The organism is Deinococcus betulae, assembly GCF_020166395.1.
Lineage (GTDB): Bacteria > Deinococcota > Deinococci > Deinococcales > Deinococcaceae > Deinococcus > Deinococcus betulae.
This window is the reverse complement of the sequence record NZ_JAIQXU010000015.1, coordinates 1-56,721: the sequence shown is the minus strand read 5'-3', so window position 1 is coordinate 56,721 and position 56,721 is coordinate 1. Positions and strand designations below refer to the sequence as shown.

52 protein-coding genes (1 of these 52 only partly in view) are annotated in these 56,721 nt (G+C 66.5%); 23 read left to right on the top strand and 29 right to left on the bottom strand.

Features of this window, described 5'->3' with window-relative positions; translation table 11 throughout:
• Positions 1–504: the 5' portion of an ADP-ribosylglycohydrolase family protein gene (locus K7W42_RS12280; protein ID WP_439648862.1), read on the bottom strand. It extends 516 nt beyond the left edge of the window; 504 of the gene's 1,020 nt are visible here — the first part of the coding sequence; the start codon lies at positions 502–504; the stop codon falls past the left edge of the window.
• A gap of 110 nt (positions 505–614) precedes the next feature.
• Here K7W42_RS12280 and K7W42_RS12275 point away from each other — a divergent pair, with 110 nt between their 5' ends.
• Positions 615–1,136: a DUF4388 domain-containing protein gene (locus tag K7W42_RS12275; RefSeq protein WP_157457543.1), complete on the top strand. Its 522-nt coding sequence runs from the start codon at positions 615–617 to the stop codon at positions 1,134–1,136.
• 79 nt (positions 1,137–1,215) lie between these two features.
• Complete coding sequence (locus tag K7W42_RS12270; protein ID WP_224574995.1) at positions 1,216–1,944, top strand: hypothetical protein; 729 nt, start codon at positions 1,216–1,218, stop codon at positions 1,942–1,944.
• Here the strand turns inward: K7W42_RS12270 and K7W42_RS12265 are convergent.
• Entirely contained in the window at positions 1,941–2,492 is a 552-nt protein-coding gene (locus K7W42_RS12265; RefSeq protein WP_224574994.1) for a hypothetical protein, read from the bottom strand. The two genes, K7W42_RS12270 and K7W42_RS12265, sit on opposite strands and share 4 nt — an antisense overlap.
• Positions 2,493–2,877: 385 nt before the next feature.
• Between K7W42_RS12265 and K7W42_RS12260 the strand changes: the two genes are divergently transcribed.
• The 3 genes from K7W42_RS12260 (at position 2,878) to K7W42_RS12250 (ending at position 7,450) form a co-directional block, all read left to right on the top strand.
• Complete coding sequence (locus K7W42_RS12260; protein ID WP_224574992.1) at positions 2,878–3,417, top strand: NUDIX hydrolase; 540 nt, start codon at positions 2,878–2,880, stop codon at positions 3,415–3,417.
• Entirely contained in the window at positions 3,410–6,196 is a 2,787-nt protein-coding gene (locus K7W42_RS12255; RefSeq protein WP_224574990.1) for a valine--tRNA ligase, read from the top strand. The genes K7W42_RS12260 and K7W42_RS12255 overlap by 8 nt, the downstream gene beginning before the upstream one ends.
• Positions 6,197–6,289: 93 nt before the next feature.
• A complete protein-coding gene (locus K7W42_RS12250) occupies positions 6,290–7,450 on the top strand; it encodes a sugar ABC transporter substrate-binding protein (RefSeq protein ID WP_224574988.1) in 1,161 nt (386 codons plus the stop codon).
• A gap of 325 nt (positions 7,451–7,775) precedes the next feature.
• Here the strand turns inward: K7W42_RS12250 and K7W42_RS12245 are convergent, their stop codons facing one another.
• Complete coding sequence (locus K7W42_RS12245) at positions 7,776–8,474, bottom strand: hypothetical protein (protein ID WP_224574986.1); 699 nt, start codon at positions 8,472–8,474, stop codon at positions 7,776–7,778.
• 70 nt (positions 8,475–8,544) lie between these two features.
• Here K7W42_RS12245 and K7W42_RS12240 point away from each other — a divergent pair, with 70 nt between their 5' ends.
• From K7W42_RS12240 to K7W42_RS12225, 4 genes are all read left to right on the top strand, one after another.
• Entirely contained in the window at positions 8,545–9,045 is a 501-nt protein-coding gene (locus tag K7W42_RS12240; protein ID WP_224574984.1) for a P-loop nucleotide/nucleoside kinase family protein, read from the top strand.
• Positions 9,042–9,722 carry a Nif3-like dinuclear metal center hexameric protein gene (locus K7W42_RS12235; protein WP_224574983.1) on the top strand — a complete coding sequence of 227 codons (681 nt, stop codon included), beginning with the start codon at positions 9,042–9,044 and terminating at the stop codon, positions 9,720–9,722. Before K7W42_RS12240 ends, K7W42_RS12235 begins: the two co-directional genes overlap by 4 nt.
• Before the next feature lie 309 nt (positions 9,723–10,031).
• Positions 10,032–13,961 (top strand): hypothetical protein, encoded by a 3,930-nt coding sequence (locus tag K7W42_RS12230; protein WP_224574982.1) that lies wholly within the window; start codon positions 10,032–10,034, stop codon positions 13,959–13,961.
• Complete coding sequence (locus K7W42_RS12225) at positions 13,958–14,806, top strand: immunity 49 family protein (RefSeq protein ID WP_224574981.1); 849 nt, start codon at positions 13,958–13,960, stop codon at positions 14,804–14,806. The genes K7W42_RS12230 and K7W42_RS12225 overlap by 4 nt, the downstream gene beginning before the upstream one ends.
• A 282-nt stretch (positions 14,807–15,088) precedes the next feature.
• Here the strand turns inward: K7W42_RS12225 and K7W42_RS12220 are convergent, their stop codons facing one another.
• From K7W42_RS12220 to K7W42_RS12200, 5 genes are all read right to left on the bottom strand, one after another.
• Positions 15,089–16,222 carry a cysteine desulfurase family protein gene (locus K7W42_RS12220; protein ID WP_224574980.1) on the bottom strand — a complete coding sequence of 378 codons (1,134 nt, stop codon included), beginning with the start codon at positions 16,220–16,222 and terminating at the stop codon, positions 15,089–15,091.
• A gap of 5 nt (positions 16,223–16,227) precedes the next feature.
• On the bottom strand, positions 16,228–17,853 hold the full coding sequence (locus K7W42_RS12215) for a PASTA domain-containing protein (RefSeq protein ID WP_224574979.1): 1,626 nt from the start codon (positions 17,851–17,853) through the stop codon (positions 16,228–16,230).
• A complete protein-coding gene (locus K7W42_RS12210; RefSeq protein ID WP_369411349.1) occupies positions 17,850–18,209 on the bottom strand; it encodes an AzlD domain-containing protein in 360 nt (119 codons plus the stop codon). The genes K7W42_RS12215 and K7W42_RS12210 overlap by 4 nt, the downstream gene beginning before the upstream one ends.
• Entirely contained in the window at positions 18,206–18,925 is a 720-nt protein-coding gene (locus tag K7W42_RS12205; protein WP_224574978.1) for an AzlC family ABC transporter permease, read from the bottom strand. Before K7W42_RS12205 ends, K7W42_RS12210 begins: the two co-directional genes overlap by 4 nt.
• Before the next feature lie 102 nt (positions 18,926–19,027).
• The gene (locus tag K7W42_RS12200) at positions 19,028–19,945 is read right to left on the bottom strand and encodes an MDR/zinc-dependent alcohol dehydrogenase-like family protein (RefSeq protein WP_224574977.1); all 918 of its coding nucleotides are present in this window, start codon (positions 19,943–19,945) and stop codon (positions 19,028–19,030) included.
• 105 nt (positions 19,946–20,050) lie between these two features.
• Here K7W42_RS12200 and K7W42_RS12195 point away from each other — a divergent pair, with 105 nt between their 5' ends.
• Positions 20,051–20,827, top strand: coding sequence for a MerR family transcriptional regulator (locus tag K7W42_RS12195; protein WP_224574976.1), 777 nt, complete (start codon positions 20,051–20,053; stop codon positions 20,825–20,827).
• 330 nt (positions 20,828–21,157) lie between these two features.
• On the opposite strand, the gene K7W42_RS12190 is transcribed toward K7W42_RS12195, so the two are convergent.
• From K7W42_RS12190 to K7W42_RS12180, 3 genes are all read right to left on the bottom strand, one after another.
• Complete coding sequence (locus tag K7W42_RS12190; protein ID WP_224574975.1) at positions 21,158–22,036, bottom strand: helix-turn-helix transcriptional regulator; 879 nt, start codon at positions 22,034–22,036, stop codon at positions 21,158–21,160.
• A 151-nt stretch (positions 22,037–22,187) separates the two neighbouring features.
• Positions 22,188–23,777, bottom strand: coding sequence for a tetratricopeptide repeat protein (locus K7W42_RS12185; RefSeq protein ID WP_224574973.1), 1,590 nt, complete (start codon positions 23,775–23,777; stop codon positions 22,188–22,190).
• A 30-nt stretch (positions 23,778–23,807) separates the two neighbouring features.
• Complete coding sequence (locus K7W42_RS12180; RefSeq protein ID WP_224574971.1) at positions 23,808–23,987, bottom strand: hypothetical protein; 180 nt, start codon at positions 23,985–23,987, stop codon at positions 23,808–23,810.
• A 323-nt stretch (positions 23,988–24,310) separates the two neighbouring features.
• On the opposite strand from K7W42_RS12180, the gene K7W42_RS12175 reads away from it, so the two are divergent.
• On the top strand, positions 24,311–24,772 hold the full coding sequence (locus K7W42_RS12175) for a TlpA family protein disulfide reductase (protein WP_224574969.1): 462 nt from the start codon (positions 24,311–24,313) through the stop codon (positions 24,770–24,772).
• On the opposite strand, the gene K7W42_RS12170 is transcribed toward K7W42_RS12175, so the two are convergent.
• Both K7W42_RS12170 and K7W42_RS12165 read right to left on the bottom strand, forming a co-directional pair.
• The gene (locus K7W42_RS12170; RefSeq protein WP_224574967.1) at positions 24,769–25,938 is read right to left on the bottom strand and encodes a permease prefix domain 1-containing protein; all 1,170 of its coding nucleotides are present in this window, start codon (positions 25,936–25,938) and stop codon (positions 24,769–24,771) included. The two genes, K7W42_RS12175 and K7W42_RS12170, sit on opposite strands and share 4 nt — an antisense overlap.
• Positions 25,935–26,264 (bottom strand): PadR family transcriptional regulator, encoded by a 330-nt coding sequence (locus K7W42_RS12165; RefSeq protein ID WP_224574965.1) that lies wholly within the window; start codon positions 26,262–26,264, stop codon positions 25,935–25,937. Before K7W42_RS12165 ends, K7W42_RS12170 begins: the two co-directional genes overlap by 4 nt.
• Before the next feature lie 129 nt (positions 26,265–26,393).
• Here K7W42_RS12165 and K7W42_RS12160 point away from each other — a divergent pair, with 129 nt between their 5' ends.
• On the top strand, positions 26,394–27,059 hold the full coding sequence (locus tag K7W42_RS12160) for a hypothetical protein (RefSeq protein ID WP_224574964.1): 666 nt from the start codon (positions 26,394–26,396) through the stop codon (positions 27,057–27,059).
• Here K7W42_RS12160 and K7W42_RS12155 read toward each other — a convergent pair.
• From K7W42_RS12155 to K7W42_RS12145, 3 genes are all read right to left on the bottom strand, one after another.
• Entirely contained in the window at positions 27,056–27,523 is a 468-nt protein-coding gene (locus K7W42_RS12155; RefSeq protein WP_224574963.1) for a hypothetical protein, read from the bottom strand. The genes K7W42_RS12160 and K7W42_RS12155 overlap by 4 nt on opposite strands.
• Before the next feature lie 118 nt (positions 27,524–27,641).
• Positions 27,642–28,781 carry an NAD(P)/FAD-dependent oxidoreductase gene (locus tag K7W42_RS12150; protein WP_157457565.1) on the bottom strand — a complete coding sequence of 380 codons (1,140 nt, stop codon included), beginning with the start codon at positions 28,779–28,781 and terminating at the stop codon, positions 27,642–27,644.
• A 330-nt stretch (positions 28,782–29,111) separates the two neighbouring features.
• A complete protein-coding gene (locus K7W42_RS12145) occupies positions 29,112–29,765 on the bottom strand; it encodes a DUF1345 domain-containing protein (protein WP_224574962.1) in 654 nt (217 codons plus the stop codon).
• Between the two features lie 75 nt (positions 29,766–29,840).
• Here K7W42_RS12145 and K7W42_RS12140 point away from each other — a divergent pair, with 75 nt between their 5' ends.
• On the top strand, positions 29,841–30,218 hold the full coding sequence (locus K7W42_RS12140) for an MliC family protein (protein ID WP_157457567.1): 378 nt from the start codon (positions 29,841–29,843) through the stop codon (positions 30,216–30,218).
• A gap of 107 nt (positions 30,219–30,325) precedes the next feature.
• Here the strand turns inward: K7W42_RS12140 and K7W42_RS12135 are convergent, their stop codons facing one another.
• A complete protein-coding gene (locus K7W42_RS12135; RefSeq protein WP_224574961.1) occupies positions 30,326–31,219 on the bottom strand; it encodes a C39 family peptidase in 894 nt (297 codons plus the stop codon).
• Positions 31,220–31,334: 115 nt separating this feature from the next.
• On the opposite strand from K7W42_RS12135, the gene K7W42_RS12130 reads away from it, so the two are divergent.
• The 5 genes from K7W42_RS12130 to K7W42_RS12110 all read left to right on the top strand — a co-directional run bounded on the left by K7W42_RS12130 (position 31,335) and on the right by K7W42_RS12110 (position 37,726).
• On the top strand, positions 31,335–32,426 hold the full coding sequence (locus K7W42_RS12130; RefSeq protein ID WP_224574960.1) for a serine hydrolase domain-containing protein: 1,092 nt from the start codon (positions 31,335–31,337) through the stop codon (positions 32,424–32,426).
• A 68-nt stretch (positions 32,427–32,494) separates the two neighbouring features.
• Positions 32,495–32,932 (top strand): GNAT family N-acetyltransferase, encoded by a 438-nt coding sequence (locus K7W42_RS12125; protein WP_224574959.1) that lies wholly within the window; start codon positions 32,495–32,497, stop codon positions 32,930–32,932.
• Between the two features lie 106 nt (positions 32,933–33,038).
• On the top strand, positions 33,039–36,167 hold the full coding sequence (locus K7W42_RS12120) for a DEAD/DEAH box helicase (protein WP_224574958.1): 3,129 nt from the start codon (positions 33,039–33,041) through the stop codon (positions 36,165–36,167).
• Complete coding sequence (locus K7W42_RS12115; protein ID WP_224574957.1) at positions 36,164–36,631, top strand: hypothetical protein; 468 nt, start codon at positions 36,164–36,166, stop codon at positions 36,629–36,631. The genes K7W42_RS12120 and K7W42_RS12115 overlap by 4 nt, the downstream gene beginning before the upstream one ends.
• 45 nt (positions 36,632–36,676) lie before the next feature.
• Positions 36,677–37,726, top strand: a complete 1,050-nt coding sequence (locus K7W42_RS12110) for a hypothetical protein (protein ID WP_224574956.1) — start codon at positions 36,677–36,679, stop codon at positions 37,724–37,726.
• 101 nt (positions 37,727–37,827) lie between these two features.
• Here K7W42_RS12110 and K7W42_RS12105 read toward each other — a convergent pair whose 3' ends face one another.
• From K7W42_RS12105 to trhO, 3 genes are all read right to left on the bottom strand, one after another.
• Complete coding sequence (locus K7W42_RS12105; protein WP_224574955.1) at positions 37,828–38,277, bottom strand: VOC family protein; 450 nt, start codon at positions 38,275–38,277, stop codon at positions 37,828–37,830.
• A gap of 317 nt (positions 38,278–38,594) precedes the next feature.
• Positions 38,595–39,170, bottom strand: coding sequence for a DUF305 domain-containing protein (locus K7W42_RS12100; protein WP_224574953.1), 576 nt, complete (start codon positions 39,168–39,170; stop codon positions 38,595–38,597).
• 8 nt (positions 39,171–39,178) lie between these two features.
• Complete coding sequence (gene trhO / locus K7W42_RS12095) at positions 39,179–40,084, bottom strand: oxygen-dependent tRNA uridine(34) hydroxylase TrhO (RefSeq protein ID WP_224574951.1); 906 nt, start codon at positions 40,082–40,084, stop codon at positions 39,179–39,181.
• A gap of 175 nt (positions 40,085–40,259) precedes the next feature.
• On the opposite strand from trhO, the gene K7W42_RS12090 reads away from it, so the two are divergent.
• On the top strand, positions 40,260–41,831 hold the full coding sequence (locus K7W42_RS12090; protein WP_224574949.1) for a choice-of-anchor I family protein: 1,572 nt from the start codon (positions 40,260–40,262) through the stop codon (positions 41,829–41,831).
• A 129-nt stretch (positions 41,832–41,960) separates the two neighbouring features.
• Here K7W42_RS12090 and K7W42_RS12085 read toward each other — a convergent pair whose 3' ends face one another.
• Complete coding sequence (locus K7W42_RS12085) at positions 41,961–42,305, bottom strand: hypothetical protein (RefSeq protein WP_224574948.1); 345 nt, start codon at positions 42,303–42,305, stop codon at positions 41,961–41,963.
• A 93-nt stretch (positions 42,306–42,398) separates the two neighbouring features.
• Here K7W42_RS12085 and K7W42_RS12080 point away from each other — a divergent pair, with 93 nt between their 5' ends.
• The 4 genes from K7W42_RS12080 (at position 42,399) to K7W42_RS12065 (ending at position 46,000) form a co-directional block, all read left to right on the top strand.
• Entirely contained in the window at positions 42,399–44,504 is a 2,106-nt protein-coding gene (locus K7W42_RS12080) for an ATP-binding cassette domain-containing protein (protein ID WP_224574944.1), read from the top strand.
• Between the two features lie 30 nt (positions 44,505–44,534).
• Complete coding sequence (locus K7W42_RS12075; protein WP_157457576.1) at positions 44,535–44,990, top strand: hypothetical protein; 456 nt, start codon at positions 44,535–44,537, stop codon at positions 44,988–44,990.
• Positions 44,991–45,131: 141 nt separating this feature from the next.
• On the top strand, positions 45,132–45,485 hold the full coding sequence (locus K7W42_RS12070; RefSeq protein WP_224574942.1) for an ArsR/SmtB family transcription factor: 354 nt from the start codon (positions 45,132–45,134) through the stop codon (positions 45,483–45,485).
• Positions 45,482–46,000: an SRPBCC domain-containing protein gene (locus K7W42_RS12065; RefSeq protein ID WP_224574940.1), complete on the top strand. Its 519-nt coding sequence runs from the start codon at positions 45,482–45,484 to the stop codon at positions 45,998–46,000. The genes K7W42_RS12070 and K7W42_RS12065 overlap by 4 nt, the downstream gene beginning before the upstream one ends.
• A 90-nt stretch (positions 46,001–46,090) precedes the next feature.
• On the opposite strand, the gene clpB is transcribed toward K7W42_RS12065, so the two are convergent.
• From clpB to K7W42_RS12025, 8 genes are all read right to left on the bottom strand, one after another.
• Entirely contained in the window at positions 46,091–48,649 is a 2,559-nt protein-coding gene (clpB, locus tag K7W42_RS12060) for an ATP-dependent chaperone ClpB (RefSeq protein WP_224574938.1), read from the bottom strand.
• 361 nt (positions 48,650–49,010) lie between these two features.
• Complete coding sequence (locus K7W42_RS12055; protein WP_224574936.1) at positions 49,011–50,444, bottom strand: hypothetical protein; 1,434 nt, start codon at positions 50,442–50,444, stop codon at positions 49,011–49,013.
• Positions 50,445–50,562: 118 nt separating this feature from the next.
• Positions 50,563–51,582 carry a lipocalin-like domain-containing protein gene (locus K7W42_RS12050; RefSeq protein ID WP_224574934.1) on the bottom strand — a complete coding sequence of 340 codons (1,020 nt, stop codon included), beginning with the start codon at positions 51,580–51,582 and terminating at the stop codon, positions 50,563–50,565.
• Positions 51,583–51,847: 265 nt separating this feature from the next.
• Complete coding sequence (locus tag K7W42_RS12045) at positions 51,848–52,570, bottom strand: ABC transporter ATP-binding protein (protein ID WP_224574933.1); 723 nt, start codon at positions 52,568–52,570, stop codon at positions 51,848–51,850.
• A complete protein-coding gene (locus K7W42_RS12040) occupies positions 52,563–53,375 on the bottom strand; it encodes an ABC transporter ATP-binding protein (protein WP_224574932.1) in 813 nt (270 codons plus the stop codon). Before K7W42_RS12040 ends, K7W42_RS12045 begins: the two co-directional genes overlap by 8 nt.
• On the bottom strand, positions 53,372–55,003 hold the full coding sequence (locus K7W42_RS12035; RefSeq protein ID WP_224574931.1) for a branched-chain amino acid ABC transporter permease: 1,632 nt from the start codon (positions 55,001–55,003) through the stop codon (positions 53,372–53,374). Before K7W42_RS12035 ends, K7W42_RS12040 begins: the two co-directional genes overlap by 4 nt.
• Entirely contained in the window at positions 55,000–56,013 is a 1,014-nt protein-coding gene (locus tag K7W42_RS12030) for a branched-chain amino acid ABC transporter permease (RefSeq protein ID WP_224574929.1), read from the bottom strand. The genes K7W42_RS12035 and K7W42_RS12030 overlap by 4 nt, the downstream gene beginning before the upstream one ends.
• A 311-nt stretch (positions 56,014–56,324) precedes the next feature.
• The coding region (locus K7W42_RS12025; RefSeq protein ID WP_224574927.1) for an ABC transporter substrate-binding protein at positions 56,325–56,721 on the bottom strand (397 nt) is incomplete at its 5' end.

The following is a 56,721-nucleotide window of genomic DNA, read 5'->3' as shown; positions in this document are numbered from 1 at the left end:
GAACACCGAGGCGTGCACGCAGCGGGGGTCAGTGTGCGTCAGGGCCGTGACCACCGCCGATTCGGTGGCCAGGGCCGCGCCCTCAAAGCCCGCCAGCCACACCGCCGCCACGCGCATCAGGCCGCCGTTGCCCGCTGAGGCGTGGCCGCTGCTGCTCCAGGCCCGCGCGCCGCCGTCCAGCGTGCCGGCCCCCAGGCTCAGCGCCTGCCGGGTCAGGCCGCCCACATCGGGCGGTCCAGTGGACAGCCACTCGCGCAGCGCCGCCAGCACGCCCGCGTGGCCCTGGCCCCGGCGGTAGCCCAGCAGGGTGGCCACGACCATCTGGCTGTCGTCAGTGGCCTCGCCGGGGGCGAAAGCAAAAACGCTGCCCGGCTGGTAGCTGCGAAAGAGGGGGCCGTACTGCGCCGCAATTGCGGCGGGGGTTTTGAACTCGGTGGCGGCGCCCAGGGCGTCGGCCGCGCACAGGGACAGCAGTGTGGTCAGGGGCCGGTCTGGGCGCGTCACGCTGGCCATGCTGCCACAGCCTCTAGCCGGGCGTGCGGTAGCCCACCAGGCATGCCCCCGGTGGGCAGCCTCTGGCTTCCCCCAGACAGGGGCCTTACACTGAGGGACATATGGTGCGCGGTGACCTGGCAGTCTTTCCGTTTCTGTCCGTGATGCAGATGTTCCTGACCAGCGGCCGGGCGGGGCGCCTGAACGTGGACCACATTCGCGGCGGGCAGCTGTGGCTGGAGCGCGGCGAGATTGTGCACGCCGAGGCCGGGCGGCTGCGCGGTGACAACGCCCTGCAGTTCATGGCCAGTCTGGACGGCGGCGCCTTTACCTTCGAGGTGGGGCAGGTGCCGCCCACCCGCACCCTGAGCCTGCGCCGCGACAGCGCCCTGCGCCGCCTGATTGAAGACAGCGAGGGCTGGGCCGCGCTGTCACGCACCTTTCCCGACTGGAACCAGCGCCTGCGCCTGAGTGCCAAGTGGAACGACGCCCAGCCCGTCACCCGCACCCAGTACCGCGTGCTGAACCTGGTGGGCGACAGCGCCAATATTCGCGCCCTGCTGGAGCGCTCGCCCGAGTCGCCGCGCATGACTTTAGAAACCCTGCGGCCCTTTTTGCTGGCGGGGCTGGTGGAGCTGGGCTAGGCCGCCTGGCCAGCGTTTCTTATGACTTCTGCACACAAGGCCGGCCCATTCAGGCATGATGGGCGGCAGCGGAGGACTCATGAGCGCCATCACCCGGAACGACCGCAGCAGCCCCGAACCCCGTGAGGACTTTGGCCGGGAAGGCCAGGTGCGCCCAGCGGCGGCTGTGCAGACGCACCCCAGCTGGCGCGAGCAGGACCATTACGACCTGTGGGTCGAGTGGCAGCAGCGGGACTCAGGGGGGCGCTGGCACCCGCACCAGCCGGTCACGCACCGCACCTTCCGCACCCGCGAGGACACGCTGCTGCACGCCGAGCGCCTGATTAACCGGGGCGACTTTCCCATGCAGGGCGGCAGTTCGGCCGCGCCCGTGACGCTGCTGCGCAACCGCCGCGCCGCGCTGCTGACGGCCTTCCGCGAGGCCGAGGGCGACGGCGTGACCCTGATTCGTGAGGCGCTGTTCCCGGTGGGCGAGTACGCCCTGAGCCTGCGCGTCACCTGTGACCGGGTGGCGGACCCGGTGCGCGCCGCCTTTGCCAGCGCCGCCAATCCCCTGCGCAGTCTGGCCGGGCAACCCGTGCGCCTGACCGCCCTGATCGAACACCCCTACGATGTCCTGGCCCGCGCCGAGGGCGTGCTGGAACTGGGCGAACGCACCGCCCGCCTGGGCACCGACACCCAGACCTTTGCGGCGGGGGCGACCGTACAGGGGGTACCCTACCGCAGCGCCACCGTGACCGTGCCGCGCGGCCTGCTGAAAAAGCCGCTGCTGTACCGCTACGAGCTGGCCCCCAGCGAGGAGCGCTAGGCCCTCAAATCGGTCAGGGCGCTCAGGGGCACCTCGCCCCGGTACAGCACATGCGGCACGTCCATCCACAGGATGAGGGGATCGCCCGGCAGCAACTGCCGGAGCCGGGCCAGCGTTTCGGCGGGTGGCAGCGTGAACTGGCTCAGCCCTTCTGGCGTGTAGGGCCGTTCGTCGGCCGGGTCGGGAGGCGGCCTGATGCCGTCTGGCCAGGGCCGCACCAGCCGCACGCAGGCCCGCGCCGGGTCCAGCGCTGAGGCCGGCAGCGACCAGAACCGCACGGATGGCACGGCCCGTCCCGTGCTCCGCACCGCGTCCAGCAGGGGGCCCGGATGCACCGGCGCGAAGAACAGTACGTCGTTCCACAGGCAGTTCAGGCGCTCCACCCGTTCGGTCAGCAGGGCCTGGCGCCCGGCGTACTTGGCCACTTCACGGGCGTAGACCTCGGGGTGAAGGTCACGCAGCCGGTTCAGAGGCCACAGGCGGTCGCCGCGCACGTCCCGCACCGCGCGGTGGTACAGGGTCAGGCCGGCCCAGTCATGTTCTGGCATCTGCTCAGGGTGCCGGCTGGGGGGCCTGGGCGCCTATGGGCCAGGAGGCGGATTGAAAACGCCCCCGCGCGGCGCGTAGACTCCCAGGCAGCAGTGACCGGGAAGAGTAACCGGGACAGCCACCACAGGAAGCCCGCCCCGCGACTGAGAGGGCCGGCGGAAACGGCACCCGGCGAACGTCGCCCGCGAGCATGAGGGAAGAACGGCCCGCCAGCCTGCCGGCGGCCCACTAGACCCCTCCGGGTGCGCCCGGCACAGCGCGCGCAAAGTGCCCCCGCCGCCAGTGGGGGAAACGCGGTGGTACCACGGGACCTGTTTTCGTCTCGTCCGCATCCGGCCTACGCCGGCGGACGGGACGTTTTTTCGTTGTCTGGAGGAGGCAGCCATGACCACAGCACAGACCACTGGATATGAATTGCCGCTGCCAGAAGCGGCAGCGCTGGCCGAGCAGCGTGGCTGGCGCCAGCGGGTCCTGACCTACGTCACCCGCGCGCCCCACGAACTGCTGGTCTTTGAGCACCCGCCCATGTACCCCGACGCAGGCATTCAGGTGCCGGCGGGCGGGGTAGACCCCGGCGAGACCCCGGCTGAGGCGGCGGTGCGCGAAGCCTGGGAAGAAACCGGGCTGAGGCTGTCGGGTCCCGTGCACCTGGCGTCTTTTCACTGGACGCGCCGCCAGGAGACGGGCGGTGAGACCTCGCAGGTCTGGCACTACTTCTGGCTGGCCGCGCCGCCGGCCACCCCCGACGACTGGCCCCATGTCGTGACTGCCGGCGAGACCGACGCCGGCATGACCTTCCACTGCCGCTTCGTGCTTCAGGCTGACCACGGCCTGATTCCCGGCTTCGGGTATGAAGCCGCCCTGCCCCATCTGCTGACCCTGGCCGACCCGGAGCCCACCCCACAGGAGCCTTGCCATGACTGACCTCACCCAGACCCCCGACGCCCCCGAGACCGACGCCTCCACCCTGGCCAAGCAGTTTGACCCGCAGGCCATCGAGCCGGGCTGGGCGTCTAAATGGCGCACCGAGCCGTTCCGCGCCGACGCCACCAGCGGCAAAGAGCCCTTTACCATCGTGATTCCGCCGCCCAACGTGACGGGCAACCTGCATCTGGGGCACGCGCTGGACAACACCCTCATTGACACCCTGATTCGCTACAAGCGCATGCAGGGGTTCGAGGCGCTGTACCTGCCCGGCATGGACCACGCGGGTATTTCCACACAGGTGGTTGTGGAGCGGCAACTGCGTGACCAGGGCACCTCGCGCCACGACCTGGGCCGTGAGGGCTTTCTGGAGCGGGTCTGGACCTGGAAGGCCGAGTCTGGGGGCATGATTCTGAATCAGCTCTCGCGCCTGGGCGTGAGTGCCGACTGGACCCGTGAGCGCTTCACGATGGACGAGGGGCTGTCGCGCGCCGTGCGTCACCAGTTCGTGCGGCTGTACCACAGCGGCTTCGCCTACCGGGGCGAGCGCATCGTGAACTGGGACCCGGCGGCGCAGACCACCCTCTCGGAACTGGAAATTGACCGTGAAGTCCGCAAAGGGAAGATGTCCACCCTGTCGTACAAACTGCGTGACCCCCAGGCGGCGCCCAGCAACGGCGAGGCCGGCGAAATCCGCATCGCCACCGTGCGCCCGGAGACCATCTTTGCCGACCAGGCGATTGCCGTTCACCCGAATGACCCCCGCTTTGCCCACCTGATCGGTCAGGAGGCGCGCATTCCCCTGACAGAGCGCTACGTGCCCATCATCGCCGACGAGGCCGTCGAGATGGAATTTGGCGTGGGCGCCCTGAAAATCACGCCGGCCCACGACCCCACTGACTTTGAGATTGGCGAGCGGCACGGCCTGGCCCGGCCCAGTGTCATTGATCTGCACGGCAATCTGACCAGTGAGCTGGTGCCCGCCGAGTTCCGGGGCCTGGAGCGCTTCGCCGCCCGTAAGGCCGTGGTGAAGGCCCTCACCGAGTCCGGCGACCTGCTGGAAGAAAAGGACCACGACACGGCCATTGGCCTGTCCGAGCGCACCAAGGTGCCAGTCGAGCCCATCGTGAGCGAGCAGTGGTTCGTGAAGATGAAGCCCTTTGCCGAGCAGGTGCTTGCAGGGCTGGACGCGGGCGACATCCAGCTGACCCCCGAGCGCTATGCCAAGGTCAACCGCGACTGGCTGGAGAACATCCGCGACTGGAACATCTCCCGGCAGCTGTGGTGGGGCCACCAGATTCCGGCCTGGTACGACGAAGAGGGCAATCTCTACGTGCCCGACCCCGAGACCCCCGACCTCGACTGCGACCAGGACCCCCGCTACGCCCACCTGACCCTGCGGCGCGACCCCGACGTGTTTGACACCTGGTTTAGCAGCAACCTGTGGCCCTTTTCCACGCTGGGCTGGCCTGACACCGACCACGAGGACTTCCGCAAGTTCTACCCGACGCAGGTGCTGGTGACCGGCTACGACATCCTGTTCTTCTGGGTGGCCCGCATGCAGATGGCGGCCTACGGCCTGACCGGCCAGGCGCCGTTCAAGACGGTGATGCTCCACGGCCTGTACCTGGACAGCAAAGGCCAGAAGATGTCCAAGAGCAAGGGCAACGGCCTGGACCCCCTGGAGCTGTTTGACCAGTACGGCGTGGACGCCAGCCGCTTTGCCTTCGCCTTCCTGTCGACCGGCGGGCAGGACATCAAGCACGACCCCCGGCGCTTTGAGCAGGGACGCAACTTTGCCAACAAGCTGTGGAACGCCGCGCGCTTTGCCCTGCTGCGCCTTTCAGAGGCCCTGCCCAACCTGCAAACCGCAGGCAGCGACGAGGACGAGGCGCTCATTCGGTACGTGCAAAGCGCCCTGGACGACACTGCCGGCGAGGCCATGCGCAGCCGCGACGCGATTGACGCCGTGCGCGCCCGCCCCGACCTCTCGCTGGCTGACCGCTGGATTCTCTCGCGCCTGAACGCGGTCACCGCCGAGGCCAGCGCCCACCTGGACGACTTTGACATTGGCGCGGCCATTCGCACCCTCTATGCCTTTACCTGGGACGAGTTCTGCGACTGGTACATCGAGGCGGCCAAGCCCGCCCTGAGTGAGGGCAAACTGACCACCCTGGTCACGCTCAAGGCCACCCTGGAACACATCCTGAAGCTGCTGCACCCCTTCATGCCGTTTGTGACCAGCGAACTGTACGCGGCTCTGGGCCACCGCCGTCAGGTGGCGCTGCACAACTGGCCCCGCCCCGAGGCCACCCTGCATGACGCCGAGGCCGAGGCGGCCTTTGAGGCCCTGCGCGCCGCGGTGGCCGCCGCCCGCAGCCTGAAGAGTGAACTGGGCCTCAGCCCGCAAGACCGCCTGAATGTGGTGGTCGAAGGCGACCTGGCCGCCACCGTCCACGACAACGCCCGCGTGGTGGAAGGCATGGCCCGTGTGGCCCTGGTGCCCAGCCTGGACGGCCGCACCCTGTCGCTGCCCCTGCGCGGCGTGACCGTGCGCGCCCCCCTGGAAGGCACCGTGGACATTGCCGACTGGGTGGGCAAGCAGAAAAAACGCCTGGTCGAGTTTGACAAGCAAATCAAACAGGCGCAGGGCAAGCTGGGCAACGAGGGCTTTGTGGCCCGCGCCCCTGCCGAGGTAATCGAGGAAGAAAAGCGCCGCGTGGTTGACTTCAGCGCCCGGAAAGAGAGGCTGGAGCAGGTCTTGGCCCAGTTCGCGTAAGACCGGTCCCTGGTCCCGCTTCCAGCTGCGGCTGGGGGCGGGGCCTCTTTTTTTACCGCCTCGGTCAAGCCATCTGTGCTATCTGAAAGGACCATGCGGCGCTTTCTCTTCACCACCATTCTGCTCTTGGCCGGTGCTGGGCAAGCGGTTCCCCTCACCGTCTGGACGTCCTACGTGGCGGGTGACCGTCACTGGCTGGAGACAGAGGCCCAGGCGTTTACGGCGCGCACGGGTCACCGCGTTCAGGTGCGCCAGATTCCCTTTGATGAACTGGGGCCCCGTTGGCAGGCGGCAGGCCGTGCGGGGCCGGATGTGGTGGTGGGGGTCCCTGACGAGTGGCTGGGGGCCGTCATCGGGCTTGCCGCGCCCCTGACCCCGCAGGGGACGCCGGACGCGGCGGGTCAGCAGGCCTTTACCTCTGAGGGCCAACTGTTGGGCCTGCCCCTCATGGCCGAGGCCCTCGCACTGGTCTACAACGCGGAGCTGGTGCCCAGACCACCGGCAACCTGGGCCGAATTGCGCCAGGTCATGAGCGAACAGGTCCGGGCGGGCCGCTTGGGGCTGGCCTCTGATCTGCAAGACCCTTATACGCAGGCCGGCGTCTTTGAAGCGTACAGTGCGCCAGTGTTCGGCCTGAAGGCGGGCCGCCTTGGTCCAGCCGACTTGGGCCTGGCCACCGCAGGGGCGGTGCAGGCCGGCACCTTTTTGCGGGAATTGGGGCAGGTAGAGGGCCTGGCGGGCACCCTCGATGATGCGGCGGCGCAGAAAGCGTTCACGAGTCGGCGCCTGGCCCTGTGGCTGACGGGGCCCTGGAATTTCGGTGACCTGCAGCGGACTGGACTGGACGTGCGTTCCGTGCCGTTGCCAGCGCCGCCCGGCGCCCCCGAGGCGTGGCAGCCGTTCGTGGGCCGGCAGGCGGCGATGGTCGCGGCCAGCAGTGCCCACCGCGCCGAGGCGACCGCACTGGCCCGCGCCTTAACGACGGATGAGGCGCAGTTGACGCTGTTTCAAGCGGGTGGCCGCCTCCCGTCCAGCCCGGCGGCGCGGGCCGCGGCGATCGAGAACAATCAGGCGCTCAGCGGGTTTGGGGAAGGCATCCGCCGGGGCGCGCCAGTGCCCAAGATCTCGGCCATGACTGCGGTGTGGCGGCCGTGGGCCGAGGCGCTGCGCCAGCTTCAGGCCCAGCCGGATCAACCCGTGCGCGCCATTCTGGATCAGGCGGTTCAGAGGATCAGGGCCGCGCTTCAGCCGTGATACGGACTCCGACCGTCCTCGGGCAGACTGCTGGGTAGAATCCGAGTGGCCTTGGACAGCGGCGCCGCAGGCTTGAAAAGCTCCGCAGGAGGTCGAGCAGGAAAAGGTGTGGATTTCGCCAGATGCAGGCGCAGCCGGTGCCTTTCCGGCTGTGCTGCAATGAAGTGTCATACGGACTCCGATTGAATCGAGCAGAATGCTCGCTGAAATCCGAGCGGACTTGGAAAGCTGCGCAGCAGAGCGAGCAGGAACAGCTACGGATTTCGCGATATGGAAGCGCAGGCGGTGCCTGTCTTTGCTGTGCTGCAATTCAGCGGAATCCGCATCAGTTCGTCTGAGGGGTCAGCGGGGGTGGGCCTGCGGCTGCGCCCAGTTCAAATCGCTGTGTAAATACGGTGGCAAAGCTGAATCCCGCCACCTGCCAGAACCACACGCTGCTGACCAGGAAGCCCACGCCACCGGCCAGCAGGCCCAGAAAGGAGCAGGCCAGGGCACACAGCACGACGCCCCAGGCGTGCCAGTAGGCCCGGCCGCCTTCGTGGACCCGGCGCAGCGCCCGCCAGGGGTCAAAGATTTCGCGGAGGTCGAGGTTCAGGCAGTAGTGGGTCATGTAGCCGGGCACGGCGGCGGTGGCCAGCACCCACAGCAGCGCCGCCAGCAGGTGCAGCGCCGGGCTGTGCAGGCCCCAGGCCAGCGCCTCGGCGGCCAGGGCGGGGCTGTGGTACTGCACCATGCCCAGAAAGGTCAGCCAGCCGTGGCGCAGCAGCGTGCCCCAGCCGGCCCAGTCCCAGCCCTGGCGCCCCCAGGCCGGCCACGCGGGCCAGGCGGGTTGGCCTCTGTGCATGGCGTGAACGAGGGCGATGCGGTGCCCCATGTTCAGCAGCCAGCCGAGCGGAAAGACCAGCAGCAGGGCGGCCCCCAGCAGCACCTCCCGGCGGGCCTGGGCATGCTGCACAGGAAACCGGAACGAGCTGCGCAGGCTCAGGGGCGTGGCCAGGGTCACGGGCGGCGAGGTGGGCGTCACCCATGCAGTCTGGCGTGGCCAGGCGCCGGGGGCGACCGCAGTTGTGGCCCCGGCCCGCTATGCTGCCCACATGGCCGCCACCCTGATGCTGCTCGTGGGCTTGCCCGGCGCCGGAAAGACCACGCTGGCGCGGCAGCTGGAGACTGGGCGCGCGGCCCTGCGCCTGACTCCCGACGAGTGGATGGCGCCGCTGTTCGGCGCGGGTGAGGCTGGGGAACAGCGCTGGCTGCTGGAAAGCGACCTGCTGTGGAACGTGGCGGCGCGGGTGCTGACCCTGGGGATGAGTGTCGTGCTGGACTACGGCTGCTGGGCCCGCCAGGAACGCGACCTGTTCCGGGCGCGGGCGGCGGCGCTGGACGTGGCGTTCGAGCTGCATGTGCTGGAGGTGCCGCTGGAGACCCTGTGGGCGCGGCTGGACGCGCGCAACGCGGCCCTACCGCCCCACACTTTCCCTGTCACCCGCGCCGAACTGGAGACCTGGGCTGGGTGGTATGAGGGGCCCGACCACGCTGAGCTGGCCCCCACCACCCAGCCGCCCTACCGGGCCGTCGTTCACCGGTGGCCGGCATGAGTCCGGCCACCCTCTCGGCTCTGGCCGATTGGCTGGGCGCCTACCTGGCCGAGCCTCAGCCCCTCAAGCGCCCCGGCCCAGAGGCAGTGACCCGCCTGGCCCTGGCGCTGGAACCGGGAGAACTGCCCACTGACCTTCAGGCGGATGCCCTGTTTCTGCACCGCTCGCGCGGGGTGGGGGAGGGCTGGCCGGGGCTGGGGGTGCTGGGCGCCCACGACGGCTTTGACCTGCACCTGACCACTGGGCCGAACCGCGTGCTGGCGGCGCGACTGGGCTGGACGGCGGTACAGCTGCTGCACTGGGAAGGCCAGCCAGCCGGACTGCTGGCCACGGCGCCTCAGGCCAGCTGGGAGGAGTTGCGGGCCGCCCTTCACGCCGAACTGGGCGGTGAGGATGAGGCCCTGGCGCCCAGGGAGCCCGTGGCAAGGCCGCTGCGCGTAGCGCTGATGAACCGCCTCAGTCCGGGCACCGTGACGCTGGCGGCGGCACAGGGGGCGCAGGTCTACCTGACAGGGCAGCAGCGGCCCTCGGCCCTCGCGGCCGTGCAGGCGGCGGGCCTGGGTCTGATTGCCCTGGGGCACCGCCGCACCGAGTGGTGGGGACTGGGGCAGTTGGCTAACCAGCTGCGCGCCGCGTTTCCGGGGCTAGAAACCAGCCTGTACGGCGCGGTCAGGTGAGTGACTCCTATCTATCCTGAGGCTTGAAGGAACGTCAGTCGCGTGACACTGGATGTCGATTTAGACAGAGCGCCCTGCGCCGTCTTCCTTCAAAGCCACTCGTTCTGGCCGGCAACTTCTTAGTCGGCCTCTGTTTCAAACGCCCACATTCTGGAAAGTCTCTGAATTACCAACGCATGCCCGGAACCCTTATTCCTTAATGCCCCAAAGGCTCTCGGACACGTCTGGAACAGTCATTCCGTCTAGATCCTTCTCAGGCGTTCTGGAAGCTACGGTGAGCAGCTTCGCCCCGGAGTTGTACGATGAGTCATGTTCGCAGAGCGCAAGCGGGAGGGGGGCAAGCCCGGTCAGCCCACTAAGGGCGGGGCCAGCCAGACGGGGCCGCAGGCTCCTGAGCAGGTGGGCTTGCCGCCAGCCCGGCCGCCACAGGTCGCGGCCCAGGTGCGGCGCGTGCCGGCCGCTCGGCGCCCCGCCCCCAACCTGGCCAGCCACGCCCAGGCCTTTGCAGCGGCCCAGAAAGGGGCCACCCAGGTGCTCAAGCCTCAGGTCAAGGCAGCCCCCCCCCCGCAGCCGGTCAAGCGCCCGACCCTGCCGGCCAAAGTGGTGCCTCAGCCCGCCCTCAAGGCCTCGTCCCTCAACCCCAAAGCCGCCATGACGACAGCCGCCCGCCTGACCAAGGTGGCCGCCAAGAGTCCGGTGCGCGCCCAGTTCGCCAAGCCCAAGCTGGACCACGCGAAACTGAAAGCAGCGGGCGTGTCGCCCTCGGCCGCGAACAGGAAACTGGCGGCGCAGCGCAAGGCCTCGGGGGCGCTGGCCAGCGCCTTTCTGGGGCGCAACCGCATGCAGGTGGGCACCTTGCAGCGGCAGGCTGGCGCGGCTCAGACCCGCCTGAAGACCCAGGCCCGCAAAGCTGGGGCGCAGGTGGCGCGCGCCGCCACTACGCAGCAGGGCAAGGTCCGCGCCGGCATCTCGGCGCAAAAAGCCAGGGCGCGGGCGCGCGCCGCCGCCGGCACGGCGCAGCTGGCCGCGCGCAAAGCGGCGGCGCTGGCCGCGCTGCCGGCCGCCACCCAGGCGGCGCGCACCCAGACGCAGACGCAGTATGCGGCGTCGGTCACCGCCGCGCGCACGGCGGCCAGCGCACAAAAAAGCGCGGTGCGCGCCGAATACGAGCGCCTGAAAGCCGATTATGTGCGGGTGGGCGGTGAGGTGGGCCAGGAGGCCCGCAGCCGCGCCGAAACCCAGGCCCAGGCCTACGAATCGAACGTGACCGGCGAGAATGACAGCTTTCTGGAAGGGCCCCTGACGGACAACCGCTGGAAGGCCCGTGCGGGCGCCGCGCGGGAGGTGGGCGCGGCCTACGCCCCCGGCTTTCAGGAGCAGGCGCAGGACGAGGCCAACAAGTTAACGGGCGAGAGCGGCGGCCTGGGCAAGGACCTGAAAAACATTGACCTGGCCCTGCAGGACACCGAGCGCCTCCTGAAACAGCATCTGGACGCCTCTCACCGCCGCATCAGCGCGCGGGAGCGGCAGGCGCGTCAGCAGGCGCAGGCGGCCTACAGCAGCCTCAGCAGCAGCCTGCGTGCCCAGCTGGCCGGCACCCTGAGCGGCCTGGACGCCACCCAGGGCGCGCAATTGGCCGCCATTGCCCGACAGGCGCAGACGCAGCAGGCGGCGCTCAGCCGGCAGGCGGGCAGCGCCAGCACGTCGCTGGGCCGCTCGGTGACCGGGCTGGCCAAGCAGCTGGACAGCCAGCTGAGCGCCTTTAGCACCCAGGTCGCCCGCGCCCAGGCGCCCGACCCGGCGGACCTGAAGCGCACGCTGGACCAGGCCCAGCGCGGCATCACGGCGGGTGTCAAGCGCGCGCAGCTGAGTTTTACCCAGGGCACGGCGCAGGTGACGGCAGGCCTGAGCCAGGGCGCCGCCCAGACGAGCGCCGCGCTGGGTCAGGTGGCCCGCGCCGCCGTGGGGCAGGGGGCGGCGCAGGCCGCCGGGTTTGACCGCTCGACCCAGGCGGTCGTGACGCAGGCGCTGGCCCTCTTTCAGGGCCTGACCAAGGCCCATCAGCAGGGCACCAAACAGGACGCGCAGAGCACCGCCAAGACCCTGACGGCGCTGGAACAGGGCCTGGACGGGTTGTATGCCCGCGCCCTCAAGAACCTGCCCGAGGAGCTGCGCGCCACCCTGCCGCCCCTGCGCGAGGGGCTCTCGGCCAACTTTCCGCAGGAAGACGCCGCTATCCGCGAGAATGCCGAAAAGGCGGCCGCGCAGGTGCAGCCGCGCTGGAAAGCCTGGGTCAAGATTGCCCTGATGGTCGCCGTCATCATCGTGGTCGCGGTGGTGGCGGGGCCGGCCGTGATTGCGGCGGTGGGCGCCATGGCCGGGGCACTGGGGGCCGGCGCGGCGGCCGGGGCCATCGGCGCGGTGGTGGGCGGCGCCCTGGTGGGGGCCGCCAGCGGCGCCGTCATTCAGATGGGCAACAACGCCATTGACAACATTGGCATGGACGCGAAGTTCCAGAAAAGCCTGTTTGACGGCGTGGGCAAGGCCGCCGTGCTGGGCGCGGTGGGCGGCGCCCTGGGCGGAGCCGGCGGCCTGATCGCGGGCAAACTGGGCACGGCGGGCCTGCTGGGCAGCGGCCTGACCCAGAAGGCCGGCACCTTTGCCGTGGGCACCACGTTCGACCTGGGCGGCAGCGTCCTGGGCGAGTTGATGACTGGCGCGTCCCTGGGTGACGCCCTGAAAAGCATTTCCAGCCCCGAGGCCATCATGATGATGGCGATTGGGACGGGCGTCGGCGCGGCCACCACCCGCCTGCCGGGCCGGGCGGGCGGCCTCCAGACCAAGGCCACGGCGGCGGGCGAGCGCTTTGGGAGCACCCTGGGCGACCGGGTTAATAACGTGACCGGCAACCGGCACGGCACGGTGCCCACAGAGATGAACCTTCAGGTCCGGGGCGACCAGGCCAGCGTGAAGGGCTATACGGACGGCCGAACACGCATCGAGGTGGGGCCGGAGACCTCGCCGGCCACCCTCCGGCAGCATGAGGCGGCGGCGCGCGACCTGCGGGCCGACAACAGTCTGGTTAACCGCACCCGCGCCAAACTTCAGGACATGCTGGGGTTTGAACCGACCAGCCCCAGGCCAAGGACCGAGCGCGCCCGGCTGACCGCCGAGACCGAGAAGCACCTGCAAACGGCGGCCAGACTGCGCCAGGAAGCGGACCTCGCGCCCAGCCCTCTGAAGCGCGAGCAACTGCTGGAGCAGGCCAATCTGGCCGACGCGTATGCCAGGGACTACGCCCAGAAGGCCAAAGCCAGCCCCGAGGCCACCCCCGACACCGTGGGGCAGGTGGACACCCGGCTCAAGCGCGGCCCTGTGGCGGCCAAGGAACTGGGCTGGCCCGACGCCCCAGACGGCTACCAGTGGGCGCTGTACGAAGGCCAAACCAGGCCTCAGCTGAACGTGACCGACAAGAACAACGCGCCCATGCGTTACAACGAGACCACGCGCGCTTTCGAAAATACTGGTGACGCCACGATTCCGGCCAAAAAGGGCGACGCCGCCAAGCATGACTGGGACAACGAGCTGGTGGTGGGCCAGCGCGACGGCCAGGACCTGAAGCTGCAAGCCGAGGTGCAAGAACGGCTTGACCGCCGCGCCCTGGCCCAGCAGGAACGGGACCTGCTGGAACTCAAGGGGCTGGGCGCCACCGAGGCAGACCTGGCGCGCATGAAGGTGCTGGACCAGCAGATTCGGGACGAGAGCCGGCAACTGGGCGAACTGGCCGGCACCAACTACATCAAGAGTCAGTACCCCGAATCCGATCTGGTGTACCCGCCGCCCGGCGCGCCGTCCCGCTCCGGGGACTTTGACCAGGTGTGGCGGGTCAAGGACGCGAACGGCAAGCTGAAGTACATCGTGATTGAAGCCAAGGGCGGCTCCAGTCCGCTGGGGCGCCGCCGCATTGAATCCGGCGAATTTGCCGAGCAGGGCAGCAAGGACTACTTCACCGATATCCTGAACAACATGGTGCGTAACCGCAACGCGGACCTCAAAGCTGTGGGCCGGACGCTGGACGGCGCCTACGAGCAGGGCAACGTGAATTATCTGGAGGTCCGGGCGCCTGTGGTCACCACCCGCACAACCGACGCCCAGACGGGTCAGGTCACCGTGAGCAACGAGGTTACGCAGGTGGTGGTGCGTGAGTTTGACTTGAATCCGGTGGGAGGCCAGCCATGAGTCACGTGCTGGCGGAAGAGTACGTCTTTGAAACGTTGGAAGAGGACATTGCCTGGTACCGTCAGTCTGTGCGCGATTCCCTGGCCCGCGCCGAGGAGCCGCAGCACAACCTGACCTGGCTGGCCACCAAAGCCTATGACCTGACCACCCTGCTGGTGCTGGCTGGCCGTGCGCCGGACCCTGAATGCGGCAACATGGCGTGGCTGGCGGGCAACGCCGAAGCCTTTGCCCTGTACCTCTCTCTCTTCCCCAAGGGCGAGAAGGAGTTGGAAGTCCTGCTGCCCAACCCGCCGCATAGCCTCCTGAGTATCGGGCGCACCACGACGGGGCCCGCCAATGCTTCTCCTGGCCACTGGTTCAAGGCCTTCTATCTCACCCTGCTCTGGGATGAGCCGGTCGTGATGACAGAAACGCTGATGCGGCCCTACGCCCCGGTGTTTGCGGCTTCTTCGACGCGGGCGCCCGCCTACCGCACCTTGCAGGTTGAGGCGGCGCAGGCCCTCTACACCCGCGCGCCGGATGTGCTGGAGAAACTGATCGCCGCCCTGGACGCCATGCAGGCGCCGGGGCTCGACCCTGAAGACCAGGCGTTTGCCACCGAGATCGCCATGTGTGAGGCGGGCATGATGACCCGCCTGGCCCAGGGCGACGAGGCCGGCTTTAACGGCGAAGTGCGCCTGGCCCTGGAGCGCCATGTCAAGTACTATCAGCGCGACGAGGACCTGAGAAACAAGTCAGTGGCCTGGATCTGTCTACCTGCTCTGGGACTGTGCGCGCTGGCCCGGCGCCGGGGGCTGAAGGTCACGGTACAGTCCCCCCTCTTGCCGCTGGAACTGCTGGGTTAGGCGCTCATACGGACTCCGATTGAATCGAGCAGTCTGCTCGGTGAAATCCGAGCGGACTTGCAAAGCTCCGCAGGAGAGCGAGCAGGAGAAGGTACGAATGCCGCGAGAGGGAGGCGCAGACGGTGCCCTTACGGCTGTGCCGTCATGAAGCGGCATCCGTCTCAGGGTTGAACGCTGAGCAGTGAAGGGGGCCGCCCTTTCACTGCTCTAGAGCGGCTGCAAGAGACAGCAACGTGGGCGGAGTCAAGTGCTGCCTTTAGGCCTCAGTCTAGAGTGCCCCTGTCAGCTCCGGCTCCAGGCTGCTGCCTGGGTCAGGGCCTGGGCGGCAGCGTCCACCTCGGCAGGCGTGGTGGCGGCCCCAAAACTGAAGCGCAGCGTGGCGCGGGCGTCGGCCTCACTCAGGCCAATGGCCGTCAGGACGTGGCTGGGCTGCATGGTGCCGGCGCTGCAAGCGCTGCCCGCGCTGGCGGCGATGCCCAGCATGTCCAGGTTCATCAGCAGGGCCTCGCCGTCGGCGCCCGGCAGGGTCACGCTGGCCACCTTGGGGCTGCCCTCTGGGGCGTGGTTCACGCGCAGGCCCGGAATGGTCTGAACAGCGGCCACAAAGCGCTCCCGCAGGGCTGTCAGGTGGGCAAATGTCGCCTCACGCGCGGCCTCGGCGTGGGTCAGGGCCACACCGGCGGCGTACACGCCCGCCGTGTCCTGGGTGCCGGGGCGCCGGCCTCCCTCCTGACCGCCGCCGAGGGTCAGGGGCGGCAAGTCGGCGCCGCGCGCCACATAGAGAAAGCCCACCCCGCGCGGCCCGCCCCATTTGTGCGCGCTGAAGCTGGCGTAGCTCACGCCCCAGGCCGGCAGGTTCACCGGCAGCACCCCCGGCGCCTGCACCGCGTCGGTGTGGTAGGGCACGCCCGCCTGCGCGGCCAGAGCGGCCAGTGCGGACGTGTCCTGCACCGTTCCCAGTTCGTTGTTGGCGTAGTGAATAGACACCAGCGCCGTATCTGGTCGAAGCGCGCCCGCCAGCTCGGCTGGGTCGTAGCGTCCGGAGGCGTCGGGGGTCAGCCACGTGACCGCCCAGCCCTGCGCGGCCAGGGCGCGGGCCGGGGCCAGCACCGCCGAATGCTCGGTGGGCGTGGTGATCAAGTGGCCCGGGCGTTCGTGGACCTCCTGCCAGGCGCGCGTGACGCCCAGTAGCACGTGGTTGTCGCCTTCGGTGCCGCCACTGTTCGCCAGCAGGGTTCGGGGGTCCACACCCAGCGCCGCCGCCACGCGGGCGCGGCCCTCTTCGAGCCGCTCACGGGCGGCCTGACCGGCGGCGTGAATGCTGGCAGGGTTCCCGGGCAGCGCGGCGGCGGCGGCGTAGGCGGCCAGCGCCTCGGGGGTCATGGGGTGCGTGGCGGCGTAGTCCAGGTAAATCATGGCGCTCAGGGCGTGACAGTGGCGAAGTCCGCCCCGTCGCGCCGGATGATGAACACGGCGTCGCCCGTCACCGTCGCCGTGGTGGTGGCGCGCTGCCCGGCGATGTCGGCCGCCGCGTAACTGAAGTCCAGGGGGCGCTCGCCCGTCTCGTCCTGCACGGCCAGGGTATAGGTGCCTTCCGGCAGGTCGGTGGGAAAGGTGTAGGCGAAACTGACACTGCGGCTTTCGGTCACGGGAACAGGTGGAATCTCATCGGGGGTGACGGGCTGGGGGTCGGGAACCACCGGGTCAGTCACGCCGCTGTCCACAGGGGCCGGTTCGGGTTCGGTGGGCTGCTCGGGCACGGTGGGCAGCGGCGCAGGCGGCAGCGGCAGGTCGCCCGCCGGGCGGCTGGGGGCGCTGTAGCGCGAGGTGGCCACCGTCAATTTCACGGCGCTGCCCACCTTGACCCGCACGAAGGCGGCGGGCGTCTGTTCCAGCACCGTGCCCGCCGCCCGGTCACTGGGCTGCGGCGTCACCGACGTGACCACCAGGCCGGCGGCGCGCGCGTATTCGCGGGCTTGGTCATAGGTCATACCGCCCAGGTTGGGCAGCCAGGTTTCCTTGCCGCTGATACCGGTGCTGACCATCAGCTGCACCGGCTGGCCCTGCTGGGCGCTGGACCCGGCTTCAGGCAGCTGCGCCACGATGCGGCCTTCAGGGGTGCTCGTCAGGGTGCCGTCCACCTTTACAACCTTGCCCACCGTCATGGCGCGGTCTTTGAGGGCGTCTCTCGCCTGATCCAGGTTCATTTCTTCCAGGCGCGGCACCTCGATAGCGGGGGGGTTATTGACCGTCAGCGTGACCAGGCGCCCCACCGGCAGGTTGGTGCCGGCGGGCGGGTCCTGGCGGATGACCGACCCAATCGGGCGCCCGCCCGCCTGCCCCTCGTTGTAGGTGACGCGGAACCCGGCTTTGGCCAGCAGGCGCGCGCCGCGCAGGGCGTCCTGGCCCGTCACGGCGATGACCTCGCGCACCGGGGGGTTCAGGTAGGTTTGCGCGGCCTGCGCGCCCAGGTAACCGGCGCCGCCCAGCAGCAGCAGGCCCGGAATAAAGGTGAGCCAGCCGCCCGGCTCGCGTTTCTTTTTCACGCGCCCGCCCCGCAGTGGGGTCAGGAACCGGGCGTTGCGCGCCGCAAGGTCCTCGGCGGAGCGGGGGGCTGGCAGGGGGGTGAGGTAAGCCAGGCGCGGCTCGGTGCCCTCCACGACCACCTGGGCGTCGTCCAGGGCGTACCCCTGTTCGGCCAGGCGGGCGCTCAGGGCCTGCACCCCGTCAATCAGTTCCTGCGGCTTGACCTTCTGGGCCAGGGCGGTGTCCAGCGGCTGCCCGGCCACCGGCTGCCACACCGCGTAATAGGCGCCGGGCCGCGCCACCACATCGGTCAGGCCGGCGGGGGCCAGGGCGCGCAGGGCCGAGCGGTAGGTGTGAAAGGCTTGCCGCTCGGCCGGGGAGGCGACGTTAAACCACGCCACCTGCCGGGTGACGCCCTCGGCGGCGCGCACCTCGGACAGCGTGACTGACCCCTGCACGGCCAGTTCGCGCAGCACCTCGTATTTGCCGTCTATTACTTTGCCGCTGCCCTGGTCCGTCATGCGCCCCGCAGCATAGCGCGCTGGCGCTGGGACAGGTCAGGCCCGCGTGAGGAGGCTACAGCCCCGCCACCCACCCGCGCCAGCCAGTACGCCCCGAAGCCGCCCAGCAGACCCACGGCCAGGTTGCCCTGGCGCCAGACGAGCAGCGCGGCGACGGCGGCCCCCACCAGTCGGCGCAGCCACTCGGGGCTGCCCAGAATCTCGGGCACAATCAGCGCGGCAAACACGCTGACTGGCACAAAGCGCAAGAAGGCGTGCCAGAAGGGCGTCAGTTCCAGGCGCCCCAGGCTCAGGCCCAGCAGGCGCGGCCCGAAGGTCACCGCCCACATCAGCCCAATGACGGCCCAGGTGCTCACGCGGCCTCCGCAGCTGGCGCGCGGCGGGTCACCAGCCAGGCGCCCAGCAGCGCCCCGCCCACCCCGACCAGCAGAATGCTGAGCCCACCCGGCACCCGGCCCGAGAGAGCCCACGCCCCCAGTCCAGCCACCAGCGCCACCAGCACCTCGGGGCGGCCCCGCAGCAGCGGCACCAGCAGCCCTAAAAAGGCTAGAGGAAAGATGACGCCCACCCCCAGCGCCGCTGGTCCCGGCAGCACCTGGCCGGCCAGGGCACCCAGCAAGGTGGCGGCGTTCCAGGCCGCGTACAGGCTCAGTTCGGCGCCCAGCAGCAGCGCGAAGGTCACGCCCCCCGGCGTGCGCGTCCCCGCCACGGTGACCACGCCAAACGCCTCGTCGGTCAGGAACTGCGCGGCCAGGATGCGCTGACGGCCACTGAGCGGCAGCTGCCGTGACAGGCTCAGGCCGTAAAGCAGATGCCGGGCGTTCAGGAGAAAGGTGGTGCCCACCAGCGCCAGTGCGGCGCCCAGGGGCAGCGTGCTGCCCACAAATTGCCCGGCCGCCGCGAACTGGCTGGCCCCGGCAAACACGGTCAGGCTCATCAGGCAGGTGTCCCACAGGCTCAGGCCCGCGCCGCGCGCCGTGACGGCGTAGGCCACCGCAAACGGCACCACCCCAGGCCACAGCGGCAGCATCAGCCGGAAGCCTTGCCAGAAGCCTGTTTGGAAGGTCGTCATGTGCCTCACCCTAGCGCCCCCGCCAGTCCACCACCGCGCTGACGGGCCGCTCCTGGGCCTGTAACTGGGAATAGAGCGCTGGGAGATCGGCCGGCCTGATCGTTAGCGGAAAGAGGTGGTCCAGCAGCGGGTCGGCGTGGGCCCACAGCCAGTGCGCGTAGGCCGCGTAATCTTCGCCGTCATTGGAGCCCACCACCTGCACCTCCCGCTGGTGAAAGGCGGGCGGCAGGCTGAGGGCGCCGCCATTCCCATCTGACGGCGGTACTGCGTTGCATGGATGGTGGGAGAGCGCCACCATCCATTCCACTTCGACCGCCGTCTGGACACAGCGACTCGCTCCGCTCGCCCCAGCGCCAACGGCGCTGGGTTCTGCCAGGACAGCACCACACAGCGCCCCCGGGGTGCCAGGTGTGACACCAGTTCGGTAAACCCGGCCGGGGAAGCGTTGCACTCCACACCCACCTGAAACCTGTCGTGCGGCAGCTCGCCAGGGGCGTGGACGGCGGCGGCCCCAAAAGTCAGGGCCAGGGCGCGGCGGTCGGCACGCGGCTCCAGAACATGAACCTCATGCACGCCGCGCCGGGTCAGGTTGAAGATGCTGAGGAGGCCCAGCAGTCCTGCGCCCGCCACCAGCACCGCTTCGCCGGGACGCGGCCTGACCTTGCGCAGGCCCTTGTGGGTTTCCTCGCCCAGAATGGCGCACAGGGCGGCGCGGTCAGAGACGTGCGGCGGCACCGGCACCACTCGCCCGGCGGGGTGAAAACCGTGGGAAGCGTGGCCCAGCGTGGTCACGACGCGCGTGCCGGGTGTCAGGGTCACGCCTGCTCCCACTGCCTCAACCGTTCCCAGGGTCTGATAGCCCAGCGCCGCTGGAAAGGGGCCAGCGTGCAGAAGGGTCAGTTCCGACGCGACGCTCAGGGCACTGAAGTGCGTGCGGACACTCACCTCGCCGGGACCAGGCGGCCGGTCTGGCACGGCGTCCCAGCGCAGGCGGTTGGGGGCGTGGGCAACCAGGCGCATCCAGTTCAGTCTGCGGTCTGGAGGCGTCTCCTCGGCCAATTCACTTACCACTTGACCCTGACGCCGCGTGAGGGCCTACGCTGCCAGACAGAAGGAGGTGGGCTTTTGGAGCGCCAATCCCCGCCGCGCTGGACGGTGGGCGAGGTGTCGCTGCTGACCGGCGTCAGCGTGCGGACCCTGCACCACTACGACGACATTGGGCTGCTGCGTCCCAGCGAGCGCAGCGAGGGCAATTACCGGCTGTACACCCCAGCGGACCTGGCGCGGCTGCGCGCCGTGCTGACCTACCGCCAACTGGGCTTTGCCCTGAACGACATTGAGCCGCTGCTGGCCGCCCCGAGCGCCGTGCAGCAGCAGGCGCTGACCACCCAGCTGTCTTTGCTGCAAGAGCAGCAGCGGCGCACCCAGGCGACGATTGACGCCGTGCTGGCGATGCTGGCCAGTCCAGGAGACCCCATGAACAATGAAGACGTAAAGGCTGTCTTTGACGGCTTTGACCCCGAGCAGTACGAACCCGAAGTCCAGGCCCGCTGGGGCGACACGGACGCCTACCGGCAGAGCAAGGCCAAAACAGCTCGGTACACAAAGGCCGACTGGGAAGCGGTCAAGGCCGAGATGGACCACATCTACAGCCAGTATCTGGCCCTGATGGCCGCTGGCGTGGCGCCGGACAGCCCACAGGCGCAGGCGGTGGCTGCACAGCACCACGCGCATATTGAGGCCCGCTATTACGACGCTCCGCCGGCCATGATGCGCGGCCTGGCGCAGATGTGGGTGCAGGATGACCGCTTCACCCGCAACATTGACCGGGCTGGGCCTGGCCTGGCGGCTTACCAGAGTGCCGCTGTGACTGCCTGGGCTGATGCTCAGGAAGCCGGCTGAGCAGGCTCATTGGGAGAAGGCTGGACGCAACGTCTCTTGAGTGTGTGAACAATCATTTTGCCAGAGCAACCACCTTCTGCGGGTGGTTGCTCTGGCAGGAACACACTGATATGGCGGGCACAAAACTCAAGCGGGTCAGAAGGCAAGCAGGCTGTGTAAGGGAGAGACAGTGCGGAGAAATTGCCCGTCGCTTGATGATTCGGCCGAGGTTCTCTGCGGAGTGAGCAATGCTCCGCTGAACATCCATGCCATGAAGAACACTGTCTGACCGGAATAGCTCGCACGGTGCTGCAGGTTGAGAGGTCTGCTCAGGGTTGGCTTCACCCTGTTTTACGCGGCTCCGGCGCCAAACTGTGTGGGTGGGCGCTGGGCGGCGGTCAGGGCGGCGCGCAGTTCGGCCTGCCACTGGGCCCGCAGCGGCGCTGGGGACAGCACCTCGGCGCCGCCGCCCCAGCTGAGAATCCAGGGCAGGGCGGCGCGGCCGTCGTGAGGGGCCTGTAAAGTGGCGTCCACACTGCCGTCAGGATTGATGATGGGCTCGCTCAGATGCGGCACGCGCCCTTCGATGACCCGCAGCCGGGCCTGTCCGGTGAACCGCAGGGTCACAGCGCTGGCGGCAGGGCAGGTCGGGACAGGCACGGGCGCCGCAGCGGGCCGCCCAGGGTGAAGTTGCGCCCCCAGCATCCGGGCCAGGCGAAAGGTCCGCTGGGGACGGCGCCCGTTCAGTTCGCGGCCCACCACCAGCAGTTCCAGCGTGACGGGGTGCCCGCAAATCAGGTGCGGCTGAAGGGTGACGCGGCGGCGTGACTGGGCCCGGCCTGGTCGCAGATACTCGAATTGCAGAGCGTGGCCACCCAACCACGCCTGCGTGACCAGCGGAAGCACTTGCTCTGGGGCCAGCGTCTGCTGTGCAGGCTGGGGCAGAGGAGGCAGCGCCACCTGAACATGAGTGGGCAAGGGGGCCGTCAGACGGTGGGCCAACGCATGCAGCGCTGCGGTCGGCTCAGCTCCGCGTGTCGCCAGAGCGCTCAGGCCTCGGTGGAGCGTCAGGCGCTCCGCCGCCGTCCATGTGGATTCAGGAGCCCCGAGCCTCCAGTGCAAGTGTTCATCCTGTTGCAACTCGGGCTCCAACGTGGCCAGCTCGGTCAAAAGGTTGCCAAGCACCTCTTCTTCCAACCCGGTCGCCTCCAGCAAGTCAGCATGGGTCATGGGCGCACGCCGCAAGAGGCGAGCGAGCAGGAAAAGCTGCTGTGTGCGCTGCATGTCGTCAGGTTGTGGCGAGGAGGCCGGCATGACCTCACCCTGTCATTCTGCCGTCCACTTTTCGTCTGATCTTTTGAGAAGAGATTCTCAGATCAATTTAATTGATTACACCTTGCTCAGCTCGCCAGTCCACAATCCACGGATCGTACCGGCCCTCGCAGAACAGGTCTTCCCGGCCCGGCGCAGGGAAAAGAAGGTCCAGCCAGACCGGTTCCTCGGAAAGCGCCAGGACACCGCCACTCACCTGTACCGATCCGGGCCAGCCCAGGACTTCTCGTAACTCGGCAGCGGCGGTGCTCAGGGCCTTGCGCCGGGCATCAGGCGTGCGGCCAGGCAGGTCGAGGGCGTCCAGCGCCCGCTCACGCGAGACCCGGCCGCCGCAGGTGAGCAGCAGGGCCAGCAGACCCGCCGCCGGCCGGGTGGGCCGCAGCGACAGCTCGATGTCGTACATCCACACCCGCACTGGTCCAGCCAGCGAGCAGCGAATGGTCCAAGGGGGCGTCTCGACCACCACGCCGCGTAGGGCGTAGACCTCGGGAAAGAGGCGGCCCAGGGTGCGCATGTTGGGCAGCAGGTGGCTGTCGGCCTGGTTCATGGTCTCCTGCGCCCGCACCAGATCGCCTTCCTGCCGGTAGAGTTCGGCCAGAGCAATGGTGTAGCGGAAATGTTCGATACTAGAGGTACTTTCACTTCGGATGAGTGCTTCACGCGCGCCGCTTAGATCTCCCACCAAGGCCCGCAAAGCTGACAACGCAGAAAGAAGGAAGTGCTGGCCTTCATACAACACACCCATATCAGCAGCTAGTTTAGTAATAAGTTCTAGGGCTTCTGAACGGCGACCACAAGCAGCGAGAACGAAACTATCTGCCACTTGACTTTCACAGTATTGCGTGGGGTAAAGCCGTTTTCCCGCCGCCTTTGATGACCAATAAATCGCACAGGGATAGGCACCCAATGCGGCGAAGAGAGAGGCCCGTCCGAGATAGAGCTTGTGAATAGAGCTTTCAAGCTTTTCTTGCCTTGCTGCTTCAAGTGAGCGCTCAAATGCTTGGTTGGCGCTGGCATATTGCCCTGCTTGCAGATCAATGTAGGCAATCTGGCCCCAGATTTCGCTTCTCCAGAAAGGGTCGGCCCGTACATCCGTCAGTGCATTCGTAAATTCAACTCGGGCTCTGGCAGGGTCTTTAGCCAGAGCTAAGGCGTAAGCATTACGGATGAGGCCACGGTCCCGGCCAGTTGCAGTAGCAATCGCCTGCAAATAAATCTGTTCCCAACCAGCTCTGCCGCTGTGAAGGAGCGACTGCCCATAAATTTGAAGGGCAATGGCACGCATTACAGGGTCGGAACTATTCCTGGTTCCCGCCGTGAGTTCAGCGGCTTCAGCTAGCTTTTGACGTCTGAGGGCCAGAATGCCCCGAAAGAAGGCCTCTTGCTGTCCAAGCCCTCCTGTCAATGCGAACTCAATAAGAGGCGAATCCATAGAGCGCAACCCAATCCATGCCAGAGCTAACGGCCACTGACCCTGCTTACGCCATTCCTGAGGAATTTCATCTGCAAACTGACGCAGGATCAATGCGTTGTCTCTGGATGTAATGGTGCGCGCAAACTGAAGAAGATGTGCTGCCAGGAGTTCGAGATGTCCATCGGTTTTTAAGGCCTGTAAATGTGGGAGGTCCAGCTCTGTCACCTGCCGAGAATAGGGCAGTGGTCAGAATATTCAGCCCTGAAACCGGGCTGAAACTTTCCACAACCCTTCTTCTCCTCTTCCGTTGTCTGACAAAAAGAGAGGAGTATTGAGGTCAAACAACGCTTCGAAAAACCTAAAATACGCTGAAAACATAATCACCCTCAATGTGGAATCAGGCGCTTGTGAAGCAAGCGGGGCAAAGGAGGTCATCGCTTTGACTGTCTTAACTAACTAAAAAGTCAAAGAAGAGGTTTGCCTGAGCCGATTTTTGGCTTCTGGCACATCTCTGAAACAGAATTTTGGACACCGAAGAGTGGCGCCGTTCGGTCCGCGCGACCCGTTCGCGCAGATATGTGTATTTTAGAACAATGTAACGAATTACGCAAATGACAGAATTACTTAGACGTGACCTCGCCAGGTGGTCAGCAGACCAGGCCAGATAGGCATGAAAAGACCCCAGGCGCCTGCGCCGGTTGGCTGAGCCTCTGCAAACGCTTCAGGCGTGACCAGGCACAGGCGCGTAGCGTTCAGGCATGAACTGGCCTCAGCCTACCGACTTCGTGCAGGGTGTGCCCATCCCGCCGCCAACGGCTTGGACGCGCCCCGGCCTGGTCATGACCTTCAACCTCGAATGTCCAGGATGCGTGTCGCGGGGGATTCCGTTTCTTAAGCGGCTTCACGCTGAATTTGGTGAGACCGCGCACCTGCTGGCGGTGCATACCAGTCTTGGGCACCGCCTGCTGCCCCGTGAGGATGTGGAACCCACCCTGGTCAAATTTGCGCGGGACTACGCCAGGGTGCCTTTTCCAGTGGCACTGGACCTGCAAGGGGACTTTGCCCGCGACTGGCGCACCGAGGGCACACCCCACTGGCTGGCGTTTGCGCCAGGCGGCGAACTGCTGCGCAGCGTGTACGGCAGCCAGGAAAACGCCCAGACCAGACTCCAGTATCTGCTGGAGGAATGGGCTGGGCGCTCAGATGAAGAGAGCGGTTAGCGGGTGGTGCTGGTGCTCTGGGGCGGCAGAAAAATGCCGGTAGCCAGCCTGTCCAGTGGCACGCCACTGACGCGCACCAGCAGGCCGGGAACGGCGCCCCCACAGGCAAAGGGACCAAGCTGGCCGGGATCTTTAACAAACCGCAGCGTTGCGGCATAGCTCTGAAGCTGCACGAGGCCCCCGGCCTGCACTTCTGCCGTATCAACTGCATAATTCTGGCCGTCACGCTTGGTCATGAGCATGACCACCTCGCCCTTGGGCAGCCCGGTCTGAACCGCGTGGAGTGGCCCAGTTGGGGTCTGGCCGGGAGCGGCGGCCACCCATTCACCTGGAAGAGGGTCAACAGAGGCGGCCGCCTGCCCAGAACGCAACAGCCGAGCGGCCAGGTCAAGGCCCAGGGGGTTGTAAAAAGCGCGGCCCAACTCGGTGCGCCTGGCACCGAGTTGAAGGGTCAGGCCACCTACCTGAAGCTGGGGCGCCCGAAACCCCTGAAGAGTGATGGGCAGTAGGGTCCGGAGGCTGCGAACCACGCTCGCCGCGTCGTAATAGGCAGCGCCATCCTTGCTGAAAAAGGCGCTGACAGAGCCCCCACCTGTGGTCTGGCCAGGCAGGCTCAGGGTCAGGTGACCGTTCTGCAAGGTTACCTGACCGCCCTGGGCCGTGACGGCCCGCTGAAGGTCGGCAGCGCTCAGAAAGACGCCAGCATAGGCTCCGGGCTGGTTAAACGTGTAGCACGTCACGCGGCCTTGCTGGCTGACAACCGCGATGTGTGGGCTGGTGGGGACGGTGCCCCGAACGCAGGTGGGCTTGGCGGGCCGCTGGGTCAGGACAGGCAGGGGACTGACGGCGTCCCTCCCACCCGCCAGCGCGTACAGCGCGGCACTGAGGGCGACGGCGAGGGGACCAGCGGCAAACAGAAGTTGTGGCATGGCATATACCTTGGCCATGCCCAGGCCCACGCGCTCGGGCGGGCCGAGTTGGCGGATGGCCTGGGTCAGGGCGTCTTGAGAAGAGAAGCCGTGCAGCCCAAGCTGGGCAGCGCGGGTCAGGGCGTGTTCTTCCAGTTCATCCCACAGTTCCTGCCGGCGGGGTGCAGGCAGACCCCAGGTGGCGCGGCGCAGATAGGTGTTCAGGGCCTGGCACGTGGCCACCGTCTGAACCTTCATGCCCCTGCCTTGCCAAGCTGAGCCACGGCGCGGGTAAATTCGGCAAACTCCTGCCGTTTCCGGTGCAAGCTTTGCCGCCCCTGGTCTGTGATGGCGTAATACTTGCGCGGCTTGCTGTTGCGGCCGACCTCGCCGGGTTGCCCAGACAGCAGCCCCTCGGCTTCTAGACGGTGCAGAGCAGGGTAGAGGCTGCCCTCTTTAAACTCAAAGTAGCCGCCCGTCTGGTCTCTGGCGGCCTGAAGAATGGCAAAGCCGTACAGCGGGGTCTGTTCCAGCAGGGACAGCAGAATCAGGTCGAGGTTGCCGCGCAGGAGGTCAGGGTTCATAGGGTCTCCGGGGATGAACGTGGGCGTTGACCGTCCAGCGTCCCAGCCGGCTGCCGCCCTTACAAAGCCTTGTCTGCCTACATAGTCTGTCTATGCTTGGCATCAGCCCTGATTTGGCAGACTCCTCGCATGCGCCCGTGGATGTTGCAAGCCCCCCAGGTCATCCTGTCGGCTGCCGACAGGACGGCTTTGCAGGCTGCCTGGCAGGCCCGTGACCTCACCCGCCTGCCGGCCACGGTGCCGCGCTGGGTTTTTCTACAGTGGCTGACCGGGCAGGGCCTGCTGCTCCACGGTTCGCCGCAGTCCGGCATTGACACCTTCGAACCGCGCTTGCCCCACGACCTCAGCGCGGATGAGTTCAGCAAGCGCGCCGGCGTATTTGCGGCCTCGGACGGCCTGTGGGCCATGATGTACGCCCTGCGCGACCCGGTTCAGGTGCGGCGCATGCTGAATGTGGCGCTGCGCTTAGAACACGGCGGAGAGTGGTCCGCTCCGCACTATTTTCTGTCGCTGGCCCCGTGCGGCCCGGTTGTGACCAGTGGGCGGGCGCTGCTGTCGCCCGGCACCGTGTACGTTTTGCCGTCTGCTGGCTTTGAGCAAATGCCTCCCCACGACTGGCCTGGGCTGGGCCGCGTGCAGGAACCGCACTGGGTCAGCCCGCAGCCGGTCACGCCACTGCTGGCGGTCTCGGTGCAGCCCAGTGACTTTCCCCTGCCCGTCCGTACCCACGACGCCGCGCAGGTTGATGCTCTGTGTGGGCAGGACCCCTGGGGTTTTCCCTGGCTGGACGGTTAGGGGGTGGCCTCGTCCACCACACGGCCCCCGTTATCGTCAGGCGAGACCACATCGGGGGCCGTTTCAGTAAAGGTGCCGTCCTGCTCCGCGGCGGCCGCCGCGTCGCCGCCGTCCACATACTCGTAGGTCTGTCCATTGAGCCCCGTGACTTCCAGGGTGTAGTCGCTCAGGCGCTTGAGGTCGAGCGTGATGACACTGCCTTTGACCGTCCGGTTCAGGTTGTCTTGCAGGGCGTAGTCACCCAGCAGCGGCGACTGGCAGCCCTGGCCGTTCAGGGCCGCCGCAAACACCTGGGGCGTACTGGTCGCCCGGATGCGCTCCAGAGCCTCAATGCACTGGCGCCGGTAGTACAGCGCGTTGTCGTGCATCAGCTGCTGGTCGCGGCGTTTGTTGTGCGCTTCAATAGGATTATTGCAACTGCACAGCAGGGCGCCCAGCGCCAGAAAGGTCCACCCTTTGATCATGGGTCTCAGTGTAGGAGCGCCTCTAAACATGCGCTGCCTGATCTGGGGTCTCTCAGCCATTTGGCAGAGCCACAAAAAAAGCCTCCCGCAAAGGGGAGGCAGACCCAGCTGAGCGGGATCAGTCAATGCTGGCGCGCCAGCGCCATTCGCTCGCGCGCTTCATGACGTGGGCGATGCCGCCAGTAATGGCCAGCTTCTGGTTCCAGGGCAGCTTCATCCAGCCGACGGCCATCAGGCCGCCCAGCGACACAAACTCGCCCAGGGTGGTGGGTTCGTAGGCGTCCAGTTCCTCGCCTCTGGCCAGGCGCAGGATGTTCTTGCCCGTCAGGCGGCCCTGCTGCCCGGCGTGCTGCGCGGTGGTGGGCACAGGCTTGCCTTCCTGATTGAGCGCCAGGCCCATGTCGCCAATCACGAACACCTCGGGGTAGCCTTTGGCGCGCAGCTTGTCGTCCACAGCAATGCGGCCGCCGGGGCCTTTTTCCAGTTGACGGCCACTGACGATGTCGCGGGCCTGAATGCCGCCGGTCCAGATAATCTTGCCGGCTTCAATCACCTTCTGCTCGCCGCTGGCCGTCTGCACCGTCACCGTATCGGCGGTCGCCTGCATCAGGCGGTGACCGACCAGAATGTGAATGCCGTACTCTTCCAGGGTTCTCTGGGCTTTGGCGCGCAGGCCTTCGTCCAGAATGGGCAGAATCTTGGGCCCCGCTTCAACGAGGTAGATGTTAAAGGGCGGCAGGCCGCGTTCCTTGCTCAGCAGCGCGGCGCGCTGGGCCAGTTCGGTGACCAGTTCCACACCGGTCAGGCCCGCGCCCCCCACCACGATGTCGCGGTTGCCCTGGTACTCGCTGGAAAAAGCGCGGTTGACGAAGTTGAAAATCTCGTCGGCGTCGCTCAGCTGCTTGAGTTCGCTGGCGTTTTCAGCCAGGCCAGGAATGCGGTAGAAGTTGGTGACCGACCCCAGGCCCACGACCAGTGTGTCGTAGGTCAGCACGCGGCCATCTTTGAGCTTGACCTCTTTCTCGTCCAGATCGACGTGGTCAACCTGCGCCTGTTCCAGTTCGACGCCCGTGCCGCGCAGCAGGGGCGCCAGCGGCAGGGTCACGCGGGTGTTGTGGGCCGCCGCTTCGTGCAGGCGGGTTTCAAAAGTATGGTAGGCATTCTGCTCCACCATCAGGGCCTCAAGGCCAGGGGTGGGCTTCAGTTTCGTGGCGACGGCCAGGCCGGCGTAACCAGCACCGAGGATGAGGGTCTTCATGTCTTTACTCCTGTGAACGAATTCACGAATCGTCTGGGAACCTGGCCCGTAGACCCGAGAATACCGCTGGAAACCTCCGCAGGCCCCAGACGGCAGCAGTGTCCATCGTACACCAAACTCGGTCTGTCATGCTGCGTTCAGTCTCCACCTGCCTATAACAAGCATGAAGAGTTGGGCTCGGTTTCAGGAGGAAGGAGATCGGCCTGGCCCCTCTGAAGTCTTGAGAGGCGAGCGCTGGCCTTTCCTTGTGGCTGGCTGTTGCAGGTTGCCCAGTTGGTTGACCAGTTCGCCGAAGCTTTTTGAGCGTTGGCCTAACGGAGCAAGACCTACCTACCGAATCAAGCCCGCCACACCATTGATGGTCACTGCGATGATGACGGTGCCAAAGACAAATGACAGCAGGGCGTGGCCCAGCAGCAACTGCCGCATGGCGCGCGTGGTCAAGGTGGTGTCGCTGACCTGATAGGTCATGCCGATGGTGGCGGCCAGGTAGGCAAAATCCTGGTAGGTCGGCTCGGGCAGCGGCTGGTTGTCGGGGCCAGTAAACTGCGCCCCGTGCCCGTCGCGGTAAAAGCGCCGCGCGTAGTGCAGGGTGTATTCGGTCTGCACCAGAAGCCAGGAGGCAACGACGGTCAGCAGGGCCAAGCCAGTCAGGGCCAGTTCAGCGGAACGCGGCGCGTGGCCTGCGGCGACCAGCAAGGAGACCACCCCGGCCAGGCTGACCAGCGCGGCGCCGAGGGCCACAGCCCCCGCCACCACGCGCGAGTCGTCTTCGTGGGTGGCGAGGGTGCGGGTCCGGGGCGCGTCGGCGCGCAGGAGGGTGGGCCACAGCTGCGCCATGAAGACGGCGCAGAAGGCCAGCCAGCCGAACATGAGCCGCGCGGCCAGGGGCCAGCCCGCCGGGGTCAGCAGCACTGCAATGAGCGCCGTCAAGGCGCTGCGGAGCAAGCGGGCAGCGGCGCTGGACAGCTGAAAGTGGGGCATGGCCGGAGCATAGGCTTCCTCCGGTCATCATGTGCGTCCCAGTTGGCCTTCATGGAAGCCCTCTAGCCTGACGGCATGTTCCGTTCTCTGGTTGTTGCTTCGGCCCTGAGCCTGCTGACTGCCGCTTCGGCGGCCACGCCACCCGTACAGGTGACCTACCGCGTCTACCACTACACTTGTGACGCCGGCAAGAAGATCAGCGTGTCGTATGTCAGTTACGGGCAGGAGCCCATGTTTGCAGTGCTGGACTGGAACGGCGCCCGCTACGGCCTGGCCCAGGCCATCAGTGGCAGTGGGGCACGCTACGCCGGGTTGTACGGCCCTGTCGGCGCGCGTGGGGGCCTGCAGTGGTGGGAACACCAGGGCAAGGCCGACCTCAGCACCTTTACTGGCAACAGTACCGTGACGACCAAGACGCTGCTGACGGGCTGTAAAACGCCGACCCAGCGTTAGATTCAGGCGAGCGGCGGCCCGGAAGATGGGCCGCCGCTTTCATTGCTGTCTGACCAGGACTTTGAGCGCCGGCGCACTGAAAGCTCTTCTTGTAACCACCCTGGCCGTCAATCTGTGCCTGCGGCGCCCAGCAGCGCTTCGACCTCTTTGATACCAGGTTGCTCGTCCAGAATGCGCTGGGCCACCTCGCGCGTCTTTTCGGTCTGCCCGGTGCGGTTCCAGGCCACCATGGCGCCCTGACGGTACCAGTGGTATTGCAAGGGCACGCCTATCTCTACGGCGCGGTCAAAAGCTTTTGCCGCCTCTTCGGGCTGCCCCAGGGCCAGCCGCGCTTGCCCCAGACCCCACCAGTCAAAGGCGGTGGCACTGTCCTGCCGCGTGCGGGCCGTCATCTCGTCGCGCAGGCGGCTCCAGTTGGCGGCCTCGTCCCAGTCTTTGCCCAGAATGGCGCGCACCTCGGCCTCGCGGTTGGCGGGGTAAGCCAGCAGATATTCGCCGTTGTAGTAGTCCCACAGCTCTGTAAAGCGGGCTTCGGTCAGGGTCAGTTCTGGGCCCAGCAGCGAATCGCTGGCTGTAAAGCTGTCCGGGCCGTAGGCGTACAGCGTGCGGAAATGGGCGGTTTTGTCGCCGCGTTGCAGGCGCTGCTGCACCACCACCGGAAGCTTGGCGGCCAGCAGCGCCCGCATCTGCACAGGGGTGCCTGCGTAGCGGATCAGGGTTTTCAGGCCGTTGCGTTCTAGGTAGGCGGCGACCTCCTGCGTGGAGACCTCCACATCCTTGCTGCTGTCTTTCAGGGCCGCTGCTGCCTGCGCCTGCGTGACGGCCTTGCCGTAATACCCCAGCACAATGCTGGCGGTGACCGGCCCGCAGTTGTTCAGCCCCTGGTTGTCGTGCCCTACGCCCTTCAGGGAGACGCTGGCCGGCAGGGTGGTTTCGGCCTGCGACGAGCACGCGGCCAGCAAGGCCGGGCCCAGCAGCAGGGCGGCGAGCGAACGTTTCATGTCAAGTAGTGTGGCGAGTTTGGTGCCTGGGCGCCTTGAGTTCGGCTGAAGCGTCCTCAAGGGTGACTCCCAGAATGCGGCGTGGCGTGCAATATGAACCGGCTAGGCTGACGGAGTGTCCACTGACTCTTTAGCTGCCCTGTTGGACGAAGCAAAGCACACGAACACCAGCACCCTGGTGGTACTCAAAGGCGGCGAGGTGCTGCTGGATGAGGTGCTGGACGGCGAAGGCGACCGGCCCCTGGAAACCATGAGCGTGACCAAAGCTGTGCTGAGCCTGGTTGTGGGCCGCGCGGTGATGCTGGGGCATTTGCCAGGTGCCGACGTGAAGGTCAGCGAGTTTTTCCCCGAATGGCGGCAAGGCCGCAAGCGTGACCTGACGCTGCGTCATCTGCTGACACATACCAGCGGCCTGCACAACCACCCCCATACGGGTCAGGACATCTATCCGAGCCAGGATTTTGTGCAGTTGGCCCTGTGCGCTGAACTGGACCACGACCCCGGCACCCATTTCGCCTATAACAACAAGGCCGCCAACCTGATTTGTGGCGTGCTGGAACGGGCCACTGGGCAGAAGGCTGACGACTTTGCCCGCGCTGACCTGTTTGGCCCGCTGGGCATAGACGACTGGTCGTGGCAGCGCGACCCCGCCGGCAACCCACACGGCATGAGCGGTCTGCGCCTGCACGCCCGCGACCTGGCGCGGCTGGGACAACTGGCGCTGAATGGGGGAGAGTGGCTGATAGAAGCGGAGTGGATAGAGCAGAGCACTCACCCTGCTACGCCTGTCTTCCCCGAGATCGGCCTGCTGTGGTGGATGCTGCCGGCCTGGACGCGCTACAGCGTCACGGCCGAAAACGTGCGGGTACTGGAGGCCGCAGGGGCGGACCCGCGTCAGGTGGCCGCGCTGGGCCGTTGTTTGTGCGATCAGGTCAGCCGTGACGAGGTCCTGGCGCTGATTCGTGGAGCAGGCTTCGTGCCGCAGGACGCTCCGGCGGGCGTGGCGTGGTTGACCACAACGCGCGGTCCCCAGGTGGGCTTCCGGCATGACGGACACCGGGGGCAGAACCTCGTCATAGACCGGCGGCGTGGGGTGGTGGCCGTCCGCCTGATCGCCTGGGACCACCTGCACGTGGAGGCCCCGGAGAGTGCCTTCAGCGCTTTTCCTGACCGGGTGCTGGGGCTGTTTGAGAAGAGAGAGGCCTGATAGCTCGGTCCTGCATGGAGCCGCAATCGCGCCTCCGCTGGGGCCATTTATGCGGCAGAGTCTGAAAGGTGACGTTTACCCTGTCTTCCGGCCAGCCCCCTTCATTGCCAGAACTGACTGACCTGTACAGCTCCGTTGGATGGACAGCCTACACGCGCGAGCCACAGCGCCTTGGTCAGGCTGTTGAACAGTCGAGCTTTCTCTGGACGGCGCGGGAAGATGCCGGCCGTCTGATTGGCCTCGTTCGCGGCCTGACGGATGAGGTCAGCATTCTGTATGTGCAGGACATTCTGGTGTGCCCCAACTGGCAGCGCCGGGGCGTGGGGCGGGCCCTGCTGGACGCGGTGCTGGCGAGGTACGGCAGCGTGATGCAGATGGTCCTGCTCACCGACAATGATCCTGGTCAACTGGCCTTCTACGCCTCACTGGGCTTCCAGAACACCAGACATTTGACGCAGACGCCCCTCAATGCCTTTTACCGCTCGGCGCTGGGCCCGCTGAGCTGAGGTCTGCCCGGAGGCGGGAGAGAGGCCGTCATCCCCACGCGCCACCCCTCTTCCGTAAGTCTTTTGGCTCGCGGTTGCTTCTGGCCGCGCCGCGTACACTCTTCCGGTGACTGTCGCTGCACCCAATCTGGCCAAACTGCTGCCCGCCGCCCCGCCTGGAAACTTGCTGCTGCTGCCGCAGGTGGCGCGGGCGGCGCTGTTCGCGGCGTTCCCTGGCCCGGCCGTGCTGCTGACCACGCCCGACCGCCTGGGCAGCTACGTGACCGCCGGTGTGCTGGGCTCGCCCGTGACCGTCAATCCCGGCCTGCGCGACTGGGACGCCCGCCACGACCATGTGGTGCTGGACGTGAACACGGCGCTGGACCTGTTTCCGTCCCGGCCCGAAGACCACGCCCTGACCCTGAAGGTGGGCAGCAGCTACCCGCGCGAAAGCCTGCTGGACCGCTTGGAGCGCCTGGGCTACGAACGCGGAGAAGAACCCGGCTTTGAGATCAAGGGCGATACCCTGGAACTGCGTCTCCTGGCCGGTTCGGGCTTGCCCGCCGAGGCCGAAGAAGGCCTGTGGGTGCGCGCCGAGTTCTTTGGCGACGAACTGGACACCCTGCGCCTGATGAAGCCCGGCGAGCTGACCGGCGAAAAAGCCCAGAGCTTTACCCTGGAACCCACCGCCGATTACCTGACGGAAGTGAAATGGGACGCCACGCGCCTGGAATTGCTGCCAGGGCGCGTGTTTCTGGACTCGCCCGAGTTCTACGCCTCGGCCCTGGGGGTGCTGACCGACACGCTGTGGCCCCGGCTGGCCGGGCGCGAGGTGACCAGCTTTGGCCGCTCGCCGCTGGCTTTGCCTGACCTGGACACGGGCCTGCTGACCCTGCCGTTCTACCGCGCCCGCCTGAAGGACCTGGAGCGTGATGTCGAGGAATGGCGAGCCGCCGACTACCGCGTCCTGATTCTGGTCCGGCACGACCGCACCGCCTCCTATCTGGCTGACAAGCTGCTGAACACCCACGAAATTCCCTGGCTGAAGATTCCGCGTGTTCCAGAAGGAGGACTGGGCTTCCTTCGCGCGGCCGGCGAGGGCGGGTTTGTCATCCCCGAGCACAAGACGGTGCTGCTCACCGAAGACCTGATTTACGGGTTCCAGGGCGGCAGTGCGCTGCGGGGCAAGCGCCTAGGCGGCAAGCCGGTCACCGACGCGCTGGGCCTGCATGTGGGCGACTACCTGATTCATCCTGAACACGGCATCGGGCAGTTTGAGGGCCTGGAAACCCGCAAGGTCCTGGGCGTCACGCGCGATTACCTGAACCTCACCTATCGGGGCGGTGCGCGCCTGAGCGTCCCCATTGAGCAGTTGCCGGTCTTGCGCCGCCACCCCGGCACCACCGACGACCCACCCAGCCTGAGTTCCTTTGACAAGAAGGACTGGGCCAGAGCCAAGGAAAAGGCGCGCAAGAACGCCGAAGAGGTGGCCGGCAAGCTGCTGGTGCAGTACGCCGCGCGGCAGGTGACGCCGGGCAACGCCTTCCCGGCGCAGCCCGAGTGGGACAGTCAGGTGGAAGGCAACTTCAAGTTTGATCTGACCGCCGACCAGAAAACGGCCCTGAAAGAAACCATGCGTGACCTCGAAAAGGCCAATCCCGCCGACCGCCTGATTTCCGGCGACGTGGGCTTCGGTAAGACCGAGGTGGCCCTGCGCGCCGCGCACCGCGTGGTGGGCCACGGCAAGCAGGTGGCGGTCCTGGTGCCCACGACGCTGCTGGCCGAGCAGCACACCTCGACCTTCGTCGAGCGCTTCAAGGGGTTGCCAGTGCGGGTGGAAGGACTGTCGCGCTTTACCAGTCCGCAGCAGGCCAAGAGCATCCTGGCCGACACTGCGAAGGGCAAAGTCGACATTCTGATCGGCACCCACCGCCTCCTGAGCGGCGACGTGGCGTTCCGTGACCTGGGCCTGATCATCGTGGACGAGGAACACCGCTTTGGCGTGGGCCAGAAGGAAAAACTGCGCGCCCTGCGCGGCCTGCCCGAAGTGCCCAAAGACGGCAAGATCGAAATTCCCGAGGATGTGCGCGCCGTGGACACCCTGGCGCTGTCGGCCACGCCCATTCCCCGCACCCTCTACATGAGCATGGTGGGTCTGCGCGACATGAGCAGCATTCAGACGCCGCCCAAGGGCCGCAAGCCCATTCAGACGGTGCTGGCGCCCTTTGACCCGATTACGGTGCGCGACGCGATCTTGAGCGAAATTGAGCGCGGCGGCAAGGTCTTTTACATCCATGACCGTATTGCCAGCATCGGCGCCCGCAGTCTGTATCTGCGCAACCTCGTGCCCGAGGCGCGCATTGGCGTGGCCCACGGCCGCATGAACGAAGAAGAGCTGGAAGAAATCATGCTGGGCTTCGAGCAGGGCGCCTTTGACGTGCTGCTGGCGACCACCATCGTCGAAACTGGCCTGGACATTCCCGAGGCGAACACGATTCTGATTGAGCGCAGTGACCGCCTGGGTCTGGCCCAGCTGTACCAGCTGCGTGGCCGGGTGGGTCGCCGCGCCCAGACCGCCTACGCCTACCTGTTCTACCCGCCGCGCATGACCGAAAACGCCCAGCGCCGCCTGTGGGCCATTGCCGACCTGCAAGATCTGGGCAGCGGGCACCTGCTGGCCGAAAAGGACATGGAGATTCGCGGGGTGGGCAACATTCTGGGCGAGGAACAGCACGGGCATGTGCAGGCGGTGTCTATTGACGTGTACACCGAACTCCTGGCCGAAGCGGTGGCCAAGCTCAAGGGCGAGAAGATGGAGGCGCCCGTCAATATTTCTATTGACCTGCCCATTGACGCCCGCCTGAGCCCGGACTACTTTGACCGCGACGAGGAAGCCCGGATTGCCACCTACGGCCGCCTGAGCGAAAGCCGCACCCTCCAGGCCATTTCGAGGGTCGAACGCGACCTGCGCAAGAAATACGGCCCGCCCAGCCCCGAGGTCCAGAACTTTATTGACCTCGCCAAGTTAAGGCTGACGGCGGCGGCCAAGCGCGTGCTGACCATCGGCGGGACGATGACGCACTTGCAGGTGACATTCGCGTACAAGAGTCTGGACTACGACGCGCCGGGTCTGCGGCGCTACCCACACAAGACCGAGGTCCAGATGTTCCCGCCCAGCGTGAAACTGGACAAGCGCGGCATCAAACCAGATGACTACGCGCGAACCCTGATTGACCTGCTGGGATACTTTGGGTGAGCGAAGCAGTGCGCGCACAACTGGATGCGATCAATTGGCGCCTGTACGAAACAGCCTATGGATCTGCCGAAGCTGTCCCAGATCAACTGTTTGATCTGTTAACGGGCAGCTCTGAGGTGCAACTCGCAGCGGCCCACCAGTTGTGGTGCGCGCTCTGTCATCAACATGCCTACCTGTCTTCAGCGGCAGCGGCGGCGTTACCGTTTCTCCTGCGTGCCATTCAAGGTCCAGAAGCTGCCGTCAGGGAGGCAGTTTTAAATATCCTGTCGGGGTTTGCCTATCACTCTGTGCCACCCCGAACAGGCGAGCAGCCAAGCTGGGTTACGGAAATACGTCGCGTGCTTCTTCAGTGCCAGAGTGAATTTGAAATCATCGCTCAGCAGGAGACGGGCGAGAGTCAGGAGTGGGCTAGCCAGATTCTGGAAGATCTGAACACAACCAGCCGCTATAGAAGTTTGTTCTGAAAAGAAGTCGGCGGCGCAGCGGTATCTTTCACCTACACTTCCCCTATGACCACCGTGCCTCCGACCCTGCCGGTGACGGCAGTGGCCTCTGCTCCCGCCGTCTACCGCGTCACCACACGGCAGAACCTGCTGACCATCCTGCTGGGGTGGTGGCTGCTGGGCGGGGTCTTTACAGACGGCTGGGCCCACAACAGCTACGGCGAGTCGCTGGAAACCTTTTTTACGCCCTGGCATGCGGTCTTTTACAGTGGGTTTGCGGCGGTTGCGGGGTGGTGTCTGTGGTTGGCCTCGCGCGGGTGGCAGCAGGGGCGGCGTGGCCTGGCGGCGTTCCCAGAGGGTTACCATCTGGCGGCGCTGGGCGTGCCGATTTTTGCCCTGGGCGGCGCCGGAGACCTGACGTGGCACACGGTTCTGGGCATTGAGGTCGGGATTGAAGCCCTGCTGTCGCCCACCCACCTGCTGCTCTTTCTGGGGGCCATGCTGATTGTGGCCTCGCCCCTGAACGCGGCGTGGCGCTCGCCCGCGCGGCGCACTGAAGGCGGGGGGGTGCGCTGGGTGGCGGCGCTCTCAGCGACCTCGCTGCTGGCCATGACGGCGTTTATGCACATGTACATGTGGGGGCTGCTGACCGTACCGCAGGGCCTGAGCTACGTGCAAACGCGCGGCGAACTCAGCGCGGTGCTGCTGACCGCCGTCATCATGGCCGCGCCCGTGCTGCTGGTGCTGCGGCGCTTTGCCTTGCCTTTTGGCGCGGTGGGCGTCATGTACGGCCTGACCAACCTGGGCATGAGCGTGATGCTCACGCCCGGCGAATGGCAGATGCCGCTGCTGGCCTTGGGCTGCGGCTTGGTGGTAGACGCCCTGCACGCGCTGCTGCGCCCGTCGGCGGTGCGGGTGTGGGCGCTCCGGGCCTTCGCCTTCCTGTTGCCTCTGGTCGTGTGGGGGCCATACCTGGGTGAAGGCGTGCGCCAGGGGGCCAGCAACCTGAGCCTGGAGTTGTGGCTGGGCGTGGCGGTCATGGCCGGTCTGGGCGGCGTGGCCCTGAGCGCGCTGATCTTCCCGGCGCCGCTTCCACCAGAAGCGGCAGAAGGCTGAGCGCGGCTTTGGGATTTGAAGACAGCAATTGGCCAATGAGGCTTTTCAGGTGCTGCTCGCGCTGGCGAGTGACCAAAACACGGGCGAGCAGCCTCGCAGGCTCAGGTCTGGGGGCGGAGGTCTTCGGCCAGCGCGACAATGATGCCAGCCGGGCCGCGCACGTAGCAGAGCCTGTAGATGTCCCGGTAGTCGGCCACCTCGCCAATGAGTTCAGCCCCGTGTGCGCGAAGCCGCGCAAGTGAATCGTCCACGCTCTCCACGGCAAACATGACACTCCGCAGGCCCAGGGTGTTGGGCGGCGCGGCGGCGGGCTGAGCCTCCATCAGGGGAGGGTGACGAAAGCTGGTCAGCTCCAGCCGCCCGTGCCCGTCGGGCGTTTGCATCATCACGATGTCCACCTGGACCCCGTCGAGTCCGTTGATGCGGTCTACCCAGGGCCCCTCAATGGGCGTCTGGCCGATGGTGCTTAGACCCAGCGCCGTGAAAAATGCGGTGGCGGCCGTGAGGTCCTCGACGACGACACTGATGTGGTCCAGTCGCTTGATTGTCATCTCTCTGGCATCCTAGCGACTGAGGGCAGGCGTGTTTGCCTGTCAAGCCGATTATCTGATACGGACTCCGATTGAATCGAGCAGAATGCTCGATGAAATCCGAGTGGAGCGAGCAGGAACAGATGCGGATTCCGCGATATGGAGGCGCAGACGGTGCCTTTCCGGCTGTGCTGCAATTAAGCGGAATCCGTATGAGGGGTGGCTGCTGGTGGCGCTTGCCTACTCTGTGGCTTGTGCATCGGGACAGCCTCCAGACCACTGTGGCTTTGGATAGAGTCCGGCCTCTGTCTTGCAGGCCCAGTTCTGTCTGCAACTGCCTAGTGGTGGTGCTCCGGCACAGTTGGGAGAGGCGTCGCTGTGCCTCCCCGTATCTGGAGCAGGCTCGTCATTGTCGCTATTTCGCCCCGCTGCAAGGTCACGACTTGTCGGGCCAGGCGGCGCACAGTGGTCTGGAGGCTGTCCCGCAGCGGTTCACTCATGCTCACGGCGCCCTGATGGTGGCGAATCATCAGCCGCAAAAACGATGCCTCGGCTTGAGGCAGGGGCAGAGTCCACAGCGCCGCAACCTCCTGCGCCGAAGCCATGCCCATCGCGCGGGCGTGGGCTGGTGTGGGGCGCGGCTCCTGGGACTGCCCCCAGCCGGCCAGCCAGCCCCGCATCTGGCGCAGCTGTTCTTCCTGCCCCAGCGTGATGTCCAGCGCCACCGAGCGCAGCGAACGGTCCCGTGAGCGCCTGAGCATGGGCGCACTCAGCGCCAGCGCCTGCTCGTGGTGAACCAGCATGTGGCGCACAAATTGGGTTTCTGGGCTGTCTGCGGTGGGCGTGGCCGGTCTGGGCTGGCTCAGCAGCAGGCCCCCGCCCAGCAGCAGCGACGCCAGGACGCCTGCGGCCACGCCCCGGTTCATCTGGCCTGGGCGTCGTACAGGCGCTGCCGGTCGCGGAAGGCCGCCTTCTGCGCGGGCGTGGTCTGGGCGTGGCAGTGCTCACAGCTCACGCCTTCCTCGTACTGCAGGTGGTCACGTTCCTCTGGCGTCAGCGGCCAGCCGCAGGAGTGGCACATGGCCGCCCCGCCCTCGCGCAGGCCGTGGCCCACCGTCACCCGGCCGTCAAACACAAAGCATTCGCCCTGCCAGCGGCTCTGCGTCTCCGGCACATCCTCCAGGTATTTCAGGATGCCGCCTTGCAGGTGAAACACGTCCTGGTAGCCGCGTGCCCGCAGCAGGCTGGTGCTTTTCTCGCAGCGAATCCCGCCCGTGCAGAACATCGCCACGCGCTTGCCACTCAGCTCGTCGGCGTGGGTGTCCAGCCACGCGGGAAACTCGCGGAAAGAGTCGATCTCGGGATTCACCGCGCCTTCAAAGGTGCCGGCCTTCACCTCATAGCGGTTGCGGGTATCAATGACCACGACATCTGGCGCCGTGATCAGGGCGTTCCAGTCCTGCGCAGCCACATACTGCCCGGCCTGCGAGGTCGGTTCGACGGGTATGCCCATCGTCACGATTTCTGTTTTCAGGCGCACCTTGAAGCGCTTGAAGGGCTGCTCGGTCGCCCACGACTCCTTGTCTTCCAGCCGGTCAAAGCCCTCGGCGTGCAGGGCGGCACGCAGGCGGTCAATGCCGGTCCGCGAGCCAGCCACCGTGCCGTTCAGGCCCTCATGGGCCACAATCAGGGTGCCGCACAGTCCCTCCGCTTGCCCCAGCGCCAGCAGCCTCTCTCTGAGCCCTTCAGGGTCTGGCAAGGCGCGGAACTGGTACAGGGCGGCCACCACAAAGGGCGCCGCAGCAGGCTCGGCAGGCACAGCAGACATCCCGGCCATGATAGCGGGGGCGCGTGGTTGCAGCGGTATTCGGTGGCCTGGCCCAGGGGAAAATGCCGTCAGAAATTCCACAACGGCCGCTGACAAGAGACAGAGCCTTGCACAGCTCCTCCCTGCACCCAGCACCCTGACGCTGGGCTGATATACGCTGCCCATTCTTGCGGGCGTGACCCGATTTGCCGCGCTGCCTGCCGCCCTTATCCTCAGCACCTTGCTCTCGGCCTGCGTGCGCCCCGCCGCGCCGGAACTGCCGCTGGTGACCACCCTCAACTTCACGGCCTTTGACGCCCAGCAAAGCGCCCTGAACCTGCGCGCAGGCAAGAGTCAGAAGCTGTCGCTGGACGCCGAACCGGAATACATCGCAGTGAGTGCCGACAGCCGCCGGGCCTACGTGACCCTGCAAGAAAGCAACGCTGTCGCCACCCTGGACCTGACGCGCGGCGAAATTGTGGGCCTCAAATCATTGGGGTTTAAAAATCACGCCCTCGCCGCCAACGCCTTTGACCCCAGCGACAAGGACGGCGGCGTCAACCTGAAGACCTGGCCGGTGCTGGGGGCGTATATGCCTGACGCCATCGCCAGCATCTCGGTGGGGGGGCAGACCTACCTGCTCACCGCCAACGAGGGCGACACCCGCGATTACGGCGCGGCGTATCTGGACGAGGTCAAGGTCTCGGCCCTGACGCTGGACGCGGCGGCCTTTCCCAACGCGGCCACCCTGAAAGCCGACGCCGCTCTGGGCCGCCTGGTGGTCAGTAAGCCCGATGCCGACACCGACGGAGACGGAGACGCCGACCGGCTGGTGGCGTTCGGTGCGCGCAGCCTGAGCGTTTGGAACACGGACCTGGGCCTGGTGGCCGACACCGGCAGCCTGTTTGAAGCCAAGACCGCTGAACTCAGCCCCACGACCTTTAACAGTGGCGGTACGGTCAGCACCTTCGACACCCGCAGCGACAACAAGGGGCCAGAGCCCGAAGGTGTGGCGACCGGCGTGGTGGCGGGGCGCACGCTGGCTTTTGTGGGCCTGGAGCGCACGGGCGGCGTCATGGTGCTGGATGTCAGCACGCCCTCGGCCCCAGCGTTTGTGGACTACCGCCACACCGTGACCCCCACCGCCGACCCCAAAAGCGGCCTGGCGGGCGACCTGGCCCCCGAAGGGCTGCTGTTCATTCCCGCTGCCGACAGCCCCAGCGGCAAGGCCCTGCTGGTTGCCAGTCACGAGGTCAGTGGCAGCGTGACCATCTACGCCGTGGAAGACAGCGGCAAGCTGACCCTGGCAGGCCGCTACCAGGCCAGCCCCTACGCCTACGACCAGGGCGTGGCGGAAATCAGCGCCTACGACAAGGGCAGCAAGCAGCTGTTCGTGGTCAACGGCGCAACCGGCAGCCTGGACATTCTGACCCTGGCCGATGTGGCCCAGCCCAAACTTGTGAAGTCCGTCAGCCTGGCCGCTTATGGCCGCAGTGCCAACAGCGTGGCGGTCTCAAACGGAGTCGTGGCGGTGGCGGTCGAAGCGGTCATCAAGACCGACCCCGGCAAGGTGGCCTTCCTGAAGCCCGACGGCAGCGAGCGGGCTCCCGCCATCGCTGTGGGTGCCCAGCCCGACATGCTGACCTTCTCGCTGGACGGGCAACTGCTCCTGACCGCCAACGAGGGTGAGCCCAGCGCCGACTACAGCGTGGACCCGGCGGGCAGCGTCAGCCTGATTAACGTGAGCAAAGCGCTGGCTGCGCGCTAAAGAAGCCAGGCACGGGGAAGAGGCGCCAGAGCAGGATTTCTGGCGCCTTTTGCATAGCGTTGGGGCCAGGCGGGAGTGGTTGTGACCAAGCCCCACAGTCCTGTCTACGGCGCAGGACACTGCCCGGCCTTACTGCTGAGCGGCGTAGTCCATATAGGCATTGACCTGCGGGGCCCAGAACAGGGTCAGGCCCAGCAGGAAAGAAGTGACGCCCCAGACGGGCGAACCGCCCAGGGCCAGCTCAATGGCGCCGGTACTCCAGAGGATGCACACCTCAATGCGGGCCCAGAGCTTGCCCTGATAGACCGGCCAGCACAGCAGCGCTGTACCAGCGAAGAGTCCCGCGCTCAGATACTCTGTCTGGCCAGCGGCTATCCCCAGAGCCACATTCAAGGCCAAGGACCCCAGCTCCAGCCCCAGGATCAGAAGGGTTAGTCGCCAGCCGCTCACAATGACAGCCGCGTCGTGGTTCACGGTGCGAGTGTAAAGGTCGCCAGGGCCTCCCGCTGCCTCATCTGCGCGGTTTGGCGCATTTCGCTGTCCCCCACCTCTGCTAGCCTGATGGGCGTGCCCACGCTGCTGACGGCCACTTCGCTCACCGTACGGTACGGGGAGCGGGCAGTGCTGGACGGCGTGTCTATCAGTGTCATGGACGGGGAGCGGGTGGCCCTGTTGGGCCGCAACGGCGCCGGAAAGACCACGCTGCTGCGCGTGCTGACAGGCGACCTGACGCCTGAGGACGGTGAGGTCTGGCGCGAGGCGGGCCTGCGGGTGGCCATCCTGGCACAGCACCACGCGCACCCCCCTGGCCTGAGCGTACAGGCCCTGGTGGACGCCGCGCACCCGTACCGCGATCTGGAAGAGGACCTGCTGGTGCTGGAAGCCCATCTGGGTGATCCGGAGGCCCTGGCCGCCTGGAGCGCCCTGCATGCCCGCCTGGACGAGGCCGACGCTTTCCGCTGGCCAGCGCGGGTGGCCCGGGTGCTGGGGATATTGGACCTGACCCGGTTTCGTCAACGAGAAGGTGCCACGCTCTCGGGCGGTGAAAAGACGCGCCTGGCTCTGGCCTTGGCCCTGGCCCGTGAACCTGACCTGCTGCTGCTGGACGAACCCACCAATCACCTCGACATCCGCATGCGCGAGTGGCTGGAAGGCTACCTGCGCGACTTCTCAGGCGGCGTGATTCTCACCAGTCACGACCGCGATTTTCTGGATGCGGTGGCCACGCGCAGCCTGTGGCTGGAACATGGTGAGGCCGCGCCCTACCCCGGCGGTTACTCCCGCGCCCGCGCCCAGCGTGACCTGGAACGCCGCACGCAGACCCGTGCTGCCCAGTTGGGCGAGCAGGAAGCCGCGCGGCTGACGGGCAGTGTTGAGACCCTGGACCGCTGGGGCCGCCGCTCGCGCGGCCTCAAGACCCGCGCGGCGCGCGTGGCCACCCCCGAAGCCCCGCTGCCCGAACGCCAGATTCGCATGCGGCTGCTGGCCGGCACCGCCCGCGCGCCCCTAGTGGCGTGGAGCCAGCACCTGAACAAACGCTACGGCGAGCGCGTGGTGCTGCAGGACGCCGCTTTTCGGCTGCGGCAGGGTGACCGCGTGGTCCTGATGGGCGCCAATGGGACCGGCAAAACCACCCTGATGCGCCTGCTGGCCGGCGAGCTGCACCCTGATCCGACTAGCCCTGACCCCCTGACAGGCGAGCGGGGGCCCGAGCCGCTGCTGCGCGTAGCGGCCGGCGTGACTGTGGCCAGCCTGGATCAGACCTGGCACGGCCTGACCCCCGGTGAGGGGCTGCACGCGCAGTTCGAGCGCCGCTTTGGGCGGCAGGCCAACAGCCTGCTGGGCCGCGCGGGTTTTGGGGCTGCCGACTGGCCCAAGTTCCCGGAAGAACTTTCGGGCGGGGAGCGGGCGCGCGCCGGGCTGGCGCTGGTCAGCGGGCTGCGCGCCGACCTGCTGCTGCTGGACGAACCCACCAACCACCTGGATGTCGAGGCGCTGCAAGCGTTAGAGGGCGCGGTGCAGGGCTACGGCGGCGCCGTGGTGATCGTGACCCACGACCGCCGCTTTGCCCGTGAGGTGGCCACCCGCCTGTGGCTGATTGAGGACGCCCAGCTGCGCGAGGTCAGTGGCTGGGGAGGCCGGGACTACCTGGACCCGGCGGCCACCCTCCAGGGTGACCCGCCGCCGCCGCTGCCGCCGCCCACCCCCCGGCAGCGGCTGGCTGGCCTGGAAGCGCAGCTGGGCGCCGCCCGCGCCGAGCTGGACCGGCCGCCGGGTGCCCTGACTGGCCGCGAGGAAGCCCGGCTGCGCGCTCAGGCCCACGAGCTTCAGCACACGCTATACGCCCTGTATGCCCAGGTCTGGGAGGCCCCCCAGTACGACGCCCAGGTGCGCGAGCCGCCGCTGACCGTGCGGGCGCAGCGGCTGGGGCCAGAGGGCGGCATGTTCTGGGCCGCCGGCAACGAGGGGTGTCCCCACCTGGCCTGGGACGGCTGGACCCTGCGCTGGAACGGCGAGCCGCCCGCGTGGTACGGCGCGGCGCTGCTGGGCGGCACGCTGCGGATTCTGTTTGAACACTGGAATGTGGGCCGGGCCGAACTGGGCGAGGGCGGCCTGCACCTGACCCGCCGCGCGTACTTTGAGCGGCTGGGGCTGGCACCGGTCCGCCGCTGAGCTGGCCCGCTCTCCGCTATACTTCCGCGCATGGAAGACCTCATCAAGGGCCGCCTCGGCGGAGCGGACGGCTACGGCATCCGCTGCGTCATTGACGGCGACACCATCAAGGGCCGCGCGGGCGGCAAGCTGCACGGCAAAGACATCGCCCTCGAAATTACCGAACGCGGCGTGCAGGGCAGCGTCGGCGCCGACCCCGTCAAAATCGAGTTGCAGGACGGCGAGCTCAAGGGCAACGTGGGCCCCCAGAGCCTGACTCTGCGCGGCGTGGACCGGGTCACCGGCTACATGGGCGAGCCGATTGTGGGCTGGAACGTCGTGGCGCAGCAGACCGGCGAGAAACTGGTCGGCCAGCTGGGCAGCACCGTGCTGGGCCGCCCCTTTGAACTCGACCTGGGCAGCGCGCCCGGCTGGGTGGGCACCCTGGTTGCTGTGGTGGCCTTTTACGCCCTGGAACCCCGCGCGAACGTCACCGTCAGCCGCTAAAACCTGCTGCTTTCGCGCCGCCCGCCTTGGCTGGGCGGCGTTGTCATGGCCTATAAGCAGTCGGCCTTCTATATGCCTTGACAGGAATATTCTGTAAATGGCATAATCTGCCTATACCCAAGGAGGTGAGAGGCAACTGATGTGAACACGCAGACCTTTCAGGCCCTGGCCGACCCGCACCGCTTTCAGATGGTGGAGTTGCTGCGCCAGGCCCCACTGACCGTCGGTGAGCTGGCGGCCCGCCTTGACCTGAAACAGCCGCAGGCCTCCAAGCATTTGCGCGTCCTGAGCGACGCGGGCCTGGTGGAACTGCGCCCGCAGGCCAACCGCCGCATCTGCCACCTGCGCCCAGAACCTTTTGAGGCGCTGGACGACTGGCTGACCACCTTTCGGCAGCTGTGGCAGGGCCGGTTTGACCGGCTGGACGACTACCTTCAGCAGCTTCAGCCTCCCGCTCCCGACGCCCCCTCAGATGACCAAGGAGAGACGCCATGACCAGCGCCACGCCCACCCTGACCCACCACACCGAAGACAACAAAGAACTCGTGCTAGAGCGCACCTTTGCGGCGCCACCCGAACTCGTGTTTGCGGCGTTCACTCAGGCTGATCACCTGCGGCAGTGGTGGGGACCACGCGGCTGGACCCTGACGCACTGCACGGTGGATCTGCGCCCTGGGGGCCGCTGGCATTACTGCATGAAGTGCGTTGACCCCACCCAAGGCGACTTTTACGGCATGGAATCCTGGGGCCTGGGCATCTACCAGGAGATTGAGGCGCCGGGCCGCCTGGTCTACACCGACTATTTTTCTGACGCCGAGGGCAAGATCAACGAGGAACTGCCCACCACCCAGAGCATCCTGACGTTTGAAGAGGTAGACGGGCAGACCCGCGTGGTCAGCCGCTCGGTGTACGCCACGCCGGAAGCGCTGAAAACGGTCCTGGACATGGGCATGCTTCAGGGCATCACGGAAACCTGGGACCGCCTGGCCGAGTATCTGCCGAGCCAGTAAGGCAAAAGAGAAAGCCGCCCTCAACCTATGGGGGCGGCCTTCTCGTGTCTTCTGAAGCCAGAAGGAGGTCTCCAACCTCCAGCTTCTCCCTTAGTTGAGGGCGCCTGTCTGAAACTGGAAGGCACTGCCGTCATAGTCCACGGTCAGGCTGCTGCTGTCGGGTACGTTTCCCTGCAGAATCTCGCGGGCCAGCGGCGTTTCGATCTCGCGGCTGATGGCGCGGCGCAGGGGCCGGGCGCCGAAGGCGGGGTCATACCCCACTTCGGCCAGGCGGTCCTTGGCGGCGGGCATTAGGTGCAGGCTGATGCGGCGCTCGGCCAGGCGCTTAATCAGGCCGCGCATCTGGATGTCCACAATCTTATGCAGGTCGGCGGCCGTCAGCGCGTCGAACACGATGATGTCGTCCACGCGGTTCAGGAACTCGGGCCGGAAATGGCCCTGCAACTCGCCCATGACGGCGTCGCGGATGGCGGCCGAGTCCTCGCCCTGATGCTGCATTTCCAGAATCAGGGGGCTGCCGATGTTGCTGGTCAGGATAATCAGGGTGTTGCGGAAATCCACCGTGCGGCCCTGGCCATCCGTCAGGCGGCCGTCGTCCAGCACCTGAAGCAGCACGTTAAAGACGTCAGGGTGCGCCTTTTCAATCTCGTCGAACAGCAGCACGGCGTAGGGGCGGCGCCGCACGGCCTCGGTCAGCTGGCCCCCTTCCTCAAAGCCCACGTAGCCGGGAGGGGCCCCGATCAGGCGCGCGACCGTGTGCTTTTCCATGTACTCGGACATGTCAATGCGGACCATGGCGTCCTGACTGTCGAACAGGAATTCGGCTAGAGCCTTGGCCAGCTCGGTCTTGCCCACGCCGGTCGGGCCCAGGAACATGAAGCTGCCCAGGGGCCGGCCGGGGTCCGAGAGGCCCGCGCGGCTGCGGCGAATGGCGTCGGCCACGCTGACAATGGCACGGTCCTGGCCAATGACGCGGCCGTGCAGCTGCTCTTCCAGCTTCAGCAGCTTCTCGCGCTCACCTTCCATCAGCTTGTTCACGGGAATGCCAGTCCAGCGGCTGACCACCGAGGCGATGTCTTCTTCAGTCACCTGGGTGTGGGCAAACTCGGCGCCCTTGAGCTTCTGCTCCAGGTCGTGCACTTCTTTTTCCAGCTGGGGCAACTTGCCGTACTCCAGCTCGGCGGCGCGCTGCAGATCGTAATCGCGTTTGGCCTTCTCGATATCGGTGCGCACCTGATCGAGCGCCTCGCGCTTTTCACGCAGGGCGGCGACTTCCTGCCGCTCGCCTTCCCAGCGGGCGCGCACCTCGCTCAGCTCGTCGGTAATGCCTTTAAGGGTGCCTTCAATGTCAATCAGGCGGTTTTGAGAGTCCTGGTCTTTTTCCCGCTTCAGGGCCTCGCGCTCAATTTCCAGTTGCAGCTTGCGGCGCTCGAGCTGATCAATGCGCTCGGGGCTGCTCTCCAGCGCCATGCGCAGGCGGGCGGCCGACTCGTCAATCAGGTCAATGGCCTTATCCGGCAGCTGCCGGTCGGTGATGTAACGGTGAGACAGCTGCGCGGCGGCGACCAGCGCCGGGTCGGTGATTTCGACATTGTGGTGAACCTGATAGCGCTCCTTGATGCCGCGCAGGATGGAAATGGTGTCTTCCACGCTGGGCTCGTCCACGAAGACCGGCTGAAAGCGGCGTTCTAGGGCGGGGTCTTTCTCAATCTCGCGGTATTCGCTCAGGGTCGTCGCGCCGATCAGGTGCAGCTCGCCGCGCGCCAGGGCGGGCTTGAGCATGTTCCCGGCATCGGGGCTGCCCTCGGTCTTGCCGGCCCCCACGATGGTGTGAATCTCGTCCACGAACAGGATGATGTCGCCCTGGGACGCGATCACCTCGTCAATCACGCCCTTCAAGCGCTCCTCAAACTCGCCGCGAAACTTGGCCCCGGCCAGCAAGCTGCCCATTTCCAGGCTGACGATCTGCTTGTCCTTCAGGCCGTCGGGCACGTCGCCTTTGACAATGCGGATGGCGAGGCCCTCGGCAATGGCGGTTTTGCCCACGCCGGGCTCACCGATCAGGACGGGGTTGTTTTTGGTGCGGCGCAGCAGAATCTGCATGGCGCGGCGAATCTCCTCGTCACGGCCAATCACGGGGTCAAATTTGCCGTCTTTGGCGCGCTCGGTCAGGTCGGTGCCGTACTTGGCCAGGGCGTCAAACTGCTGTTCACTGGTCTTGTTGGTCACGGTTTTTCCTTTGCGCTGTTCAGTGACGGCGCGGTTCAGGTCAGCTTCGGCCGGCAGGCCTTTGCCCTTGTATTCGGCGCGCACGGCCAGCAGCAGCGCGTCGGCCGCCACGAACGAGTCGCCCAGTTGCCCCGCCAGCGTATCGGCGGCGCGAAAGGCGCGGGCCAGTGCGGGGTCGAGATAGAGGCTTTCGCCGCCGCCCTGCACGCGCGGCAGCTTGCCCAGGTCGGCGTCCAGTGCGGTGCGGATGGTGCTCAGGTTGCCGCCCGCCAGGGTCAGGGCGCGGGCGGCCGTGTCGTTGTCGGTCAGCGCGCGCAGTAGGTGCGCGGGGGTCAGGTTCTGGTGCTGCATCTGCTGGGCCAGCTGCTGTGCGGCCTGCACCGCCTGCGTACTGGCTTCGGTCAAGCGTTCGGGATTCAAAAGGGGAAACCTCCAGAAGCGGGGGAGAGGTCGGGACTCAACTCCCTCTATTCTGAAACTTGAGTGCAGTTGTGTCAAGTTTATTGCGGGTTTAAGAAAGTGGCGAAGGTTTCAGGGACGCAGCGGAAAAGCCCCGTGGGGACAATCCACGGGGCCAGAGGCAGTGCAGTCTCATACGGCTTCCAATTAAATCGAGCGGAATGCTCGATGAAATCCAAACGGAGCGAGAGGGAACGACGACGGATTTTGCGCTCTGGAGGCGCAACCGGTGCCTTCCCGGCTGTGCCGTCATCAAATGGCAGTCTGTGTCAGGTCAGGCTGCCTAGCAATGTCGCCTACTCCCTGCGCCCCACCAGCCGCTTTACCTCGACAGAATGTAGTTCAGGCCGGTTGCTGGGTCCATCACGTGCAACGCGCCGTTAAAGCCAACCAGCAGCTGAGTGCTGCCCGGCACCGGGTAGAGGGTCGCGCTGCTGCCCCGGCCCTTGCTCAGGGGCGTGCCCTTGGCCGGTTCAATCAGGGTGCGGTCTCCCGTGGCTGGGTCAATCTTGACCAGCGCAAACGGCACCGCCGAAACCTGGACCTGGGTGGTGTACAGGGCGCCCCCGCTGTAGGCCAGCGCGCTGCCGATATGGGCGGCGCCCTGACCCTTCTTGAACACCTGTGCCCCGCCTTGGTCGGTCTGCCCGGAAATCAGGCGGCGCTCGCCCGTCTTGAGGTCCACGCTGACCACGATGTAATTGGGGTTTGGCCCGCCTGAGGCGTACAGCGTCGTTCCGTTCACCGCAAAGTCGCCAAACTGCGGCCCGGTGCCGGCTAGGCTGCTGGTCCAGGGAATCCCGCTGCCCTGCACGTTGTCCCCGTTGACATCAAAGCGCGAGACCGAGGTGCAGCGGTAATCATTCTTGGCGTCTAGCTTGAACAGCGCGAAGCCGGCGGCAATGGGCGCGTTGTTGCCCAGCAGGTACACGCTGCCGTCCCCATCAACAGCTATGTAGGGCATGGGCAGGGCTGGCGTGACCGCCTTGGTATTGACCTGCGTGCAGAAGTAGCCGTTGCCAGGCGCCGTGGGTTGAGGCTGGGGCGCGGGGGCTGGCGCTGCCGCCGTCTTGTTGCCGCCCAGGAGCCCACCCAGCAGGCCGCCCACATTGACGTTGCCGATGGGCGTGGACACTGTGGTGTTGGGCACGGTCGGCGCAGAGGTGCTGGGGCTGCTGCTGGCCGCAGCGGGCCGGCGCGGGTCGGCGTATTTCAGTTCCACGCTGTCACGCACCCGCGTGTCGGCGGCCGTGGTGGGGGTCCACAGCAGGGTGCGGTCCCCGGTGGTGGGGTCAATGCGGATCAGTTGCCCGGCGTAGGCCACCAGTGAACCGTCGGGCAGCCGCTGCACGTCGGTCACACTGCCCAGTGTGTACAGGTCCAGCAGGTCGCGGTCACCCTGCACCTGCACGCCCCTGCCCACCTTCTCGACGGTGTTCAGGTAGCCGCTGACCACGCGGCGGTTGCCGGTGTTCAGGTCAATCGCCATCACCACGCCAAAGGGGTCGGTGTTGCGCAGGGTTTCCAGCGCCACGTACAGCGTTTGGCCGTCGGGTGTGACAAAGCCGCCGCGCAGCTGCTCGCTGCCGCCCTGGTAAAAAGAAGAGCCGCTGCCCACCGTGCCCACGCCGTCCGGGGCGTTCTTGGCCACGCAGCGGGCGTTGGCCGTGTCTTTGGCGCAGTCGATCATGGTGGGCACGGCGTGGGCCTGCGGCGTCAGCAGGCCGAGGGTCAGAATCAGGGCAAATCGCTTCATGAGGTTCCTCCAGAAAAGCTTGTGGACAGCAGCGCGGCACAGGAGCGCAGGGCAAAAGCCCGGCCCCGCCGCGTTGATTGCTTCCGGAGTCTAGAACGTGAAGTTTTGCACGCCTGCCTCAAGTGCCCTTGACTCGGCCCCGTTCCATCTGTAAAGCGGCGCCGCCAGATGAACGCTGGGGCCCGCCCACCAGTTCCATCATCCCGGTGCCGCGCGTGGGCTGGCTGGCCCAGGTGCCCTGCACCTCTATGGGGCCTTCCCAGTAGTCAATGCGGTTGCTGCGGCTGCGCAGTTCCTGCTCCCGGCGCAGGGCGCGCACCGTCAGGTCAAAGTCGTCGGCTTGCAAGTGCCAGCCCAGGGCGTAGGTGTGACCCGCCAGGCTGGTCCAGGTCGCGCCAGGTGTGGCCCGCAGGCCGGTCACCGCCCGCACCTGACCGCTGGGGTCCACCACACTGCCGATCAGCTGCGCCACCTCACCGTCTGGCCTGCGCACCCGGTAGACCATCAGGTCGTCGCCGCCCTCCAGATGAACGCTGAACCAGTCCCACAGCGCCGTCTGCCCCGGAATCTGATTGCCCCACTGGTGGTCCAGCCAGGCCTGTCCCTGCACGGGGCGCCCGTTGACCGTGCCGCTCAGCGCCAGCCACGTGACGCTCTGGTAGTACAGCGCCCCCACCTCTGGCCCGCCGCTGTAGCCGGGCGGATGAATGACTGGCCCCTTCAGCGGCGTCAGGGTGAGGTCCAGCGGCCCCGCCTTGAGCTCGAAGGGCGCGGTGGAAGAGGTGCCCTGCTGCTGGAAGGTCCAGCCCTGCTGACTCAGGCGCAGCGGGGGAAAGCTGGCCTCGCCGCCCCCTGCTGGCTGTTCCAAAAAGCTCAGGCTGCCGCTCTTCAGGTCCGTCACCGCCACATGCGAAATCATCAGCGGGACTGGCAGCCGCGTGTCCCGCACCCGGAACTGCGCCCAGTGCAGCGCCAGCGCCTCGGACGGCAGGTAAGCGCTGACATACCACCATTCCATCGGAAAGTTGTGCGGGCCGTAGTCCGCAGGGCTGGGCCGCGCGGCGGGGTCAACCGCCAGTTGCACCGGGGTGCAGGCGCCCAGCAGCGCGGCGGTCAGGAGGAGCAGCAGACGTTTCATACGGGTTCCGAAAAATTCTGGAACATATTCCGGAATGTTTCCGACCGGACTGACCAAGCTGCGCAGCAGAAGGAAAATGATGGATTTCTGGGAATTGGGCTTGCAAAGCGCCGCAGGCGTGGAACGCCCGGCTCCCTCCCGGATGTTAAGGAAATGGACAGAATCTGTATCACGGCCGCCGCCTCTCCCTGTCTGCGCTGCCCAGCCAGCAAGGTTGAGGCCGATCTCCACAGCGGAAGGTCGGCCCCAGGACGCAGCAGGATCTTTACTCGTCGCCCAGGTAGGCTTTGCGCACGCTTTCATCCTTGGCGATGTCGGCGGCGTTGCCCGACAGCCTGATTTCGCCGGTTTGCAGCACATAGGCGCGGTGGGCGATGCTCAGGGCCATGTTGGCGTTTTGCTCTACCAGCAGCACGGTGGTGCCGCGCTCCCGGTTGAGTTTGACGATGATGTCGAAGATGGCCTCTACGAACAGGGGCGAGAGCCCCATGCTGGGCTCGTCCAGCAGCAGCAGCTTGGGGTTGACCATTAGGGCGCGGGCGATGGCCAGCATCTGCTGCTCGCCGCCCGACATGGTGCCGCCCAGCTGGTTTTCGCGCTCTTTCAGGCGCGGAAAGAACGTGAAGCCCTCCTGAATCCGGCTTTCGATCAGGGCGCGGTCGCTGACCGTGTAGCCCCCCACGTCCAGGTTCTCGCGCACCGAGAGGTCCTTGAAGATGCGCCGACCCTCGGGCACATGGCTGATTCCCCGGTTCAGGATGTGATGGGCCGGAATCCCAGCGATGGACTGCCCCTTAAAGGCCAGGCTGCCGCGCTTGGGTTTCATCATGCCGCTGATGGTGCGCAGGGTGGTCGTTTTCCCGGCCCCGTTGCCGCCAATCAGGGCCACGATTTCGCCCTCGTTCACGGTCATGGAAATGCCCTTGAGGGCGTGGATGTGGTCGTAATACGTGTGAACGTCGTTCAGTTCCAGCATGGTGTCAGGCATGGGGGCGCTCTTCCTTCCCGTACTCGCCGGCCGCCGCCCCGCGGCCCAGGTACGCTTCCATCACGCGCGGGTCGTTGCGAACCTGGTGGGGCAGACCCTCGGCAATCTTGCTGCCGTAGTCCAGCACCGTGATGTGCTCCGACAGGGTCATGACCAGGCGCATGTCGTGTTCAATCAGGCAGACTGTCACGCCCAGCTCGTCGCGAATCCGACGAATCAGGGCCTTCAGGTCCTCGGTCTCGCGCGGGTTCATGCCGGCGGCCGGCTCGTCCAGCAGGATCAGCTTGGGCGTGGTGGCCAGCGCGCGGGCGATTTCCAGCTTGCGCTGGTCGCCGTAGGGGAGGTTGGTGGCCAGCTCATTGCGCCACTTGCCCAGGCCCACGAAATCCAGCATCACGCGGGCAGCGTCGCGCGCTTCCTGCTCGGCCCCGTGGAACTTTTTCGTGCGCAGCACCGCGTCCACAAAGCCACTTTTCAGCCGCGAGTGCCGTCCCACCATGATGTTTTCCTCGCTGGTCATGGTGGAAAACAGCCGGATGTTCTGAAAGGTGCGCGCAATGCCGGCCTCGGTCACCTGGTCGGGACGCAGGCCCACGAGTTCGCGCCCGGCCAGGCGAATGGTGCCCTTGGTGGGCTGATAGATACCCGTAACCATGTTGAAAAAGGTCGTCTTGCCCGCGCCGTTCGGTCCGATCACGCTGACGATGCTGCGCTCGGGAACGCTCATGGTCACGTCGCTGACTGCCGTGAGGCCGCCGAAGACCTTGGTCACACCGGCCACGTCCAGAATAGTTGCCCCGCTCACTTCGCGCCTCCACTGCGGTCATTTTCGTTGGCGGGGGCCAGCCCCGGACTGTAGACGTCGCCCTGGTTGCCCCTACCCAGCGCGCCCGCATTGCCGTCTACGCTGTCGTCTTCCTGGTTGTCGTCGTGATGCAGTTCCAGCTGACGGCGGCGGCTGGGCAGCAGCCCTTCAGGGCGCACCAGCATCATGGCCACCAGAATGGCGCCGAAGATCAGCTTTTGCAGCTGGGCCGGGTTGACCTGCTGGGGAATCCAGTCCACGTTGGCGGTGGCTTCGCCCAGGCCGGGCAGCACGCGGAACCGCAGTAGCGCCACGACAGCGGCGCCCAGCACTACGCCGGGCAGCGAGCCCATGCCGCCCAGAATCACCATCGCCAGCACCATGATGCTTTCGTTCAGCACGAAGCTCTCGGGGCTGATAAAGGTCTGCTTGGCGGCAAAGATCATGCCCATGACCCCGGCGAACGAGGCCCCGGTCGCAAAGGCGATCAGCTTGGTTTGCAGCAGGGGCACGCCCATCGCCTGCGCCGCCACCTCGTCGTCACGGATGGCGATCCAGGCGCGGCCGATGCGGCTCTTGTCCAGCCGCACATTCACCATCATGATGACCGCAATCACGGCCAGCACCAGCAGGTACAGAAACAGCAGGTTGTACTGCGCTTCTTCAAACCCCAGTGCACCGGCCAGGGCGTTAAACCACGGCACCGAGGCGCTGCCGACTGGGGTGATGCCCTGAGAGCCGGCCGAGTACAGGTCGAGGTTCAGGGCCAGCACGCGAATCACTTCGCCCAGGCCCAGGGTGATGATGGCCAGGTAATCGCCCTTCAGCCTCAGCACAGGCAGGCCGATCAGAACGCCCACCACGGCGGCTGTGAAGATGGCCAGCGCCAGGAACAGCCAGAAGAACGCGGGGTTGATGCCGCCGGCCAGGCTGTCGGCCTGCCCCGACATCAGCACCAGGATGGCGCGGGCGGTCAGGATGATGCCGGCCACCAGACCCAGACTCGCCAGGCGGAAGCTCCAGGTGGTCGCGGCCGTGGCGGCGGTGCGCTTGGTCAGGCGGTTGAGGTACACCATACTGGCCGCCGTGATGACGGTCAGGAACAGGCCCAGCGCCAGGGTGCTGGCGTTGGTGGCGCCGGGGTTCTCGCCGAAGTAGCTCAGGATTTCCGAGAAACGGGGGCTGCCAAAGATGGACCAGGTATACGCGCCCACCGCGAAGAAGGCGATATACCCCAGGTCCAGCAGACCGGCCAGACCCACCACGATGTTCAGGCCCAGCGCCAGCGCGGCGAAAATCATGACCTGAATGCTCAGGTCCAGCAGGCTGGTGTCGGCGCGGCCCGCCAGGGGCAACACCAGCAGCAGGCTGCCGGCCCCCACGACGGCCTTGACGGCCGGGTGCGCGCGCCACAGGTAGGCAAACAGGATGTTGGCCAGGAAGAGGCTGACCAGCAGCGCTTCCACGATGGGGTTTTTCAGCGCGGCGCCGACGCTCCCCAGTTGGTTCAGCAGGTCGCCGTTGTGAGAAACCAGCAGGCCTGCGCTGGTGACCAGGAAAAACAGCAGCAGCAGCACCGACTGCTCGGCGCGTGAGGCCCGTGCGGGCCTGCGGGGCGCGGCCGTCATACCTTCTCCACGTTGCTCTTGCCGAGCAGACCGGTGGGTTTGAAGATCAGAATCAGCACCAGCACCAGGAAGGCCCCGATGCGCTGATAAGAGGCGTCAATCGCTTCCAGGTTGGCAATGCCCGTGACACTGCCCAGCACACTCATGGCGCCAATCAGACTCTGGATGACGCCCAGGGTCAGGCCGCCCAGCACCGCGCCCGGAATCGAACCGATCCCGCCCAGCACGGCCGCCGTAAAGGCGATGATGCCAGGGTCAAAGCCGCTGTAGGCGTTGATGGTCCCGAATTTCATGCCGAACAGCACGCCGCTGATGCCGCCCAGCGCCCCGCCGATCAGGAAGGTCAGGCTGATCATGCGGTTGCCGTCAATACCCATCAGGCCGGCGGTTACGCGGTCCTGCGCGGTGGCGCGAATGGCCTTGCCCATGCGGGTGCGGTTCACCAGATAGTTCAGCGCCGCCAGACTGACCAGCGACACCACGATCACGATCACGTCCGTGACCTTGATGCGCACGCCGATGCTGTTCAGGAAGGTGCCCACACTGGCGCAGGAACTCTCGGCGCCGCAGAACGGCCCGGAAAAGCCGGCAGGCAGGGTATAGGTCAGGTCAAAGCGGCCCTGGAAGCCTTCAATAATTCGCAGCACGTCCTGCAAAATCAGCGAGACCCCAATTGCCGTAATCAGCGGGACCAGTTTGGGGGCGCTGCGCAGGGGCCGGTAAGCCAGGCGCTCAATCAGCACGTTCAGCAGCCCCGAGACCAGCATGGCCGAGATGAGCGCAATGATCAGCTTCAGGTAGCCGTTGATCTCCACGCCGGCCAGTACGCGAAACACTTCAAAGCCGACCACGGCGCCGGTCACGAAGACCTCGCTGTGCGCGAAATTAATCAGCTGCAGCACGCCGTACACCATGGTGTAGCCCAGCGCGATGATGGCGTACACGAAGCCCAACACCAGGCCACCGACAATCACTTCCACCAGGAACGGCAGCAATGTGGCGAGATCCAAAAAACTCAACTCCTTTCTAATCCAGAGGTGGGGGCGCCGCCCACGGGGGGCGTGGCCACAGAAAACGGGGGGCAGAGAACAATGCGGCGTTCCGGCGCCTGTCAGCGCGCCTACTTGGTTGAACTCCGTTGCTGCGCATCGTACCCCGTTTCACAAATGTCTGGTTCCAGCGGCGCAGGCTGCCTGTCCAGCTTTGGGGGTCAGCCCAGCCGGCCTCTTTTCCTGCCTTCTTGCCAGAACGGCAGAAAAAGAGGCCGGGCGCGTGGCCCGGCCCCAGGATGGTACGGGGTCTTTGGTGAAACCCGCTGCCCTTACTGCTTGACGGGCTTGACGGGGATGCTGGTGCTGAGCTTGAACTGCCCGCTGGTGACGTTCATCACGTACAGCGTGGCGGCCTTGCGGTCACCGGCCGAGTTGAAAGCCACGCTGCCCGACAGCAGGCCGGTGTAGCTGCCCTTGCGGATGGCGGTCTCGACCTGGGTGCGGGTGGGGAGCTTATTGCCGTTGGCGCGCACGGCGTTCAGCACGCCCTGCACGACCACCTTGGCGGCGTCGTAGCCGAAGGCGCCGAAGCCCTGGGCGTCGTCATTGAAGGTCTTCTTGTAGTTGGCGGCGAAGACCTTCGAGGCGGGCAGCGCGCTGATGGGCGCGGCCACGGTGGTGAAGTAGATGTTGTTGGCGTTGGCCTGACCCACGATGGTGGGCAGT

Bases quoted from the DNA above. Each gene is read 5' to 3' on its own strand.
- K7W42_RS12275 (WP_157457543.1), top strand. From the start codon at position 615: ATGGTGCGCGGTGACCTGGCAGTCTTTCCGTTTCTGTCCGTGATGCAG.
- K7W42_RS12270 (WP_224574995.1), top strand. From the start codon at position 1,216: ATGAGCGCCATCACCCGGAACGACCGCAGCAGCCCCGAACCCCGTGAG.
- K7W42_RS12265 (WP_224574994.1), bottom strand. From the start codon at position 2,492: ATGCCAGAACATGACTGGGCCGGCCTGACCCTGTACCACCGCGCGGTG.
- K7W42_RS12260 (WP_224574992.1), top strand. From the start codon at position 2,878: ATGACCACAGCACAGACCACTGGATATGAATTGCCGCTGCCAGAAGCG.
- K7W42_RS12255 (WP_224574990.1), top strand. From the start codon at position 3,410: ATGACTGACCTCACCCAGACCCCCGACGCCCCCGAGACCGACGCCTCC.
- K7W42_RS12250 (WP_224574988.1), top strand. From the start codon at position 6,290: ATGCGGCGCTTTCTCTTCACCACCATTCTGCTCTTGGCCGGTGCTGGG.
- K7W42_RS12240 (WP_224574984.1), top strand. From the start codon at position 8,545: ATGGCCGCCACCCTGATGCTGCTCGTGGGCTTGCCCGGCGCCGGAAAG.
- K7W42_RS12235 (WP_224574983.1), top strand. From the start codon at position 9,042: ATGAGTCCGGCCACCCTCTCGGCTCTGGCCGATTGGCTGGGCGCCTAC.
- K7W42_RS12230 (WP_224574982.1), top strand. From the start codon at position 10,032: ATGTTCGCAGAGCGCAAGCGGGAGGGGGGCAAGCCCGGTCAGCCCACT.
- K7W42_RS12225 (WP_224574981.1), top strand. From the start codon at position 13,958: ATGAGTCACGTGCTGGCGGAAGAGTACGTCTTTGAAACGTTGGAAGAG.
- K7W42_RS12220 (WP_224574980.1), bottom strand. From the start codon at position 16,222: ATGATTTACCTGGACTACGCCGCCACGCACCCCATGACCCCCGAGGCG.
- K7W42_RS12215 (WP_224574979.1), bottom strand. From the start codon at position 17,853: ATGACGGACCAGGGCAGCGGCAAAGTAATAGACGGCAAATACGAGGTG.
- K7W42_RS12205 (WP_224574978.1), bottom strand. From the start codon at position 18,925: ATGACGACCTTCCAAACAGGCTTCTGGCAAGGCTTCCGGCTGATGCTG.
- K7W42_RS12200 (WP_224574977.1), bottom strand. From the start codon at position 19,945: ATGCGCCTGGTTGCCCACGCCCCCAACCGCCTGCGCTGGGACGCCGTG.
- K7W42_RS12190 (WP_224574975.1), bottom strand. From the start codon at position 22,036: ATGACCCATGCTGACTTGCTGGAGGCGACCGGGTTGGAAGAAGAGGTG.
- K7W42_RS12180 (WP_224574971.1), bottom strand. From the start codon at position 23,987: ATGACCTCCTTTGCCCCGCTTGCTTCACAAGCGCCTGATTCCACATTG.
- K7W42_RS12175 (WP_224574969.1), top strand. From the start codon at position 24,311: ATGAACTGGCCTCAGCCTACCGACTTCGTGCAGGGTGTGCCCATCCCG.
- K7W42_RS12170 (WP_224574967.1), bottom strand. From the start codon at position 25,938: ATGAAGGTTCAGACGGTGGCCACGTGCCAGGCCCTGAACACCTATCTG.
- K7W42_RS12165 (WP_224574965.1), bottom strand. From the start codon at position 26,264: ATGAACCCTGACCTCCTGCGCGGCAACCTCGACCTGATTCTGCTGTCC.
- K7W42_RS12160 (WP_224574964.1), top strand. From the start codon at position 26,394: ATGCGCCCGTGGATGTTGCAAGCCCCCCAGGTCATCCTGTCGGCTGCC.
- K7W42_RS12155 (WP_224574963.1), bottom strand. From the start codon at position 27,523: ATGATCAAAGGGTGGACCTTTCTGGCGCTGGGCGCCCTGCTGTGCAGT.
- K7W42_RS12150 (WP_157457565.1), bottom strand. From the start codon at position 28,781: ATGAAGACCCTCATCCTCGGTGCTGGTTACGCCGGCCTGGCCGTCGCC.
- K7W42_RS12145 (WP_224574962.1), bottom strand. From the start codon at position 29,765: ATGCCCCACTTTCAGCTGTCCAGCGCCGCTGCCCGCTTGCTCCGCAGC.
- K7W42_RS12140 (WP_157457567.1), top strand. From the start codon at position 29,841: ATGTTCCGTTCTCTGGTTGTTGCTTCGGCCCTGAGCCTGCTGACTGCC.
- K7W42_RS12135 (WP_224574961.1), bottom strand. From the start codon at position 31,219: ATGAAACGTTCGCTCGCCGCCCTGCTGCTGGGCCCGGCCTTGCTGGCC.
- K7W42_RS12110 (WP_224574956.1), top strand. From the start codon at position 36,677: ATGACCACCGTGCCTCCGACCCTGCCGGTGACGGCAGTGGCCTCTGCT.
- K7W42_RS12105 (WP_224574955.1), bottom strand. From the start codon at position 38,277: ATGACAATCAAGCGACTGGACCACATCAGTGTCGTCGTCGAGGACCTC.
- trhO (WP_224574951.1), bottom strand. From the start codon at position 40,084: ATGTCTGCTGTGCCTGCCGAGCCTGCTGCGGCGCCCTTTGTGGTGGCC.
- K7W42_RS12075 (WP_157457576.1), top strand. From the start codon at position 44,535: ATGGAAGACCTCATCAAGGGCCGCCTCGGCGGAGCGGACGGCTACGGC.
- K7W42_RS12065 (WP_224574940.1), top strand. From the start codon at position 45,482: ATGACCAGCGCCACGCCCACCCTGACCCACCACACCGAAGACAACAAA.
- K7W42_RS12055 (WP_224574936.1), bottom strand. From the start codon at position 50,444: ATGAAGCGATTTGCCCTGATTCTGACCCTCGGCCTGCTGACGCCGCAG.
- K7W42_RS12050 (WP_224574934.1), bottom strand. From the start codon at position 51,582: ATGAAACGTCTGCTGCTCCTCCTGACCGCCGCGCTGCTGGGCGCCTGC.
- K7W42_RS12045 (WP_224574933.1), bottom strand. From the start codon at position 52,570: ATGCCTGACACCATGCTGGAACTGAACGACGTTCACACGTATTACGAC.
- K7W42_RS12035 (WP_224574931.1), bottom strand. From the start codon at position 55,003: ATGACGGCCGCGCCCCGCAGGCCCGCACGGGCCTCACGCGCCGAGCAG.